The following is a 56,353-nucleotide window of genomic DNA, read 5'->3' as shown; positions in this document are numbered from 1 at the left end:
GCCGTGCTGCGCTACGGCCCGACGCGCGATCTCGTGCTCGGGCTCGAAGCCGTGCTGCCCGACGGGCGTATCTTCAACGGCCTGCGCGCGCTGCGCAAGGACAACACCGGTTACGCGCTCAAGCAGCTCTTCATCGGCGCGGAAGGCACGCTCGGCATCGTCACCGCGGCGGTGCTGAAACTGTTCTCGCCGCCGCGCAGCTCGGCGCTGGCGCTGGTGAAATTGCAGGGTGTCGCGCAGGCACTCGAGATCATGCAGCGCCTGCGCGGTGTGGTCGGCGACCGGCTCGGCAGCCTCGAAATCATGTCGCGCTCGCAGATCGAGGCGATCGCGGAGACCGTGCCGCACGTCACGATCCCGTTCGAGCTGACGACGCCGTGGTACCTGATCGTTGAGCTGACCGACACGCTCGCGGGCGTCGATCTCGACGAGCCGCTCGCCACGGCGCTGGCGGATGCGATGGAGGCCGGCATCGCCGAAGACGTCATCCTGGCCTCCAACCTCGCGCAGGCGAAAGCGATCTGGGCCGTCAGGCACAGCGTGTCCGAAGCCAACAAGCGCAGCGGCTATGTCGTCTCGCACGACAGCGTTGTGCCGCTGGAGCGCCAGGCGGACTTCGTCACCAATGTCGAGGCGCGAATTATGGCCGCGGTACCGCATGCCCGCGTGGTGATGCATGGCCATATCGGCGACGGCAACATCCACGTGATCGCCCTGATTGACCGTGCGCATTGTCAGGAGCCGGCGACGAAGGCCGCCCTGGTGGCGCAAATCAATGAGATCGTCGACGACGAGACCGCAGCGCAGGGCGGGGCGATCAGTGCCGAGCACGGCATCGGGATCACCAATCGCGTCCGGCTGGCCCGTGTCGCCGATCCGCTCGATATCGAGCTGATGCGCGGCATCAAGCGCTTGCTCGATCCGAACGGCCTGATGAACCCCGGCAAGATCTTTGGCGCGGGAGCAGCATGACGATGACGGTCGTGCGCCTGCTTGCCGACGATCTCACCGGCGCGCTCGACACCGCGGCGGAGTTCGTCGGTCTGTGCGGACCGTTCGACGTCACCTGGGCGGATTCGCCCGCGGCTCCGGGCGCGCAAAGCCTCGCGATCGACAGCGGCACCCGCGAGCGGTCGAAAGCCGACAGCGTCGAGATCGTCGGACGGCTGGCGCCGCAGCTTCAGGGTGGGACGATCGCCTACAAGAAGGTCGACAGCCTGCTCCGCGGTGCCTGGGCGGCCGAGCTCGGCGCCTGCCTGCGCGGCGGCGATTGGGCCTCGTGTGTGGTCGCACCGGCCTTCGACTATCAGGGACGCCGCACCGTCGGCGGCCAGCAATTCGCGCGCACTGTACAGGGTGACTGGCATCGCGTCGGCGACAACCTGCTGGACCAATTGAAACTGGAAGGTATCGAGGTGCGGCAGGGCGGCCCTGACACGCTCGCGCAAGGCGGCGTTCAGGTGTTCGATGCCGAGAGCGACATCGACCTCGATCGCGTGGTCGAAATGGCGCGACAGATGCCGGGGCCCGTGCTCTGGTGCGGAAGCGGCGGGCTGGCCGGCGCGCTCGCCCGCGGCCATCGCGCCGATGCCCCGAGCCGGCTGAAGCGGCCGGTGCTGGGGCTGTTCGGTTCCGACCAGGCCGCCACTGCCTCCCAGCTCGCAGCATGTGGCGAAGCCACCGTCGCGTTGGCCGAAGGTGAGGGGGGCGCAGGCGTTCAACGCAAGCTGGCTGACGATGGGGTGGCGCTGGTGAAATTCGCGCTCGCGGATGGCCTTTCGCGCGCCGAGGCCGCCCAGCGGATCGCGCGCGAGCTGACAACGCTGATTTCGGCTCTCGATCCGCCCGGAACCTTGATCGTTGCTGGCGGCGAGACCTTGAAGGCCGTATGCGTTGCGCTCGGTGCGCACGCGCTCCAGGTGACGGGGCGCATCGTGCCGGGATTGCCGCGCTCGGTGCTGCAAGGCGGCCGCTGGGCCGGCGTCGATGTCATCTCGAAATCCGGCGCGTTCGGCACCAGCGAGCTGTGGCGCGATCTGCTCCGGGACAATCATTTGCTGAATTTGGGGAGCCCGACATGACCTCTCGTCATCTTGCCATCACTATGGGCGATCCGGCCGGGATCGGCCCGGAGATCATCGTCAAGGCCTGCGTCGGGCTGAAGGACCGGATCGCGAAAGGCGATTTGCGCATCCTGATCATCGGCAGCGGCGCCGCGCTCGATGGTGCCAAGGCCGCGCTCGGCGCTGCCGTTGCGATTCCGGAGGTAAGTGCTGACGATGCTGACTGGCCGAACCTCTGTTTCCTCCAGGCCGATGTCGAGGGCACCCCGATCAAGCCGGGCGTGCTCAGCGCCGATGGCGGCCGCTTTGCTTACAAGGCGATCGAGCAGGGCGTGCGCCTGACGCAGGCCGGGCGGACCTCCGCGATTGTCACCGCGCCGCTCAACAAGGAAGCACTCAACAAGGCCGGCTATCACTTCCCTGGCCATACCGAGATGCTGGCGCACCTCACCGGCGTGCGCGGATCGGTGATGCTGCTCGCCCACGGCAACATGCGCGTCAGCCATGTCTCGACCCACGTGGCGCTGGAAGATGTGCCGAAGCGCCTGACGCCGGAGCGTCTGCGCATGGTGATCGATCTCACCAACGAGGCCTTGCTGCGGCTCGGTATCGCCAAGCCGAAGATTGCGATCGCCGCGCTCAATCCGCATGCGGGCGAGGGCGGTCTGTTCGGCCGGCAGGATATCGACGTTTCGGCACCGACGATTGCCAAGGCCGTTGCTGATGGCCTCGACGTCGTCGGCCCGGTGCCCGGCGACACCATCTTCGTCAAGCTGCGCGCCGGCCAATACGATGCTGCAGTCGCGATGTATCACGACCAGGGGCACATCCCCGTCAAACTGCTGGGCTTTCAGGTCGATCCCGCGACCGGCCGCTGGCAGGAGCTCTCCGGCGTCAACATCACGCTGGGCCTACCGATCATCCGCACCTCCGTCGATCACGGCACCGCCTTCGACATTGCCGGCAAGGGCATTGCCAACGAGCACAGCCTGATCGAGGCCATCGACTATGCCGAGCGGCTCTCCGCTGGCGCCTCCGCCTCCAAGTCATGAGATCGAGCGCACGATGACCAACGCCTTCACGCCCATCGAAATCCAACGTCCCACCATCCTGGAATTCGGCAACGGCACCATCATGGCTGCTGCGCGCTTCGCCGAGCGGATCGGCGCCAGGCGGCCCCTGGTGATCTCTGATGCGTTCAATGCGCGCCGCGTCGACGCGCTGGCGCTGCCGGGCGCAGTGAAAGTGTTTGGCGACGTCAAGCCTGAACCGGACCTGCCTAATCTGGAGAAGGCGGTGGCGATGGCGAAAGAGGTCGCGCCTGATCTCGTCGTCGGCTTCGGCGGCGGCAGCGCAATGGATCTCGCCAAGCTGGTCGCGGTGCTCTGCACCAGCGACGTGGCCTTTGCCGATATCGTTGGCCCGGAAAAAGTCGCCGGCCGCAGCGTGCCGCTGATGCAGATCCCGACCACGTCGGGCACCGGCAGCGAGGCGGGCACCCGCGCGCTCGTCACCGATCCCGTCAGCCAGAACAAGCAGGCGGTGCAGACCCGCTTCATGCTCGCCGATATCGCCATCGTCGATCCCGATCTCACCATGACGGTGCCGAGGGAGGTCACTGCGGCCACCGGCGTCGATGCTCTGGCGCATTGCGTCGAGGCCTACACCAGCCGCAAGGCGCATCCGATGATCGACCTTTATGCGCTCGAGGGCGCGCGGCTGGTCGGGCAATATCTCAAGCGGGCGGTCGCCGACGGCGGCGATCGCGAGGCACGCGCGGGTCTCTCCCTGGCCTCGCTCTATGGCGGCTATTGCCTTGGGCCGGTGAACACCACCGCCGGGCATGCCGTCGCTTATCCGCTGGGCACGCGCCATCATGTCGCGCATGGGCTCGCCTGTGCCGTGATCTTCCCGCATACGCTGGCGTTCAACATGCCGGCAGTCGAGGCGAAGACGGTCGCGGTGCTGGCGGCGCTCGGCCTGCCGGCGCAGAACGATGCGAAGCTCGCATTCGACGCCACTTACGATTTCTGCAAGAACCTCGGCATCGAGATGCGTCTGTCCGCGCTCGGCGTGCTCAAGGGCGATCTCGGCGTCATGGCCGATGAGGCGCACGCCATTCGCCGCTTGCTTGACAACAATCCGCGCGACCTCGGCCGGGATGCGATCCTGAACATGTACGAGGTCGCGTTCTAGTCACCTCCGCCGCGCGCGGCACCCAATCAACAAAACAGCAACAGTAGGGGAAACTTCGATGAGATCGATGTGGCTTGGTCTTGCCGCAGCCGTGCTGCTGGCGACGTCGCCGGCAAAGGCGCAGGACGGCTATCCGTCCAAGCAGGTGACGGTGATCGTGCCCTTCGCCGCCGGCGGCACCGCCGACATCTTCGCGCGCATGGTGTCGAACCATCTGCAAGTGAAGCTCGGCAAGCCGTTCGTGGTCGAGAATGTCGGCGGCGCCGGCTCGATCCTCGGTGTGACGCGGCTGGCGAAATCGGCGCCTGACGGCATCACGCTCGGCCTTGCCAGCACCTCCGCGCTCGCGATCAACCCCACGCTCTACGGGCCCAAGCTCAGCTACCAGCCGGACAGGGACCTGGTGGCGGTCGCCCAGATCAGCGTCGTGCCGAACGTGCTCGTGGTGAATCCCAACAAGATCAAGGCGCGCACCGTGCCGGAGCTGATCGCCTATCTGAAGGCGAACCCGACAAGGTCTCGTTCGGCTCGGCCGGCGTCGGCACCTCGCAGCATCTTGCCGCCGAACTGTTTCAACAGATGACCGGTACCAAGATGGTGCATGTGCCCTACAAGGGCTCCAGCCAGATGCTGACGGATCTGTTGAGCGGCCAGATCGATCTTGCCTTCGACAACGTGCCGCTGCTGCTACCGCAGGTGAAGACCGGCCAGCTCGCGATGCTCTCCACTGCAACGCCCAAGCGCGCCGCCTTCGATCCGGAAGTCCCGGCCGTCGCCGAATTCCTGCCGGGCTTCGAGGCCGTGGCCTGGCACGGCTTCTTCGTTCCCGCGGCCACGCCGAAGCCCATCGTCGAAAAGCTGTCGGGCGAGATCCGCGCCTTCATGCAGCAGCCGGAGACGGTGCAGAAGATGGCCGAGCTCGGCGCCGCCGCGGTTGCGGTCGATTCCGAACCTTTCAAGGCCTACATCGCCTCCGAGACCGAGCGGTGGAAGAAGGTGATCGAAGCGGCGAATATCAAGCTGGAGTAGGCGACGGTGGCTTATCTGGCGGACGGGTCGCTGTCGGCTCAGCTTCCTCACGATCCCCGCTGAGCTCGGGGCTCGGCCCTCATTCGAAGAACTCGCCAACCCAGTTGTGCCTGACAGCCTCGACGTGCCAGCCCATTGCGCGTTGCGCGTTCGGCAGGGGATCCGGCACGTCGCTGCGGACGTGACTGTCGAGGCCTCGCGCACGGTGCGCGTGTCGTCCTTCGCTCCGCAGGCGAAACCTGCCTTGTGACTCGAAAATCCGGCTGTAGCCGTCGGTCGGGAAGAATGTTCCTGCGATCGGAAAATGGGTCGGCTGCTGCCGAAGCATCAGGAACGTAATGTCCTCCGCGGTTTCCGACAGGAGAATGCCAACGGCCGTGTTGACCGGCGCGAGGCCGATCGGAGCTTCGGCCTCCGGTTCAACCTTGCCCGCTGCGCTCGCGATGGTGATGAACTCCGAGTTCGGACCGCAGCGGGACACGATGATCCATCGCCGGACCTTGCGTCGGATCGAAATCGGTCGATGATAGGCCGCGAACGAAAATTCCGCTGCCATAGCAACGACAAAGCCATTTTTCCACATACCGGCCATCTAACCCGTTACGGTCGAGGGCCGATCATCATGCGGGGGCGTGAAGCCAGCGTGAATTCGCACGGTCGCGGCATCATCGCACGAATGTCTTGACCTGCCGCGGGGGCCTTGATGGCATGCTGTCGATCGCAGCTGTACCCTGCCGGGTAGCGGAACCGACCGATGGAAGCATCGAAGGCAACCAATCTGTTCGAGCGGTTGGCCGCATATCTGGCGGGCCCGCCAGCGCACGGCCGTGATCGTGAGCTAGAATCCATCCTCGAGAAACTCGACTACCTCCCGTCGGGTGGGACGGAGCCGTTAGAGACGCGCAATCGCATCGCGCTGCTCGAAGCGGCGGCCAGATTTTCCGACGTCTTCCAGCTGGTCTCCAGTGATGCTCCGGGAGTCACGTTCTTCGGCGCGGAGATCAGTGCGACCGGCGTCGATTCCACCTTCTCGCATCAGGCTCGCTCGAGTGCATCCGGCGCCGGTCTCTCGCTTCGTCAGGCTTTCGAATCATGCATCGGAGAAGGGGTCGAATACCTCTCCCAGTTCGAGACCGTGCTGGATCGTCTTCACCAGGGCCCGATCGCAGATGGACTTGCCGCCTTCGATCCCGCATCCCGGTCGGTCCTGACCGAGTTCATGCGGCTGTCGGTGGGCAACGACGTCGATTGGATCGAAGCGACGCAGCTATCGAGCGGCCGGCCGGTGCCGTTTCCGGCGGACCTGTGCCTGCGCCGCACGCCCGAGCGAAGCGCGCTCACGCCGCCATTCAGCCTGAGCTCGGGCTGCGCGGCCGGCACCTCGTTCGAGACGGCTGCGTTGCACGGGATGCTGGAGCTGGTCGAGAGGGATGCGGCGAGCCTGTGGTGGCGCGGCGGCCTTCGCGGGCGGCAGATTGCACTGGAGGGGCACGCCGCGGCAACGGCCGCAGCCTGGGTTGCACAAGCGCGCGGCGGCGTCACGACGAGGCGAACCTGGCTGCTCGAGATCACCACCGACATGTCGGTGCCTTGCATCGTGGCGATCTCCTGCTGCGCCGATGGCAGCGGCTTCGCCTGCGGACTGGCTGCACGCTTGAGTGTCGAGAATGCGGTCCGCTCGGCGCTGACGGAGATGTGCCAGATGGAATTGGCCTATGCCGTCGTCGAGCAGAAGCGCCGGGAAGGAGGCGACGAGCGGCTGAACGAACATGATCATCGTCACATCGCTCGCAGCACGCTGATCGATGCCGCGAGTTGTGAGCTGCTGCATCCGATCGCGCCCCGCCACGCAACCGTCGAGTTCAGCCCGGACACGCCCGCGCGGCAGCTCGCTGCATTGATCGAGAGACTGTCAGCCAGAGGCGTCGAGACGTTTGCCATCGATCTGACCCGTCCCATGTTCGGGATTGCCGTCGTTCGGATCGTCGCGCCGGCGCTCCAGATGGAGCCGTCCGACGTCGTGACCGAACGTCTGGTGTCCGCTCGGCGCACGACCGGAGGAGGCGATGCCTATACACGTGGAATTAGTTTGTTATAGTTGCTGTTATTCCCAAAAGCGATTTATCGGAGCGGATCCAAAGTGAGCGCTCGTGCACCTCTCTCGAAGTCCATTGCAAGGGATGGTGGAATTCCCAAGCCGAGCGAAAGCCTGTCGATTTCCGTTTTGGGCGGTCTGTCCGTCGCATTCGCGGGGCGGGAAATTCGGGTCAAGAGCCGAAAGTCGCGGGCGGTTCTCGGCTACCTGGCATTAACGGATCGCCACCAGGAAACACGCGAGCGTCTGGTCGGGCTGCTGTGGAGCGAGTCCGACGAATACAAGGCGCGTGCGTCGCTTCGCCAGGTCCTCCATGAGTTGCGGGAAACGTTCCTGGAGGCCGGATATGACGGATTGCAGATCGAGAAAATGCTCGTCGAAATGGATCGCCATCGGCTGCATGTCGATCTCCTCGACACCTTGCGAGAGGCCGAAGCGCAACAGGCGCATCCGCTGCTGATGAGCGCGCCAGGTGTCATGGAAACTCTTCTCGCGGGCCTCGACGATATCGACCCGTCGTTCCGTGTCTGGCTTCTCGCCAAGCGGCAGACCTTCCATGATCGCATCTCGCGTGCACTCGAGGCCGGCCTCAGGAACGTCGGACTTGCCGTGGCGAACAGGCGCGCGCTGGCCGAGGCCATCCTGAATCTCGACCCGACCCACGAGGAGGCGTGCCGCTACGCGATGCAGACGCGCGCGGAAGAAGGCGACCTGTCCGGCGCGCTCCGTGTTTACAAGACCTTGTGGAACATCCTCGACGATGAATATGGGATGGAGCCTTCGGCCAAGACCCAGCAATTGATCGCCGACATCAAGAACGGCCAATTCGAGGGTGAGGCCGCATCCGCTGCGGGCGATCAGATGCAGCGCGACGGCGCACAGGTTTCGACCGCCGATGAAGCGCCGAGACCTTCGCCGGCCTCGTCCCGGGCGGCGGCCAAGATCGCGATCCTGGTCGATCCGTTCAGCATGAACGGCGTAAGCGCGGACCGCGTCCACCTCGTGACGGGCTTTCGACATCATCTCATCGCCTGCCTGACCAAATTCCGCGAGTGGTATGTCGGAGACGGCACTACGCAACAGCCCGTGGCGCCGGGAGAGCGTACGGCAGCGTCCCGCTACAGCGTGGCGGCGACCGCCTATCAGGCAGGTGACACGATCAGCATGGTGCTGACGCTGCGAGAGACGAACGCCGGCGTCTATATCTGGAGCGACACGTTCGAGCTGAAGCTCGAGAACTGGTTCCAGGTGCAACAAAGGATCGTGCAACGCACGGCGCTTTCGGTGAACGTCTATCTGTCGACCGAGCGGCTGACGCGCGTGGCCGTCGCGCCGGACGTGTCCCTGGACATCTACGACCGCTGGCTTCGCGCACAGGCCAGCTTCGGAAGCTTCAGCGCCGAACATTGGCGCGCTTCGACCGCGCTCCTGACCGAGGCGATCGCCGTCGCTCCGAACTTTTCGCCGAGCTACAGCGCGCTGGTTCAAATGAACAATACCGAGCATCTCGTGTTTCCGGGCCTGTTCCGCGATCTGACGAAGGCGAGGTCCACGCTCGAGCTTGCGAGAACGGCGGTGCAGCTCGACCCCGTCGATTCCAGGGCCCAGCTCTGCCTCGGCTGGTCGCAGGCGATGCTGATGCAATATTCGGAAGCCAGTGCCCACGTCGATCTCGCATGCGAGCTCAACGGCAACGATCCCTGGACGTTGCTGTCGGCAGCGTCCTGCCACGGGTTTTGCGGCAATTTCGAGCGTGGCAACGAACTCGTGGCAGAAGCTCTCAAGGTGTTCTGGTCGCCGCCGCCACTGCACTGGCCCTATCGCGCCGTGCTTCAGTTCATGCGAGGCAATTACCTGGAGGCGATCGAGGGGATCGATCGCGCCAACAACGTGGCGAAAACGCTCCCGGGCTGGAGGGCGGCCGCACTGTATCATCTCGGCAGGACAGAAGAGGCGCGCCTCGAGGCCAGGAAATTCCTCGATGGAATCCGCGCGATATGGTTCGGCAAGCCGCCCGCCGACCAGGACATCGCGCTCTGGCTGCTCCATGCGCAACCAATTGCCCGTCGCGAGGATTGGGAGCGCCTGCGCGATGGCATAGGCGGCGCAGGCGTCCCGGTCGTCGGCTTCAGGCATCACGCATGGTGAGCGGGTGCCTGCTCACCCGCAGAACTTGATCGTGTACTCGCCGACACGCTTCGAATGGAACAGCAGCCTGCTGCTGGGGGTATCGTTCTTCAGGCTGCTGTCCTTCATGTCGCTCGCGTAGAACGGCGGCATTGGGTAAGGGGAGGTGCCTTGCACCTCCTTTTCGGCCTCATTGAGCAGCTCGGCCGGCGGCAGCTTGATCAGCAGCTTGCCGTCATCGTAGCCCGCCTCGATGAAGACAAGCTCGGTGAATTTCTGCGGATATTTCGCCATCACGTCGGCCTTCAGGAGCTGGTCCTGGAATTCGGCGACGGTGGTCGGGCGCGACGACCGATCGCGAGCCCATTTTTTCACGAGCTCGCCCCACTTGTCATAGTTTTCGACGTCGAACATCTCGAATTTCATTGCGGTCTCCCTTGGCTTTCCGCCGGCGGCATTGCCGGCCGTTCGAAAAAAGGTCAGATCGGCTTCCTTCAGGTCGTCGAGATTGGCGGCGAACGGAGCGGTCTCGGCCGGCTCTGGAACGGTGGACCGCGCCGGCCGATCGTAGACTTCCCAAAGTCGACGATGATCCTAGTCTGGCAACGTGATTTGAACGTGAATCGCCCTTCGCGGGTGGCGAGACCGGCTGCATCGGGGGAAGCACAGATCCGCTTGACCCGTTGAGACGCCTCTCGACCGCCGAATTCACGCGCCTTTCACGATCAGCTTCGCCTTGCAAGCCTATCCTTCCTCCGCCGCCAAAGCACGGTCGGCCGTAAACCGATCGACCCGTTCTCCGTCGCAAGAGACAACCGCGGGTGAGGAGCATGACACACACGACGAGCGCCGAATGGATCTACTATGAAGGCGCTTGGCGGTGAGGCTCCGGCCGTCGCTAACGCGATCCGCGCCAGGGCGGCAGCCGGGACTTGAAAGCCTGGTCGGAGGAGGAGGCGGTTTGTCGGGGCCTGATATCTGTCCGTCAGGTTGCGCTGATTTGATAGGCGAAAGGTCGGCGCCACAGGTCGGGACGAGGAGCGGACAATTCGCAGCTTGGCAAAGGAGAGACGTGTCATGACTGTCCTGCTGAGAAACACCTTCAAGGTCTGGATCGACCGGGCGCCGGGCGCGCCGCCCAAGCTGGTCATGGTCGGCGACGTGAGGGTACCGACCGATGGCTGGCAGGCCCGGCTGACCAGGCGCTCGCCGCAGGGGATCAATCCGAAGATCCTGATCCTCGACGTGAAGACGCAGCAGCCGGGCGGCGATGCGCAGGAAGCGATCACCACGATCCCGCTCCGCTACGAGGAGAGCCCGCCGCAGGACGAATACGGCCAGGTGATGATCGCGAACGGCAAGGCTGAGATCGTGGTTCGAGTCTGCGGCTCGAACTAGCCTTTCGATTGTTTGCCCGCGGAACCTGTGATCTTCTGTGCCGCGTTGCATAACGAGGGTTGCGTTCGGGGCTGTTCGCTCTCACGTTGCTGCCGCTTTGCTCTGTTGATTTGGGGGATTTCCTGTGCGCCTCGGAAGCCGCATGCCGGACGTGATGCCTATCGTGGCCGCTTCTGTCGCTCTCTTCATCCTGCTCTGGTTCGCGTCCATCGCGCTCTATGCGATGCCTGAATCCGACGATTATTGCGTGACGAACGCGTCAACAGCATGGGTCTCGTCGGAATGGTCAAATCCTATTATTTGCACCGGATGGGCCGACTGACCTCGCTTGTGGCGATCGCCGCCCCCGCCGTTGTCAGCAAGGTGACAGGCGTCGATTACGTGGTCGTCTATCCGGTCATACTCATTTGCGGCATGGCCATCTTCTTGGCAGTCAGCGTTTATTGGGCCGGTCGAATGTGGACCGGCCTGTCGTGGCCAGAGAGAGTTTTGGCGGGTGCAATGCTCTGCGCGGCGAGCTTCGTTCTGGCGATCAGTCTGCGCGAGATGCTTTACTGGATCTCGGGCAGTGCGTCCTACATGGTTCCCGCCCTCTTCGTGATCATCATCCTCGTCGAGCTGGTGCGGTCCGCAGCGAACGAAACCGTGCTCTCGACCGGCCAAATCGTCGTTCTCTCCGCAATCGGCTTCCTGGGTGCTCTGGCCAACGAGTTCACGCCATTTTGGATCGTGGCCCTCGTCGCCGGTTCCGCGCTTTATCGCGCGTTCTACCATCCTCGCCCGCAACTGGCGGGCCATGCAGCGATGCTGACGGCGACCTTCATCGGACTTGCGATCCTGCTTTTGTCACCGGGGAATGCGGTCCGGATGGCGGCATATCCGGAGGGGGGGAAGATCGCCGCTTCCTTCTCGATGGGGTTGTACTATCTGTGGCTCGAGCTGGTCCGGCATTACACCGAATCCGCGACGTGGGCCTGGCTCGGTTTCGTGGCGTTGTTTTCGGTCTTCGTGGTGCCTTCGCAACCGAGGCCGGCGGCGCGGCTGCTGGTCTTGATCGTCGGGCTCGTGGCGGCGGTGCTCGCTGGTCTCTATACCGCTTACGTCATTGCCTATTTTGCGACGGCCGAGGATCTCGCGACGCGAGGGCGGAATCAGGTGGTGGTTTTTCTTCTTGCCGGAGGGGGCTGCGTCGTCGCCCTGGCTGCCCGCTTCCTTCCCTCCCTGGGCCATCATGCCCATGTTCGCATGACGGCCCTGGTGGCCTGCGGGCTCCTTTCTTTTTTGCTCCTCGATAGCGTCGCGCTGGGATACGTCTCGCGCCGAGGAGTCGCAATTCGCGACCTTCTGGAGCGAGAGTGTCCAGAGGCATCAATTTCTTCGGACGACCAAGGACCTGGATGTCGTCGTCCCCAAGAGATCGGTCAAGCCGTCCATGCTGATGGACGGTGAGCTAACCAAAAATCCGGGCCAGCTGCCGAATGATTGCGTCGGCGAATTCTATGGCAAGCGATCCGTGGTCTTGGGCGATTAGGTCATCGGATCAGCCTGTAAACCCTCCCGCGCTTCGTTCGGGCGATCGCCGGCTGCGGTGTGCAGGCGTTTCCATGGCGCGAACGCAGCGAGAACAAGCGGCGATGCTCACAGAGGGGCTAGACCGCGAACGCCGGCGCGGCTATATGAGCGCCAGCGCGCCGCTGATTTGCAAAACTTTTGCTGCGGCTTGCAAAACTTCCGAAGAAAGTCTTGTGATATCAAGCACTTCGGTGGGGAATGGTGTAACGGTAGCACAACAGACTCTGACTCTGTTTGTCTTGGTTCGAATCCAGGTTCCCCAGCCAGTTCCGGGCGATTTACCCAGATCATAACCTGCTCTGAATCGGGCCCGCGTCGCGAGCCTGACGCGCCGTCGGCAGGCCTCCCCTTTCGTCGGTGCGGCCTCGGCGCCTTGGCCGGACTCATGGCGCCCGCGATGCGCCGCGCGGCGATCCAAGGCGAAACGATTAGCGGCGCTTCTTCCGGCCCGTCTTGGCGGCACGCTTTTTCGGCGTCCGCCGCTGGCCGCGACCTGCTTCTGCCGCGCCCCATGGAATTTTCGCGCCGACGCGCGTCTTGGCGCCGACGAGATTGGGCGTCTGGTTGTATTTGAGGCGACGGAGTTTGGCCGTGACGAGCTCGCTCAGCTCCTGGAACGACGGATTGGCGCCGCGGTCTCGTTGTTCGCGCAGCACCTTCGCCATGCAGAACGTGTAGGCGCCATACGACGTGACGCCGTCACGATATTCATAGGTTAGCTCCTGCTCCTGGCAGGCCTCGAGGAGAATCGGCAGATAAGGACCGTGATGCCCGAGCTCGGCCCGCGTCTTGTTGTATTCCTTGTCGGGCTGGGTGCGGAGCGCCATGCTGCGCCCGAGCCGCTGCGTGGCGCCGTTGTCGCCGAGATAGTCGGCGCCGTTCTTGCTCTTGCTCAGGCTCTCGTTGAGGGGAGGGAACTCGCGCGGCACCCACATGCCTTCGCTTGCCTCCCACCGCAGCGCCCGGTGGCGGATATCGTCGGGCGGCGTCAGGCCGCGGATGCGCGGACCGCCGTCACGTGTCATGCCGCCGGAATGGCAGCAGTCGAGCATGGCGACGAAATAGCAGTCATATGGAAGCTGCGAGTAGAGCTGGCTGAACTGGCGGTCGAGAATCGCGTGCTCGGGCGTCCAGTCGAAATCATAGGGGACCAGGCACTCGTCGACGCTATCCGGTGCGCCGCTCGGGCTGTACCTGGGAATCTGGGCGCCATGGCCCGAGTAGAACAGCATACGCTCGTCGCCGTCGCGGACGCCCTCGAGCAGCCAGTGAAGCCTTCCATAATGCCCTGCGCCGTCGCCCGCTCATTGAGCACGACGCGTATTTCGTCAGGCTTGAAGCCGCTTTCCTGCAGCACCGAGCTCATGAGGAATACGTCGTTGACGCATCCTTCGAGCCTGTCCGCGGGTTTGGGATAGTCGTTGATGCCGATCAGCAGGGCGCGGCGGGTCGGCCGGGCGTCAATGCGGGCAATCCCCCGCGCGGCGCTGACGATGGAGCGTGACGCCGGCACCGGGACCACGTCGTGCCAGACGGTGGCGACGGTCTCGGGGCGCGACAGGTACCAGGTCGCGTTGTGATTCAGGAGATCGTTGGGGACATCGAACGGTGTCAGTACCTGCTGAAAATTGTCTGCGGCGATCTCGAGCGGATAGGTGAGAACGCGATCTTCCCGGTTGAACAGATGGTACCATTTCCGGCTGGGAAGGTCCTGAATGCGGCCTGCGAAGATGTCGCGCACCGCTGGATTGCCGATTTGCGAGCCGAACGTGACGAAGACCTTGTCCCTGATCGCAGCGGGGTTGCGCACGAACGTGTCGTAGCAGATCAGCGAGCCGAGACTGTGAGCCAGGACAACGTCGTAGTTGCCGCTCTTCAGCTTGTCGAGGACTGCGCCGCGCAGCGCGGCCTGCAGCTGCTCATCCACCGACCACTGGGCGACCATGCCAGCGGTCCATCTGATCAGGGTTGGTACGTCTTCGAGGCTGCGTGTGCCCGCGAGCAGATCACCGATCCCGTGGACGGTCGCGCTCGCCAGCAGTTTCGCCAGCGCGATGCCGTAGGTGACGAGGTTGGGCGGGCTCTTGTCGAACAGGTCGTCATACGAGAGGAAGTCGATGGCCGGGTTGAGGCTCTGATCGACGGACTGGACGGCGCGTATGATCGCCTCGGACCATGACTTTCGAAACTCGGCGTCGATCTCCGCGTGACCGACGCCGTGGACACAAAGCAATGACAGGCGGGTGCTCATGCAAGCTGCCCTCTCAACTGCAATCTGAAGTAGCCGATGTTCGAGCGCAAACGTCCGGGATGATGTCACGGCGCGGCGAGCTTCAAATGTGAAGTAGCGCACGAAATCCTCGCGACAGTTTGCCTCACCTTGCGGGTCGATGACGTGTCGGATCGCCGTGCGCCGCTTCGTCCTTGGGGCAGGCAACCCAAAGGAGATCCCGTGATGCCCTATGTCGATGGTTTCGTGCTGGCCGTGCCGAAGGACAAGATCGAGGCCTACAAGGCGCTGGCGCGAAAGGCCTGCGCGGTGTGGATGGAGCACGGCGCGCTCGATTACGTCGAGTGCGTCGGCGACGACGTGCCCTATGGCGAATTGACCTCGTTTCCGCGCGCGGTGATCGCGAAGGAGGACGAGGTCGTGGTGTTCTCCTGGATCGTCTACCGTGACCGGGAGACCCGCGATGCCGTCAACAAGAAGGTGATGGCCGATGAGCGGTTCAAGGGCGCCGACATGCCCTTCGACGGCAAGCGCATGATCTATGGCGGCTTCACGACGCTGCTGCGGGCGGGCGACGTCGTCGGCTGACGGCGTTTCGCAGGGTGGGTTGGCGGCAGCGTAACCCACCGCCTCTGCGTTCGCGGAAACACACGGGGGCCGGGTTACGCCAGCGGACCGCGCTTGGCGCAGTCGCAGCGTTAACCCCCCCCTGCAGATGGCAATGGCGTCCGCCGTTCGGGTTACCGCGTTCGCGCCGGACGACGCCGGATTTGAACGCCGCCCGCGCCGGCGCGTTCGCTGCCTCCCATGCAGCATTGCGCAAGTCCGTTTCACCTTGCCGGTGTCCGGCTGGCATGCCATCCTAGATCCACCAGGCATAAACAAACGGAAGCGGGCGCTTAGCCTGCAGCTTCCAAAATAGCTTGGTCGGGGAAACCCTTTGGGAGGTCTGATTTGATGAATTTCAAGCACGTCACCAGGCTGTTTTGCGCGGCCGCGATGTCTCTAGCGCTTACGTCCGGCGTCCACGCGCAGGACAAGGTCGTCAAGATCGGTGTGATCATGCCGATGTCCGGCGGCACCGCCTCGATTGGCGCGCACGCCAAGGCGGCGCTGGATGTCGCAACCGACATCATCAACAACGCCCATCCCGAGCTCGGTAATTTCCCGCTGGCAAAGAACGCCGGGCTCGCCGGCCTCGGCGGCGCCAAGGTCGAGGTGATCATCGCCGACAACCAGGGCAACCCCGCAACGGGCCAGAATCAGGCGCTGCGCCTGATCACGGAAGAGAAGGTCGCGGCCGTGTTCGGCTCGTATCAGTCCGGCGTCACGCTGACCTCGAGCGCCATCGCGGAAAAATACGGAATCCCTTTCCTGAACTCTGAATCGGTCGCCGCCAATCTCACCGAGCGCGGCTTCAAATGGTTCTTCCGCACCACGCCGATCGCCACGGACTTCGCCAAGATCTATGTCGACTTCCTCGCCGACATCAAGGCGCAGGGCGCCAAGACCGACAACGTCGCGGTGGTCCACGACAACACCGAATACGGCACATCGGTCGCGAACACGATCGCGGCTGCCTTCAAGGAGAAGGGCCAGCCGATCGCGCTCGACGTTGCCTATCCCGTCAACGCGACCGACTTGCAGGGACAGGTACTCCAGCTCAAGGACAAGAAGCCCGACGTCGTCATCATGATCAGCTACACGTCGGACGCGATCCTGTTCGCCAAGACGATGCAGTCGCTCGACTACAAGCCGGCCGTGCTGCTTGCCGATGACGCCGGTTATTCCGATCCGTCCTTCACCAAGGCCGTCGGCAAGATCTCGCAAGGCGTCTTCAACCGTTCGTCCTGGGTCGTGGGACCGCCGGGCTCGCCGTCCGCCATCATCGCCGACATGTACAAGAAGAAGAGCGGCGAGGAGATGGACGACACGGTCGCCCGGCAGATGCAGGGCTTCTTCGTGCTGGCCGATGCCATCGACCGCGCCGGCTCGACCGAGCCTGCAAAGATCCAGGCCGCGCTGAAGGCGACGGACCTCAAGCCCGAGCAGCTCATGATCGGCTACAAGGGCGTGAAGTTCGACGACAAGGGCCAGAACATCCTGGCTTCCGGCGCCATCATCCAGCTCCAGGATGGCGAGAACTACGTCGCGGTATGGCCGAAGGCCAATGCCGAGAAGGCGCCGGTACTGCCCTACAAGGGCTGGTAAGATTGCCTGAAGGCGGGACCGCGCGTCCCGCCTTTCCCAGAATGTTTTGATCAGAGCAACGCAGCTCATGTCCTTCGTACTCGTGCAGGTGATTGTCGGCGGGCTTCTGCTTGGCGCCGTCTACGCCCTGTTTTCCTCGGGCCTCACGCTGGTGTGGGGCATGATGAACATCGTCAATTTCGCGCATGGCGACTTCGTCATGCTTGGCATGTACGTCGCCTATGTCGTCTATACCCTGATGGGGGGAGGGCCGATCCTCGGCGCGCCGCTGGCGACGCTGGTGCTCGCCACCGTCGGCGTCGTGGTCTATTTCGCGCTGATCCGCGACATCATGAAGGGGCCGATGCTGGCGCAGATCCTGGGCACGTTCGGGCTCGCGCTGCTGCTGCGCTATTCCGTGTTCTGGTGGTTCGGCGCCAACTTCCTGTCGATGCCGCCGAATATCGTCGGCGGCACCTATGCATTTGCCGGCCTGCGCATCGAGGCCTCACGGCTGCTCGCCGGCGTGGTCGCACTGCTGGTGACATTCGGCCTGCACCTCTTGCTGACGCGCACATCGCTTGGTTCAAAGATGCTGGCGGTGGCGGAGGATCAGACCGCGGCTCAGCTCATGGGCATCAGGCCCGACACCATGCAGGCGATCGCCTGGGCGATTGCGGCCGGCGCCACCGGCCTGGCCGGCGCGCTGATCGCGAACTTCTTCTACATCGTGCCGACCGTCGGCGAGACCCTCGGCATCGTCGCATTCGTCACGGTGTCGCTCGGCGGTTTTGGTAGCGTGCCGGGCGCTCTCGTCGCAGGGCTGCTGATCGGCGTCATCGAATCGCTCTCCGGCTATCTGATCGGCGCGGTCTACAAGGACATCGTCGTCTATGTCCTGTTCCTGTCCTTCCTCTGGTTCCGGCCACAGGGTCTGATGGGGAAGATGTGATGCGGCGCTGGATCTGGCTTTCGGTCGTCGCAGCCATTGCGGTCGCCTATCCGCTGCTGCTGTCCTCGCCGTTCCAGCAGCGCTTGGGCGCGCTGGTGCTGCTTTATGCGATCGCGGCGTCGGCCTGGAACATCGTCGGCGGCTATGCCGGCCAGGTCTCGGTCGGGCATGTCGTGTTCTTCGGCTGCGGCGCCTATGCCGCGATGGGCTCTTATGCCAAATTCGGCCTGTCGCCGCTGCTTGGAATCCCCGGCGGCATCGTGCTGGCGGTGGGGCTTGCGGCGGTCATCGGTGTGCCGACGCTGCGCTTGTCCGGCCATTATTTCAGCATGGCAACGATCGCGGTGGCAGAGACGGTACGGCTGATCGTGACCAATACCGAATGGCTTGGCGCTGCCGTCGGTCTCTCCGGTCCGACGGTCCCGCGCAACGTCTTCGATCTCTCATTCCTGTCGTCGCTGCCGTACTACTACCTCTTCCTGATCGTCCTCGTGATCACGCTGTTCATCACCTGGTGGATGACCAACAGCCGCATGGGATTCTATCTGCGCGCGATCAAGGATTCCGAGCGCGCCGCGCGCTCGCTCGGCGCGCCTGCGAGCCGGACCAAGCTCTACGCCTACATGCTGAGCGCGGCGCTGACGAGCGTTGCCGGCGCGCTCTATGCGATGATGTTCGGCTTCGTCGATCCCGAGTCCGGGCTCGGCATCCTGATCTCGGTCAAGATCCTGATCATGGCGGCGCTGGGCGGCGCAGGGCTGCTGTTCGGTCCGCTGGTGGGAGCCGCGATCCTCGTGCCGCTGGAGGAGATCTCCAACAGCTGGCTTGGCGGCAAGGGGGCGGGCCTCACCTTCGTGGTGTATGGCGCGATCATCGTGCTGATCGCGCGCTTCCAGCCCGGCGGCCTGCTCAGCCTGTTCGTGGGACGACGCAAGCCCGGCGCGGATAAGGGAGCGGGCCATGCTCCTTGAGGCGCGCGGGATCACAAAGGCGTTCGGCAGCTTCAAGGCGGTGGACGATGCGTCCGTCACGCTGGAGCAGGGCGATATTCTCGGCCTGATCGGCCCGAACGGCGCCGGCAAATCCACCTTCTTCAATTGCCTCACCGGCGATCTCAAGACCACCTCGGGCCGCGTGCTGTTCGAGGGGACCGACATCACCGACTTCGCGCCGGAGCAGCGCGCCGGCCTCGGGCTTGCCCGCACCTTCCAGGTGCCGCAGACCTTTGAAGGCATGACGGTGCTCGAGAACGTCATGATCGGCGCCTTCCTGCGCACCTCGCATCGCCACGAGGCCGAGACTAGGGCGCGCGCGGTGCTGGAGCGCGTCGGCATGAGCAGGCTTGCGGATGCGCCGGCGCGCTCGCTCGGCACGCCGGGCCGCAAGCGGCTGGAGATCGCCCGCGCACTGGCGACCGAGCCGAAGGTGCTGCTGCTCGACGAGGCCATGGCCGGGCTCAACGCCCACGAGGTGAGGCTCGCGATCGATCTCGTGCGCGACATCCACCGTTCCGGCATCACGCTCGTCATCGTCGAGCACATCATGGAAGTGATCATGTCGCTCGCGAGCCGCGTGATGGTGTTTCACCAGGGTAAGGAGATCGCCCGCGGCTCGCCGCGCGAGGTCACCTCGAACCCGGCGGTGATCGAAGCCTATCTCGGCAAACGCGCCGCGAAGGCCGCGGCCGGCCATACGCCGGTCGAGCTGATGGGCGGGCCGGACCTATGAGCGGTGCGCTTCTTCGGATCGAGCACCTCGAGGTGCGCTATGGCGACCTCATCGGTGTCTCCGACGTCTCGCTGGAAGTGCCGGAGGGCAGCGTCGTCGCGCTGCTCGGTTCCAATGGCGGCGGCAAGACCACGACGCTGAACGCAATCGCGGGTCTCATTCCCGTGCATTCCGGATCGATCAGCTTTCGCGGCGAGGACATCGCCGGCCAGAAGGCCTTTGCGATCGTGCGCAAGGGGCTGGCGCTGTCGCCGGAAGGCTGGCGGCTGTTCGTGCAGCAGAGCGTCGAGAACAACCTCATGCTCGGCGCGACGCCGCTGCACGACAAGTCGCGCCAGGCCAATTTGCTTGAGCGCGTCTACGAGATATTCCCGCGCCTGAAGGAGCGCCGCAACCAGCGCGCCGGCACCATGTCCGGCGGCGAGCGGCAGATGCTCGCGGTCGGCCGCGCGCTGATGAGCGATCCGAAGCTATTGATGCTGGACGAACCGTCGCTCGGCCTCGCGCCGGCGGTGGTCGAATCCATGTACGAGACCTTCGGCCGACTGCATCGCGAGGGCCTGACCATCCTGCTTGCCGAGCAGTCGATCGAGCTGGCGCTGGAAGTCTCGGACTTCGCGACCGTGCTCCAGGTCGGCAAGAGCGTGCTGTCCGGCACGGCCGCGGGGCTCGCACAGGACCCGCAGGTGCAGAAGGCCTATCTCGGCGTCGACTGATTGATCTCCGCCTGGAGCAACAGCAACAGGCAACCGGCCAGTCGCGTCTCCATCTCTTTTGATCCAAGCGACAGCGGCCCGGGATCGTTGAGGGTCGCGTTCACCAGCGTGCCCAGCACGACCTGGAAGCCGAAGGCGATGGTGCGGGTCTTGGCGGCCTTGCGTCCCTTGCCCATGGCCGGGAGCAGGAGAGGGGTTGCGCGTTCAGTCGTTGCCTTCGCGAGGGCCTTGAACGGCGTCCATTTGTCCGGGCGGGTGTTGTCGTGCTGAAGCGCGGCGCGCAGCACGCCTTCGTGGTTTCGCATCCAGGCGATGATGCCGCTGACGATGGTGTGGCAGAGCTTGTCGAGGTCCGTATCCGATGACGGTCGCCTGATTTCGCCCAGCCGCTGTTCGCCGTCGCGCGCAGCCAGCGCCATCAGTGCGTTGAAATAGGCCTCCTTGCTCTCGAAGCGGCTGTAGAAGGCGCCGACGGTGGCGCCGACCTCGGTGCAGAGCGCCTCGATCGACAGCTCGGCCAGGCTGCGCGTGCGCAGCATGTCGGCGCCGGCGCGCAGCAGCGCCAGCGTCGTCTCGCGGCTGCGCTTTTGCCGCGACGGGGCAACGCCGGGCAGGTCGAAATCGGGTTCGTCCGAGCTTGGCCGCATCCGTGCTTGCATCCGGCTAAAACAATAATCATAAGTCGGATTATAATCTAGGCGTGGCCGAGCCGCGGGTCAACCGCAGCCGCCGGGCAACCAGCAGGGAGAAGCAGATGAGCGCAGGCAGCGGCACGCCGTTCCGCGGCACCGCCGGCAAGACGGTCGCGGAGTCGAAACCCTGGTGGCCGGAGGCGCCGAGGCCGCCCGACGGCGCGCCGAACATCCTGGTCGTGCTGTTCGACGACGTCGGCTTCTCCGATTTCGGCTGCTATGGCTCGACAATCAAGACGCCGACCATCGACCGGCTCGCCGCGGAAGGCCTGCGTTACTCAGGATTTCACACCACGGCGATGTGCTCGACGACGCGCGCCGCGCTGCTGACAGGGCGCAACCATCACTCGGTCGGCGTCGGCTGCCTTGCCAATTTCGATTCCGGTTATCCCGGCTATCGCGGCAAGATCGCGCGCGAGGCGGGGACGCTGGCCGAGATGCTGCGCCCCCATGGCTATCGCAACTACATGGTCGGCAAATGGCACGTCACGCCGCTGACCGAAAGCGGAGCTACCGGCCCATTCGACGGCTGGCCCTTGGGACGCGGCTTTGATCGCTTCTACGGCTTCCTCGATGCCGAGACCGACCAGTATGCGCCCGAGCTCGTCTCCGGCAACACGCATATCGATCCACCGGGCACGTATGCGGACGGCTATCATCTGACCGAGGATCTGATCGACCAGTCGATCCGCTTCATCGGCGACCATGTCGCCGATCGGCCCGACATTCCCTGGCTCACCTGGGTCGCACTTGGCGCCTGCCACGCGCCGCATCAGGCCCCGGCCGACATCATTGGGAGTTACGACGCCGAATTCGCGCACGGCTGGGACGTCGAGCGCGAACGGCGTCTGGCACGCCAGAAGGCGATGGGGCTGGTGCCTGAGGGAACGCGGATGCCGGCGCGCAACGACGGCGTGAAGGCCTGGGAGGAGCATTCGGCCGACGAGCGCCGCGTCTTCACCCGCCTGCAGGCGGCCTTCGCCGGCATGCTCGATCATTCCGATCGGCATCTTGCACGGCTTGTCTCGTTCCTGGAAACGGCCGGCATCCGCGACAACACCGTGATCATCGTGATGTCCGACAACGGTGCGAGCCAGGAGGGCGGGCCGCTCGGCTTCGTCAACGCGATGGGGCCGTTCAACTTCAAGCCGGAGCCGATCGCGGAAAAGCTCAGCCGTATCGACGATATCGGCGGGCCCGACACCCACAGCAATTTCCCGCATGGCTGGGCGATGGCGTCGAACACGCCGCTGCGGCGCTACAAGCAGAACACCCATGGCGGCGGCATCCGCGATCCCTTCGTCATCAACTGGCCCAAGCGAATCGCAGGCAAAGGCGAGCTGCGGCACCAGTTCGTCCACGCCTGCGACCTCACGCCGACGCTGCTCGAGCTGATCGGCATCGAGGCGCCGAACGAGATCGGTGGCTGCCCGCAGATGCCGCTGGAAGGCGAGAGCTTTGCGCGCTCGATCACCGATGCGTCTGCACCGTCAAAGAGCGCGCCGCAATATTTCGAGATGTTCGGCCATCGCGGCCTCTGGCAGGGCGGCTGGAAGGCGGTCGCCTTTCATCCCTCGGGCACGCCGTTCGAGAACGACAAATGGGAGCTGTTTCATCTCGACGAGGATTTCTCCGAGACCGACGATCTCGCCGCAAAGGAGCCGGAGCGTCTGGCAGCAATGATCGCGACCTGGTGGGCGGAGGCCGAGAGGCACAAGGTGCTGCCGCTCGACGATCGCTTCGGGCCGCGCTTCGCCGAGAACGCGGCACGCTTCCACGGTGCGCGCCACCATTTCGTCTTCCACGCCGGCATGGGCCACGTGCCGACCGACGTCGCGCCTGACGTGCGCAGCCGCAGCTACACGATCGAGGCGCATGTCGAGATCGACGAAGCGGGTGCAAACGGCGTGCTGATCTCGCATGGCGATGCGACGTCGGGCTACAGCCTCTACCTCAGGGACGGCCATCTCGTGCACGATCTCAACATCGGCGGCAGCCACCAGATCGTGCGGTCGGACCGCAAAGTGCCGTCAGGCGCGCGGCGGCTCGGCGTGCATGTCGAGCGGCTTGTGCGCAAGGAGCCGCCGGCGAAAGGCTCGCGCACCGGCGTCACCGAATACACGCTGCTGATCGACGGCGAGCCGGCGGGGTCGCTCCAGACCCAGCTCGGCTTCCACACGCTGATCTCGTGGTCCGGCCTCGACATCGGCCGCGACCGTGGCAGCCCCGTGTCGCATTACGAGGCGCCGTTCGAGTTCGAGGGGCGGCTGCTGCGCGTCACCGTCACCATGCACGACGACCAGAAGCTCGACGGCGATGCTGTCGGCAACGCGCAGATGGCGCGGCAGTAGGGAGAAAACGGTGTGGTGTCATGCCCCGCGAAGGCGGGGCATCCAGTACGCCGCGACCCCTCGGCTCCAGTCGCGCTCTCTCTGGAATACTGGATCGCCCGCCTTCGCGGGCGATGACAGCATGCCTACTTGATCTTGTCGTAGGCGGCCGCGAAATCGCCCAGCGGCATCGGGATCGCGATCGCCTCCTTGGCCATGTTCTGGAAGGAGACCTTCAGCTGCTTGCCCGACCGCAAGGCCGCGAGCAGGTCCGCCGCGATTGGCGTCGAGGCGTAGCAGCCGCGGTTCTCGCAGGTCTGGATCTGGAGGTCGAATGTCTTGCCCTCGTCGACCTGGAGCTTGGCCCCGACGGGCAGGTTGAGGCCGAGCGGCAATTGCAGCAGCGCCACCGGCGTGCGGGTGTCGGGCGCGATGGGCCGGTCTTGGTCAGCACCGCGTTCTGCTCCATCGCGCATTCGAGCGGCGCATCGCGGCTGACGCTGGTGCAGCGCACGACCCATCCGGCTTGCTGCGCACCGTCAGCCTGCGGCTGGGTCGGGGCTGGCGCGGACTGTGCTGCCGGTGCAGGGGAAGCGGCGCTCTTTTTGGCGCTCTGCTGGGCATACGCGCCGCCTGTCGACAGCAGAAGGGCGGCGGCGAGGGCGACAAGTCTGGATTGCATGGACATGGCGAAACCGCGTTGGCGTGAACCGAGGGCCTCGCTGTAGCGTCGCGGAAGCCGCGGTGCAAGCTTACTCGGCGGCCTGCTTGACGGTGCTGTGCTCGGGCGTCTCGTGACCTTCGCCGTCACCCGAACGGCCCCAGCCCGAGAACCAGTTGTTGAGCTCGTCGAGATAGAGATAGACCACCGGGGTGGTGAACAGCGTCAGCGCCTGGCTGACGATCAGGCCGCCGACCATGGCGTAGCCGAGCGGCTGGCGGATCTCGGCGCCGGTACCGTGGCCGAGCATCAGCGGCACGCCGCCGAGCAGGGCGGCCATCGTCGTCATCATGATCGGCCGGAAGCGCAGCAGCGCGGCCTGGCGGATCGATTCCTCCGGCGTCTTGTGCTCGTCGCGCTCGGCCGCGATGGCGAAGTCGACCATCATGATGCCGTTCTTCTTCACGATGCCGATCAGGAGAATGATTCCGATCAATGCAATGAGGCTGAAGTCGAAGCCGGCCGCCATCAGGATCAGGAGCGCGCCGACGCCGGCCGAGGGCAGGGTCGACAGAATCGTGATCGGGTGGATGTAGCTCTCGTAGAGAATGCCGAGGATCAGATAGACCACGACGAGGGCTGCGAGGATCAGCAGCGGCACGGTGCCGAGCGACTGCTGGAACGCCTGCGCGGTGCCCTGGAAGCTCGAATTCAGGGTCGGTGGTGCGCCGAGATCGGCCATCGCCTTCTGCACGGCCTCGGTGGCCTGGCCGAGCGCGACGCCCTGGGCGAGGTTGAAGCTGATCGTGATCGCCGGGAACTGGCCCTGGTGGCTGATCGAGAGCGGGCGGACCGGATCGGTGGTCCAGGTCGCAAAGGTCGACAACGGCACCTGGTCGCCGGTCAGCGGCGATTTCAGATAGAGCTTGTTCAGGCTGTCGAGACTGCCCTGCATCTCCGGCAGGATCTCGAGGATCACCTTGTAGGTGTTGAGCTGGGTGAAATACTGCGTGACCTGCCGCTGTCCGAAGGCGTCGTACAACGTGTCGTCGATCAGCTGCGGCTGGATGCCGTAGCGCGATGCGGTGTCGCGGTTGATCTTGAGCTGGACCGTGGTGCCCTGCGTCTGCTGGTCGGTCGCGACGTCGCGCAGCTGCGGCAGCGTCTGCATCTTGGCGAGGATTTTCGGCGCCCAGTCATTGAGCTCGGTGAGATCGGCATCCTGTAGCGTGAACTCGAACTGCGTGCGCGTCGGCCGGCCGCCGAGCCGGACGTCCTGGGCCGCCTGCATGTAGAGGCGGGCGCCGGACACCTTCTCGAGCTTCGGACGCAGCCGGGCAATGATCTCCTGCGCCGACGCGTTGCGCTCGTTACGCGGCTTCAGCGTGATGAACAAATTGCCGTTGTTGCCCGCGCGGCCGCTGCCGCCGATGTTCATCGCGATCGTGGCGACGTCGGGATCGTCCATCACGATCTTGCCGAGCTCGACCTGGCGCCGCTGCATCTCGGCGAAGGAGATGTCCTGGGACGCTTCCGAGGTCGCGGTGATCAGGCCGACGTCCTGCTGCGGGAAGAAGCCCTTCGGGATCAGGATGAACAAATAGATCGACAGGCCGAGCGTGGCGAAGAAGATCATGAGCGTGGTGCGCCGCCAGGCTAGGGCATGATCGAGAACGTACTCGTAGCCGCGCAGCATGCCGTCGAAGGCGCGTTCGCTCCACTGGTAGAACTTGCCGTGGGTCACCTCGCCATGAGCGCGCAGGAAGCGCGAGGCCATCATCGGCGTCAGCGTCAGCGACACGAACATCGAGACGAAGATGGTCATGGCCAGCACGACGGCGAACTCGCGGAACAGGCGTCCGATGATGCCGCCCATCAGCAGCAGCGGGATCAGGACCGCGACCAGCGAGATGCTGATCGAGACGATGGTGAAGCCGATTTCCTTGGAGCCCTTGAAGGCGGCCGCCATCGGCGATTCGCCTTCCTCGATGTAGCGCGTGATGTTCTCGAGCATCACGATGGCGTCGTCGACGACGAATCCAACCGCGATGGTGAGCGCCATCAGCGACAGATTATCCAGCGAATAGCCAACGACCCACATCAGGGCGCACGCGCCCAATAGCGCCAGCGGAACCGTGATGGTGGGGATGACCGTCGCCCAGAAGCTGCGCAGGAAGACGAAGATGACCATGACCACGAGGGCGATGGTCAGGAGCAGCGTGAACTGGACGTCCTCGACCGCGGCGCGGATCGTCGTGGTACGGTCGCTGATGAGCTCGATCTTGATCGCGGGCGGGATCGCCGCGACGAGGCGAGGCAGGGTCGCCTTGATCCGGTCGACGGTCTCGATGACGTTGGCGCCCGGCTGCTTGAACACCACCAGGAACACGCCGCGCTTGCCGTTGGCCCAGGCCGCCTGTTTGGCGTCCTCGGGCCCGCTGACCGCCTGGCCGATGTCGCGGATTCGCAACGGGCCGCCGTTGCGATAGGCGATGATGACGTCGTTCCAGTCCTTCGACTGGGTGAGCTGGTCGTTGGCGTAAATCGTGTAGGCGCGCTTCGGCCCGTCGATATTGCCCTTGGGGCTGTCGACCGTGGTGATCGCGATCTGGCTGCGCACGTCCTCCAGCGACAGGCCCTTGGCGACGAGTTTCGCCGGGTCGATCTGAATGCGGATGGAGGGCTTCTGCTGGCCGCCGATGAAGACCTGCGCGACGCCCGAGAGCTGGCTGATCTGCTGGGCAAGCTGGGCGTCGACGGCATCGCTGACGGTGGTCAGCGGCAGTGTATCCGATGTCGCCGAGAGCAGCAGGATCGGCGCGTCGGCCGGGTTGACCTTGCGGTAGGTCGGCGGCGAGGGCAGGTTCTTCGGCAGCTGGCCGCTTGCAGCGTTGATGGCGCCCTGCACGTCGTTGGCGGCGCCGTCGATGCTGCGGTTGAGGTCGAACTGGATGGTGATCGAGGCGGTGCCGAGATAACTCGTCGAGGTCATCTGGGCGATGCCGGGGATCTGGGCGAATTGGCGCTCGAGCGGCTGGGCCACCGACGAGGCCATCGTCTCGGGGCTGCCGCCCGGCAAATTGGCCGTGATCTGGATGGTCGGGAAGTCCACCTGCGGCAGCGGCGCGACCGGCAGCAGGGGATAGGCGACAAGACCGACGAAGAGAATTCCGGCCATCAGGAGCGAGGTGCCGATGGGATAACGGATGAAAGGTGCCGAAATCCCGCCCTCGGTCATTCCTGTCGTACCTTGTTCTGGCTCGGATCCGAGCTTGCTACGGCCGTCGAGACCAGGCTTCCGGGCTGGACCTTGAACTGGCCGCCGGTGATCACCTGTTGACCCGGGCTCAAGCCTTCGTCGACGACCGAACGGCCGTCGATGGCGTAGCTGACCTTGATCTTGTGCACTTCCGCCTTGTTGTCCTGATTGACGGTATAGGCGTAGAGGCCGTTGGTCGAATGCTGAACCGCGTCATCCGGAACCACGGTCGCGTCCTTCAGGGTGCGTACCAGAAGGCGCGTCGAGACCGACTGCCCCGGCCACAGCGTGTGCTCCTTGTTGTCGAACACCGCCTTGAGCCGAATAGTCCCGCTGGTCGTGTCGACCTGGTTGTTGATGACCGCGAGCTTGCCCTCGGCCAGCGTTTTCTTGCCGTCGGTGGTGAACGCGATCACCTTGAGCGCACCGGCCTTCTGGCCTTCGCTGATATAGGGCAGCTGATCTTCCGGCGCGGTGAAGATCACCGAGATCGGCTCGACCTGCGAGATCGTCACGATTCCCGTCTGCGTGGAGGCGTTGACGATGTTGCCGACGTCGACCAGGCGCAGCCCGGCCACGCCGGTGAACGGCGCCTTGATCTGGGTGTAGTCGAGCTGGGTCTGGGCGTTGGAGATGGCGGCTTCGTCGGCGGCGATCTGGGCGGTCAGCTGCGCGACGGTGGAACGCTGGGTGTCGACCCGCTGCGCCGTCGCGAACTCGCCAAGCTTCATGGCGCGCTGGAGCTCGAGGTTGGCGTTGGCGAGATTCGCCTCGTCCTGCGCCTTCTTGGCCTTGGCCTGGTCGAGCGTGGCTTGATACGGCCGGGGATCGATCGAGACCAGAAGGTCGTCCTGCTTGACCATCTGGCCTTCGCTGAAGGCGATCTTGTCGATCTGGCCGTCAACCCGGCTCCGGACCTGTACCGTATTGAAGCCCTGAACCGTGCCGAGACCGGTCAGATAAACCGGGAAGTCGGCCTTCTGGACCGGCGAAACGCTGACGGGGATGGCGGGCGGGCGCGGCGGACCCTTCTGAGCCATCTGGGTTTTTCCGGCCTCGGGCGAGCCGAATTTATGCCAGCCATAGTAACCCGCGGAGGCCACGGCCGCGATGATCAGTATCCAGAGGATCGGCCGTGTTTTTTTCATGTCGGCTCGTTGGCTTTTACGCCCAAAACTACGAATTGTGGAGCAATCATAGGGTTCCAGCGCGCTTGTATAATACACGCCAAGTTCCAGTGTAAACAGCACTATCGGTTCGGAATCCTAAACAATTGGAAAGCTTTGCACTGTCTAGGCAGCTCCGTGACACTACGGTGTGCAGTGCTGCATTTTCCCGGCGCGAACGATCCGCGCGCAAATCTTGGGCAATGCCCGGAGCCGGTGTAGGCGGCTTGGAGAGCCGCCCGCAAGGGCGCCCCGGCTGCGCTGCGAAGTCCGCCGGGATCAACCCCCGTGAGAACGGTTCTAATTCGCCTGCACGGCGTTTCGGTTGTCAGGAAATTCGGCATCGGTCATATCGGCCCCGCCACAACGGGAGCGCAGGATGGACGAACTGAACGGCAAGCTGATCGCGTGCCAGATTCTGATCACGGGACTGATCGCGCGCGTCGCCAACGAGCAGCGCGATCCCTTGCGCTTCCTGACCGACTTTCGCGACGAGATCAAAGCCGTCGTCAACGGCGTCAACATCGCCGGCATGGACAACTCCGATCGCGTGCGCGCCGTCGCGCAGAAAACCGTCGACGAATTGTTCTCGCTGATGAAGCCGCCGAGCAGCGATTGAGAGCGGCGCCGCTGCTCGCGCCTGCGCAGCTCTCGCATGCGCCATGTTTCCAGATTGAAATCTGCACCGAGTCCGATCTGGATGAATTCAAATGTGCAGGCAGATCAATCGCATTGACCTGCTTTTCTCCGACCGATAGCACCGCCCCATCGTTCGCGTTTCTGCATCGACGAAGCGCATCAGCTCGAAGGTTGATGCGGCACGACGAGATCGCAGCGATCAAATATCCAGATTAGAATGGTTCAAGTTTAGAACCGTTTAAAACTGCGGCGCACTCAACCGAGTTTAGAATTGCTTTGAAATGGTCGGATTCAAACGGAGTGTGGCCGAGATCGCGTTGACCCCCAGTATCCCGCTCGATAGCAACATCGCGTCGCATTGTCACAATGCGACCAATTGTCGTCAAGAATTGGGGCGTGAAATGGGGAATGTCAGGTCACCGCGGTCGTTGCGTTCGGCTGCGTTGAAGAAGCCAATCGGCAGCAACTTCGAGGTCGCAACAGGCAAGACCGTGTCGGCGGTCGCCAGTCTGATCGCGGTCGCGACGGTCTCGACCGGCGCACAAGCGCAGCAGACCAATCTGCCCCCCGTGAACGTCGATGCGCCTCAGCAGCGTCCGCGTCCGACCGCTTCGAAGCCCACCGCCGATCAGATTCGTGCGCGCAACGCCCTGCGGCGCGCGGCGCAGCGGCAGCAGGCCGCACAAGCGCCTGTCGCCAATCCGAGCCCTGGTCCTGCCGATCGCGATCCGTACGCAAATCCCGCCGCGCCTTACATGGCCACCCGAGTGCAAGCGTCAAGTAAATTCCCTGAGCCAATCCTCAACACGCCAAAATCGATCACCGTGCTTACAAGGGAAGTGCTCGAGGACAAGAACGCCACGACGCTGAAGCAGGCGATCCTGAGCACGGCCGGCGTGACGCTCGGAACGGGCGAGGGCGGCAACGCCTTCGGCGACCGCTTCTTCATCCGCGGCTTCGACGCCCGCAACGACATCTTCATCGATGGCGTGCGCGATCCCGGCGTCAGTGTCCGCGAGAACTTCTTCACCGAGCAGGTCGAGATCTTGCGCGGTCCCGGCTCGACCTTCGCCGGCCGCGGTGTCGCCGGTGGTGCGATCAACATCGTCACCAAGCAGGCGACGACGCAGAACAGTTTCTACAACATGGACACGACGTTTGGCACCGACCAGACCAAGCGTGTGGTGCTCGACGTCAACCAGGTGATCAACCCGACGCTGGCCGTTCGTGCAGGCGGTCTGTTCCAGGACGCCGATGTCGCCGGTCGCGATTTCGTCAAGGATAATCGCAACGGCGCGTTCGTCGCCACGACCTGGAAGCCGACCGACACGATCAAGGTGACCGGGGGTTACATCCACACCGAGTTGACCGGCGTGCCGGACTTCGGCGTGCCCTACTACCGGCCGAGCACGGCGACGACTGCCGGTGGGCCGTTCCCGGACTTCGGCTCCAACCGCAACAACTGGTATGGCCAGATCAACCGCGACTTCTACCGGACCGGCCAGGACATCGGCACGTTGAACGCGGAAGTGCAGATCACGCCCGACCTGATGGTCAGCAACAAGTTCCGCGCATCTCGCTCGACCCAGAACTATGTCGGAACGCTGCCTGAGCAGCCGGTGATCGCCAACCCGCTTTCGAATTCGACGCTAACGATGAATCCGCAGAGCCGTCTCCAGATCACTGACGTGCTCGCCAACCAGACGGAAGCGACCTACAAGTTCCAGGACTGGGCCGGCTTCAAGCACACCGCGCTGGCCGGGATCGAAGTCGATCGCGAGCGGTCGTCGATCGACAAGTATCTCGGGCTCACATCGGAAGGGAACGGAATTCCCACAACCCCGTCGGGCTCGCCGACAGGCGTCAGCGTCTTCTTCCCTCAGGACACGTTCTTGCCCGGGAAGGCGCTCGCGCTGGCCGGTCTGCCGACCAAGATCGGCATCGACACTGTCAGCGGCTACGTCATGGACAGTGCGAACTATCGTGACTTGCTGATCCTCAATGGCGGCTTCCGCTACGACAACTACAACCTCGATACGTCTGCATACGGGGCGGGCAACGCTCTCAAGCAGCAATCGGCAAACTTCCTGATTCCGAACTTCAATCTCGGCCTGACCTTGAAGCCTGCGCCGAACGGCAGCGTCTATGTTGCCTATGCGACCTCAGCGAACCCGGTGGGCGCCGAGTTCGACGGCACCAGCACGGCATATGGCGGCGTCAATCCCGCTCTGGCCGGCGGCAATAATCAGATATTCGGGCCGGAGAAGAACACGGCCATCGAACTCGGTACCAAGTGGGAGCTGTTCGACCGCCATCTCCTTTTGACTGCCGCGCTGTTCCAGACCACCAAGGACAATGCGCGCGAGGCACAGAACGTCAATAGTGTGGCCACGGCGTCCGCGTTGGGATGCGTCTATCCCGCCGGCACGACCGGCAACATATCGTGTATCACCGCAGGTTCCGCTTATCGTATTCGCGGCATCGATCTCGGCGTGGCCGGCAAGATCACGGACAAATGGAGCGTGTTCGGAGGTCTCGTCCTGATGCAGTCGGAGGTTACGGCGTCCAACGTGAAGCCCGCGAACATGCCGGCGCCGCTTCTCTACACCACCAATGTCGGGCTTCCTCTGGCCAACGTTGCCCATCAGTCGTTCAGCATGCTGTCGAAGTACCAGTTCAACGATATCTGGGAACTGGGCGGGCAGGCGGTCTACCGCTCGAAGATCTACGGTGGCTCGTTGCTTGCGGCCAACGCAGGCACGTCGCTTCCGAGCTACTGGCGCTTCGATGTGTTCGCGGAAGCCAAGATCAACAAGAACTGGCAGTTGAAGCTGTTCGTGAACAACATCTTCGACAAACGCTACTATGACGCGCTGTACCAGAGCGCCGCGCCCTTCGTGCTGGAAGCACCGGGACGCGCCGCCTATCTGGTGATCTCGGCGCGCTACTGATGGAGTAACGACGAGGTGCCATGCTGACATGCATAGACGGCGTCCTGAGCAAGGATGATGTGGCGGAATTCCGCCGCATCATGGACGCCAGCGAATGGGAAGACGGCCGTTCCACCGCGGGCGCGCAGTCAGCAATGGTCAAGCGCAATGAGCAGTTGCCGCCTGACAGCGAGGTCGCGCGCAAGCTCGGCAACCGCATCATCTCGGCGTTGACGTCGAACCCGCGTTTCCTGGCAGCGGCGATCCCACTGCAGATCTTCCCGCCGCTGTTCAACCGCTATGCGGCGAACAGCGGCCATCATTTCGGGCTGCATGTCGACAATGCGATCCGCGGCGACCGCCTGACCGGCCTTCGCATCCGCACAGACCTGTCTGTCACGCTGTTCCTGGCCGAGCCGGAAGAGTATGACGGTGGCGAACTTGTGATCGAGGACACCTACGGTTCGCACGAAGTGAAGTTGCAAGCCGGGGACTGCGTGCTCTATCCCTCGACCAGCCTCCATCTCGTCACGCCGGTGACGAGGGGGACGCGGGTTGCGTCTTTCTTCTGGCTTCAGAGCATGATACGGGACGATCAAGCCCGGAGCATGATCTTTGACCTCGACACCGCGATACAGGCGCTGGTGGAACGGCTCGGGCGTGACGATCCCGAAACGGTCAAATTGACGGGTATCTATCACAACCTCATTCGCTACTGGGCCGAAGTATGAAGATCATGTCCTTCCAAGCAAGCCTTGCCGCCGCCTTGATGCTGGCGGCCGCCTGGCTCGTATCCCCTGTTTCTGCCCAGACACAGACCCCGCCGGCGGCACCTGCACCAGCACAGGCGACGGCTCAGCCGGCCACCGCCAGCCCGGCTCCGGCTGCCGCTCCGGCGGTGGTGGCGCCCGTGGCGAAGCCCGACGCGGCCGCTATCGCGCCGGCCATGAAGGAGCTGTCGCCCTGGGTGATGTTCATGTCGGCGGACGTCATCGTGAAGGCGGTGATGATCGGGCTTGCCTTCGCATCGCTGATGACCTGGACCGTCCTGATCGCCAAGTCGATCGAGCTGTCGGTCGCGTCCGGCAAGCTTCGTTCGGCACTGAAGAAGATCTCGGAGGCGCGCTCGCTCGCGGAAGCGCAAATGGCGCTCGGCGCCAAGCAGGGCATTCTGCCGTCCTTCCTGGCGGCGGCGCTGCGTGAGGCGCGGATGTCGGCCGGCCTGTCCAGCGATGCCGGCATCAAGGAGCGCGCAGCCTCGAGCTTTTCCGAAATCGTGCGCGCGGAGGCGCGGCGCATCCGCGTCGGCATGGGCGTGCTCGCGACCATCGGCTCCACGTCGCCCTTCGTCGGCCTGTTCGGCACGGTCTGGGGCATCATGAACAGCTTCATCGGCATCTCGAAGTCGCAGACCACGAACCTCGCCGTCGTCGCGCCAGGCATCGCCGAGGCGCTGCTTGCGACCGCGATCGGCCTCGTCGCCGCCATTCCCGCCGTCATCATCTACAACCACTTCTCGCGCATGACGAAAAGCTATCTCGAGCTCGTCAGCCGTGCCTCGGGCGCGGCGGCGCGGCTGCTCTCGCGCGATCTCGACCGCAGCCACGGCAGCGCGCATTCGCGCGCGGCGGAGTGAACCATGGGCGTTTCGCTCGCAGACAATGATGACGACGACGATTTCGGCGAGACGCATGACATCAACGTCACGCCGTTCATCGACGTCATCCTGGTGCTGCTGATCATCTTCATGGTCGCAGCTCCGCTCTCCACGGTCGACCTGCCGATCGATCTGCCGACCTCGAGCGCGACCCCGCAGAAGAAGCCGGACAAGCCGACCTATCTCAGCATCAAGCCCGACCTGACGCTTGCGATCGGCGAAAACCCGGTCCACCGTGCCGAGCTGATCGGGACGCTCGACGGCCTGTCCGACATGAGCAAGGATAAGTATGTCTTCCTGCGCGCCGATCGTTCGGTGCCGTATGGCGAATTGATGAGCGTCATGGAGCTCTTGCGCTCAGGCGGCTATTCCCGGGTGAAGCTGGTCGCGCTGGAAGGCGCTCCCGGAGCGCCCGCGGCAGGCGCCGGTCAGCCTTAGAGGCGCACGATGTCGGACGAAGCCAGACCATCCCGGAAGCTCTGGATTTTGGCGGCGGTGGCGGCGCTCGCGCTCCATCTGGGCGGGGCCGCGCTCGCCCTGGCCCATCTGCGGACCGATGACGACGACGACGGCCTGGGCGCGTCCGGCGCGGAGTTCGCCGTCGAGATGGCCTCGCCCAAGGCGCCCGAGACCGACCTTCCGCCGGGACCGGACAGCGAAGCGATGCAGGAGCAGCAGGCGCTTCCCGAGCAAAAGGCCGAGACCAAGGAAACCGAGCTTCCAAAGGACCAGTCGCAACAGGTCGACGATCCCGATCGGGTCGTCACCGAAAACATCTCGAAGAAGCCGCAGGACGAGGATCCCAAGATCGCGGCGGTCGAGACACCCGCTGCCGAGGCTTCGCCGCAGTCGGTTGCAACGGCGCGGCAGACCCTCGACGAGGACGCGCGCGAGGCCGAGAAGGCCCTGGCGCCGGTGCTTGGCCTCGGCAAGGACATCCTCAGGATCACGACCGACTGGAATCGCAAGATCAGCGCGCACCTCACGGCCCACAAGGTCAACCCGGAGGGCAAGCAGCCCAATAATCAGAAGGTGAAGGTCAGCTTCGCGATCAACCGCAGGGGCAATGTGCTGTCCGTCGACGTCGTGGAGTCATCGGGGGATGCGGCCTACGATGCGGCTGCGCTCTCGATTGTCCGCAAGTCCGATCCCATCCCGCAGCCCCCGGCCGGACTGACCGAAGACCGGTTCGAGCGTACTGTCGACATCATCTTCACGCCGCCGGACGAGAAGAAAAAGAAGAAATCGGCTCAGCGCCAGTAGAGCCGGATCCCGACATAGACCACGACCAGGCAGACGAAGATCAGCGCCACCGGGAGCGGCCGTTTCTGGGCTCCGCTAAACGCCGCCGTAAAGGAGGCCGTCTTCGTCGGTTTCGGAGGCGGGCGGCGGAAAGCGGTAACATTGTCCGCCGCCGGCTCGGGCGGACGGGTGCGGACGTCGGGCGGAGTTCCCGCGCCGCCCATCTCGGCATAGTAGGCCTTGTAGATCGCGCCGATCGTGGCCTCTGTGGCCTCGCCCTCGCTCATCCGCGCCAGTAGATTCTTGTAGCTGACCAGGAACTCCTGCGCCTCTGCAGGCAGCGCGGAGGCCCCGTTGAGCTTGGCCATCATCTTCCAGGTGGCAAAATCGGCGCGGGCACGGGTGTCCGCGCGTCGCGCGATCAGCATATCGGCAGCTTTGACCAAGTCGGCCTCGAGCCCTTCGGCTTATGTTCGGGTGTTCTGTTGAACTACGCGTTGCCGGTCAGGAAGAGAACAGCCCGAATCACATAACCGGTCAACGTTCGCAGTATTCCTGAAATAACATCAAGATTTAGACCGAACTGCGAGCCCGCGAGCGGCAGCAGGATCAACAGGCCGATCAGGATCAGCATCCCGAACGGCTCGAGCCGGGCCAGCGGCAAAGCGAGCGGCCGGGGCAGGAGGCCGACCGCGACGCGCCCGCCGTCGAGCGGCGGGATCGGCATCATGTTGAACACCGCCAGCACCGCGTTGATGACCAGCGCGTTCTTGAGGTTGTCGAAGATCCACTGGGCCGAGCCGGCCGGTGCAAAGGGCACGGCATGGAGGGCAAGAGCCGCCGCGAGCGCCAGCAGGATGTTGGTGGCGGGCCCGGCAAGGGCCACCCAGACCATGTCGAGCCTGGGATGGTTGAGCTTGCGGAAATTGACGGGAACCGGCTTGGCATAGCCGAACAGGAACGGCGAGTGCGCGAATAGCAGCATCGCCGGCAGGATCAGGGTGCCGAACGGATCGATATGCTTGATAGGGTTGAAGCTGACGCGGCCGAGCTGCCAGGCCGTGTTGTCACCGAGACGGTACGCGACGAAAGCGTGCGCGGCCTCGTGGAAGGTGATGGCGAGCACCAGCGGCAGCACCCACACTGAAATGTCATAAAAGGAAACGTTCACGGCTCGTCCGTCCCGGTTTGTGCCTCGTGGCCTTGCAGCCAACCCGGCCAATCCGGTGGTGGGCCAACGCGTCAGGTTAGGATATGGGACGCCGGTTCCGAAATCCCAAGCTGTAAATGATCGGCCAGCAGCGCCGCCGGCCGCGACAGATTGCGCGCTCGGTGGAGGCGGATGTCCGCTCCCGGCAACGGCGGCAGGCTCTCGCGCTCTGACAGAATTTGCAGGCGAGGGGGCAGGGTACCGGCCTTCACGACCGTGATCGCGAGCCCCTGCGCCGCGATCGCCTCGACCGCGGCGAGTGTTCGGCTGACGAAAGCGAGGCGCCACGGCCGGCCCGCGGCATCGAGGGCCTCCGCGGCCCATTGCCGGAACAGGCAGCCCGTCGGGTACAGCGCGACGGGCAGCGTGTCCTGTGCTTCGGCTCGATACGTCCTGGCCGCAGCCCAGACCGCCTGCTCGCGCCGGAGCAGCTCGCCATCGCCGCGTCCTTCCGGATGCATGGCGATGACAAGGTCATAGGCCTCGCCGAGCCGGGCCGGCATCGTCGTGGTCAGGCCGGTCTCGATCTCGACCCGGATCTCCGGATGGTTTTGGGCAAAGCGTGCCAGCAAGGGCGGAATGACGATCGTGCCGTAATCGTCCATCACGCCGAGGCGGACCACGGCGTCGCGCTTGCGCGCGCGGAGCACATCGATCGCCTCTGCATTGAGGTCGAGAAGCCGTCTCGCATAAACGAGGAGTTCTTCGCCCGCCGCGGTCAGCGCGACACCGGCCCTGGTGCGCTGAAACAGCTTGGTGCCGATCCGCTCCTCCAGTCGCCGGATCTGGACGCTGACCGCCGACTGGGTCCGGTTGAGCAATTGGGCTGCGCGCGTGAACGAGCGATGCTCGGCGACGGAGAGAAATGCCTTCAGCAGATCGGGATCGAGAACAGGCGTGGTCATGACGAAAACTTATCCCAGCATGACGGAAACTCCATTCCCTGTTTCGGCGCGCCTCGTATGCTGCGTTTAGGGCTCGTCAAGGGAGGGCGTGTGAGCGAAATCTCCGGCGTTCTGGCCGCGGTGCTGTCGAGCGGCCTCGGCGGCACCTCGATCGGCGCCACGCGCTATCTGGTGGGCAGCCTCGATCCGCTCGCGATCGGCTCGTTCCGGTTCGGCATCGGCTTCCTGCTGCTGTCACCCCTGACGCTGCTCCGCGGTGACCGTTGGCCGGGGCGAGGGGACTGGGCCGCCGCGACCGGGCTCGGCATCCTGTTCTTCGCGCTGTTTCCGATCCTGTTCAACGCATCGCTGATCTTCACGACCGCCGCGCGCGGCGCGCTCGCTTTGTCGACACTTCCGCTGCTGTCGCTCGTGATCGGCGCCGCGCTCGGCGCTGAGGCCCTGAGCTGGCGCAAATCGATCGGTGTCGTGATCGCGACATTTGGCGTTGCCGTCGCGCTGCTCTCCGACCTGACCTCGGCACCATCCGGCGCCTGGCGCGGCGATCTGCTGATGATGGCGGCAGCGCTGTGCATGGCGCTGTACGGCATCTGGTCGAAACCGCTGATCCGGCGCTCCGGCCCGATCGCCTTCACGACCATGAGCATGGCGGCCGGCGCAGCCTGCCTCATCCTGCTCTCTTGTATCCGCGGCAGTTTTGCGCCGGTCGCCGGCTTCGGCGCGCCGCAATGGCTGGCGGCTTTCTATCTCGGCGCCTTCGGCGCAGCGGTGACCTTCTATCTCTGGGCCTTCGCGCTGGAGCGGACCACGCCGACGCGCGTCGCGATCTCGGTGACGGTCAACCCGATCACGGCCTCCCTGGTCGGCGCCTGGCTGCTGAACGAGCCGCTGCGCTGGAATCTGGCGGCCGGCATCGTCGCGGTGTTTGCCGGGATCTGGATCGCGACGACGACGGGACGGCGCGCTCAGGCGGCGAGAGTGCCTGCGTCAGGGCAAGCCTGACGTCACGCCGGGATGGTGCCCTGATATTGCGTCAGGCCGTCGTCGAGCTTCAGCCAGGCGACCTTCTCCGAGACCCAGATGTGCTCGGTCGGCGCGAAGGCGTTGCGATCGTCAAAGGTCGTGAGCGAAACGCCCGCCAGCGTGCCGTTGCGCCGCCAGGAGAACAGGCGTGTGCCGCAGCGCTTGCAGAACACGCGGTCGATGTTCTCGGACGAGGCATAGCGGCCGGTGTCGCCCTCGACGGTCAGCGCGCGCTGGTCGAATTGCGCGCGAGCAAAATAGGGCGAGCCCATCGCCTTCTGGCACAGGCGGCAATGGCAGATGCGGACGTTGAGCGGCTCACCCTCCGCCTTGAACCGCACCGCGCCGCACAGGCATCCACCTTCTCGGATCATGGCTCAGGCCACCCGCCATTCGCCGACCTGGCGCGCCATGCTCCAGTTGAGATTGTCGAGATCGCCATCCATGTTGGAATTCCCGCGTCTGGTGTTGGTGAAGGCGGCCCAGCAAAAGCCGCCATGGGTGCGCACGGCAATCGTGCTCGTGCCCGGCAGGCTGCCATTGTGCCACCAATTGTCTGACTTGTTGACACAGAAGCCCTTGGCGTAGTTCGGGCTGTAGCTGGGCGCGGTGGTCATGACCTCGATGGTGCGCGGCCGCAGGATGTTCGCCGGTCTCGTGTAGCCGTCGACATGCATCAGGAACTGCACGAGATCCGCCGGCGTCGCGATCCAGCCGCCATGGGAATCCATCCGCCTCACCTTCATCTCATACGGACTTTCGCCCTGACCGTAATAGGCGACTTCGCCGGCCTGACGCTGGTCGCGGGTATTACCGGCGATGGTCATGTCCGTGACGCGCAGCGCGTCAGCACCTCGGTGCGGACATGCTCGGCATAGGCCTGGCCGGTGAGCTTCTCGATCACGCGGCCCAGCACGCAATAGCCGAAATTGGAATAGGCGTAGTGCTGGCCCGGCGGCCGGTCCAGCGGCCGGTTGGCGAGCGTCCAGGCGATCAGCTCGGCATGATCCATCCGCGGATGCGTGAACATGGGATCGCGGTTGTCATTGCTCCAGCCGCCGGCAGTATGCGTCAACAGATGCTCGAGCGTGATCTGGTCGATGCCGGCAGAGTAGGGCGGTGACCCGTAATCGGTGCCGAGCAGTGCACCGGAGCCGAACACGCGATCCGTGAGCTTGAGGCGGTTCTCCTCGATCAGGCGGAAGATGGTGACCGAGGTGATCATCTTGCTGACGCTGGCGATCCGGAACAGATGCCGCGGCGTCACGGTCTCGTTCCGCTCGCGATCGGCAAGACCGAAGGCGTCCTCGTGGACAACAGTGCCGGCATAGCCGATCGCAAAGGACAGCGCCGGCACGTCGTATTTGTCCATGAAGCTGCGCGCGAGCCGCGCCATGGCGCCGCGCTCGGCCGGCGAGGGCGGGCGGATGCTCGGCGGGTTGGGCGCCAGTTGCGCGGGTGCAACGCGCGACAGCAGCGGCAGCGCACCTGCGCCCGCTGCGAGCTTCACGAAATCCCGACGCCCAATATTCCGACGTCCAAGCCGCATGGTCCGCCCCTTCCAGGGGCGGCCAAAGCTTCAGTAGGTCGCCCGTCCGCCGGAAATATCAAACACCGCGCCGGTGGAGAAGGCACAATCTTGGGACGCGAGCCAGCTCACCATCGCGGCGAGCTCTTCCACCAGCACGAAGCGCGCCTTCGGGATTTTCGACAGCATGAAGTCGATATGCTGCTGCGTCATCTGGTCGAAGATCGCGGTCTTCGCCGCGGCCGGCGTCACCGCATTCACGAGGATGTCATGTGCCGCCAATTCCTTGCCGAGCGATTTCGTCAGCGCGATCAGTCCGGCCTTGGAGGCCGAATAATGCGAGGCGTTGGGATTGCCTTCCTTGCCGGCGATCGAGGCGATGTTCACGATCCGCCCGTACTTCTGCTTGAGCATGGTCGGCACGATCGCCTTGCAGACGATGAAAGGGCCGTCGAGATTGATGCGCAGGACCTTGCGCCACTCCTCGAGATCGGTCTCCCAGACCGGCTTGTTGACGCCGGCGATGCCGGCATTGTTGACGAGGATGTCGATCTTGCCGAACGCGGCAAGCGTCGCATCGCGCGCCTGCTCGACGGCGGCGGGGTCGGTGACGTCGACCTTGAAGACTTTTGTCTCGCCGCCGACTTCATTCGCGGTCTTCTCGGCGAGAGCCGAGTCGAAATCCCAGATCGCGACCTTGGCGCCGGAGTCGATGAAACGCCGGGTGATGGCACGGCCAAAGCCCTGCGCGCCGCCGGTGACGACGGCAATGCGGCCGTTGAGATCGATCTTGTTCATCGAGAACTCCCTTATCTATCCCTCATGGTGAGGAGCGCGCACTTGCGCGCGCCTCGAACCATGAGCCCGTGGCCCATCCCTCGAGAGGGCGCGGTCGCGCCTCCTCGGGATGAGGAGCGATCAGAGCATGTAGCCGCCGTCGACGACAAGGTCGACGCCGGTGGTGAATGCGCTTTCGTCGCTGCCGAGATAGACCGCCATGGATGCGATTTCGTCGGCGGTGCCGAGCCGGCCCATCTTCTGGCGGGAGACGAACATCTCCTTGCCCTGCGGCCCCTGGGCGGCGGCGCGGTCGAGCATCGAGGGCGTCTCGACGGTGCCGGGGCAGATGCTGTTGCAGCGGATCCCCTTGGTGATGAAGTCGAGCGCGACCGCACGCGTCAGCAGCGACACCGCGGCCTTCGACGCGCTGTAGACGTAGCGGTTGGCCGGCGGCCGCAGCGCCGCGCAGGACGAGATGTTGACGATGCTGCCGCCGCCGCCCGCCAGCATCTCGGGCAGGAACGCCCTGATGGTCCGGTGCATCGACTTGACGTTGAGGTCGAACGAGAAGTCAAAATCCTCTTCCGAGCACTCCAGGATGGTGCCGTGATGCACGAAACCCGCCGCGTTGAGCAGGATGTCGACCCTGCCGACGCGCTTGGCGAAGGCGTTGACGTCGGCGGTGTTGCGGACGTCGAGCTTGGCGACCTCGGCGATGCCTTCTTTCGTCAGGCCCGCGATGCCGGCCTCGTTGATGTCGGTTGCGATGACGGTTGCGCCTTCACGCGCGAATGCGATGGCGCATGCGCGCCCGATGCCTGCCGCTGCAGCCGTGACGACGGCGCGCTTTCCCTTGAGGCGGTCTGCCATGTTGTTTTTCTCCTTGGCTTGAATTTGTCTATCGGCTCGTCATTGCGAGGAGCACGTGACAAAATTGCGCAGCAATTTTGCACTGTTGCGACGAAGCAATCCAGACTGTCTCCTTGGAGATATCTCTGGATTGCTTCGCTTCGCTCGCAATGACGACGTGGCTGTTAATGGTTGTCCCTGGCGACACCAAATGTGCCGGCGACGTTCTGGTAGCGTGTGGCGAGCTCCATGCATGCGCCGGTCGATTGCTGGCCCACCGTGTTGCGGTAGATCTCCTGCCACGGCGTCTGGTTCGCCGGATGCTTGAAGCCGCCATTGGCCATCAGCTCGGCGTGGCGCTTCTTCACCTCGTCGTCCGAAATGAGAATATTGGCGCTGCCCTTGTTGAGGTCGATGCGTACCTTGTCGCCGGTCTTGAGGATCGCGAGCCCGCCATTGGCGGCAGCTTCCGGCGAGGCGTTCAGGATCGACGGCGAGCCCGAGGTGCCGGACTGGCGGCCGTCGCCGATGCAGGGCAGGGCGAGAATGCCGCGTTTGATCAGTGCAGCCGGCGGCTGCATGTTCACGACCTCGGCGCCACCGGGGTAGCCGATCGGGCCGGTGCCGCGGACGAACAGCATGCAATTCTCGTCGATGTCGAGCGAGGCATCGTCGATCCGCTCGTGATAGTCCTCCGGGCCTTCGAACACGATGGCGCGTCCTTCGAAGGCGTTCAGATCCTTGGGGTTGCTGAGATAGCGGTCGCGGAATTCCTTGGAGATCACGCTGGTCTTCATGATCGCGGAATCGAACAGGTTGCCCTTCAGCACCAGGAAGCCGGCGTCCTTCACCAGCGGCTTGTCGTAGGCCCGGATCACGTCGTTGTCGGGCGCGGGCGCATTGGCGCAGTTCTCGCCGATGCCGCGGCCGTTCACCGTGACCGCGTCCTCGTGGATGCGCTTGTGCTTCATCAGCTCGCGCACCACGGCCGGCACGCCACCGGCGCGGTGGAATTCCTCGCCGAGATAGAAGCCGGCCGGCTGCATGTTGACCAGCAGCGGCACGTCGTGGCCGAATTTCTGCCAGTCGTCGATCGACAGCTCGACGCCGATGTGGCGCGCCAGCGCGTTGATGTGGATCGGCGCGTTGGTCGAGCCGCCGATCGCCGAGTTGATCACGATGCAGTTCTCGAACGCCTTGCGGGTCAGGATGTCCGACGGCTTGAGGTCTTCCCAGACCATCTCGACGGCGCGCTTTCCGGTCTCGTAGGCGATCTGGCCGCGCTCCCGATAGGGGGCGGGGATCGCCGCGCAGCCCGGCAGCGAGAAGCCGAGCGCTTCGGCAAGCCCGTTCATGGTCGAGGCGGTGCCCATGGTGTTGCAATGGCCGACCGACGGCGCCGAGGACGCCACGATCTCCATGAATTCTTCATAGTCGATCTCGCCGGCGGCGAGCCGTTCGCGCGACTTCCAGACGATGGTGCCGGAGCCGGTGCGCTCGCCGGCATGCCAGCCGTTCAGCATCGGGCCGCCCGACAGCACGATCGCGGGCAGGTTCACGGTCGCCGCAGCCATCATGCAGGCAGGCGTGGTCTTGTCGCAGCCGGTGGTCAGCACCACGCCGTCGAGCGGATAGCCGTAGAGGATCTCGACGAGGCCGAGATAGGCGAGGTTGCGGTCGAGCGCCGCGGTCGGGCGCTTGCCGGTCTCCTGGATCGGATGGGTCGGAAATTCCATCGCAATGCCGCCGGCCTCGCGGATGCCTTCGCGGACGCGGTGCGCCAGCTCGATATGGTGGCGGTTGCAGGGGGAAAGGTCGTTGCCGGTCTGGGCGATGCCGATGATCGGCTTGCCGGACTGAAGCTCGGCCCGGGTGAGGCCGTAATTCAGGTAGCGCTCCATATAGAGCGCGGTCATGCCCGGATTATGCGGATTGTTGAACCATTCCTGCGAGCGGAGGTGGCGGCGAGCGCCGTTGCTGGCGGGCGCATGCCCATTGGTTGGTTTTTTTGTCATTGGTTTCTCCTGCAATGCAAACGCACTGGCGTCGGGAGCTCAGCTTCGGCTGGTGCGATGCCCAACGGCGCGATCCATGGTTCAAAGGCCCGTTGGCGGGTCATTCCCTCACAAGCGCGATACTAGTCTTGGCCACTTGGTAACGCTATCATTTTGTTCGCCGCGCCCGCGCCTGATGCGGCAGGCCAGTCGTCCGAACGCCGCGACGACGAGCTTTGCCGCTCGATCACCTTGAAGCCGAGATCGAGCACCGGCTGCTCGGGGCGGCGTCCGTCGATCGCTTCGATCAGCATGGTGGCGGCCGTGTTGCCCATCTCGTAGCGGTTGGTGCGCACGCTGGTGAGGGTGGGTACCGCGGAGGCCATGAATTCGAGGTCGTTGAATCCGACGATCGCGATCTGCTCGGGGACCGCGATCTCCCGTCGCCGGCATTCGAACAGCACGCCGAGCGCGAGGTCGTCATTGGCGCAGAACACCGAGTCGATATCGGGCTCGCGCGCCAGCAGATCGGTGAACAGGGTGCCGCCGAGCGTCACCGAGGTCGGTGTCGCCGTCGTGACGACGAGGCGCTGCTCGAACAGCGCGGCGTCCTTCATGGCCGAGACATATCCGTCCAGCCGCCGCTGCACCCGCGGATCCATGCGCGCGCCGACGAAGCCGATCTTGCGATGGCCTTGCGCGAACAGGTGGGCGATCGCTGCGCGGGCCGCATCATAGTGCGAAAAGCCGATCATCATGTCGACCGGATTGGGTCCGATCTCCATGATCTGCACGATCGGGCAGTCGGCGGCCTCCAGCATCGCGCGCGATTCCGCGGTCTGGTCGATGCCGGTGACGATCAGTCCGGCCGGCTTCTGCGCGAGAAACAGGCGCAGCAGCTTCTCCTCCTGGAGAATACTGTAGCGTGTGTTGGACAACTGGATCGAGTACCGGCTGCCTTCGGAGGCGTCATAGATCCCGCGCAGCACGTCGGAAAACACGTTGTTGGTCAGTGACGGGATCAGGACGCCGATCACTTCGGTGCGCTGCGAGGCCAGCGCCCGCGCCGCCAGGTTCGGCACATAGCCGAGCTCGTTGGCCGCGCTCTCGACCCGCGTCCGCTTGGCGACCGACAGGGCCTCCGGATTGCGGAAGAACCGGGACGCCGTGATCGGGCTGACGCCGGCAAGCTCGGCAACTTCCGCCAGCCGGATTTTACCTGACTTGGTGCGTTTTCGACCCATTTGCTGCTCTTATCACAGTCGGTCCGGCAAACAAAGGAACGTTGACAGCGCTACCAGCAACGACTAACCAAAGACAAATTGCCAAAACCGCACAAACTGCCGACAATGTTGCTCGCTAAGATCGGGCTTCGTTCGGTGAAGTCTGAAAAACAAGACGGTCGCGGCGCGTGAGGCGTCGTGGACTTTCGAGGAGGGAGCTAGATGTCGTCTGTGCAAATCCGCGACGTGCGGAAATCGTTTGGCAATTTTGAAGTCCTGCACGGCGTTTCGATTCCGATCGAGGACGGCCAGTTCGTCGTCCTGGTTGGCCCCTCCGGCTGCGGCAAGTCGACGCTTCTGCGCATGCTTGCAGGCCTCGAGAACATCACCTCCGGCACGATCTCGATCGGCGACCGCGTCGTCAACAATATCCAGCCCAAGGAGCGGGATATTGCGATGGTGTTCCAGAACTACGCGCTCTATCCGCACATGACCGTCGGCGAGAACATGGGCTTCTCGCTGAAGCTGCGGAACGCGAGCTCCGACGAGATCAACAAGCGCGTCAAGCGCGCCGCCGAAATTCTCGCGCTGTCGCCGCTGCTCGAGCGCTATCCGCGCCAGCTCTCCGGCGGCCAGCGCCAGCGCGTCGCGATGGGCCGCGCCATCGTGCGCGATCCGCAGGTGTTCCTGTTCGACGAGCCCTTGTCGAACCTCGACGCCAAGCTGCGCGTCGCCATGCGCACCGAGATCAAGGAGCTGCACCAGCGGCTGAAGACGACGACCGTCTACGTCACCCACGACCAGATCGAGGCCATGACCATGGCCGACAAGATCGTCGTCATGCATGACGGCATCGTCGAGCAGATGGGCACCCCGCTCGAGCTCTACGACAAGCCCGACAACCAGTTCGTCGCGGGCTTCATCGGCTCGCCGGCCATGAACTTCCTGAAGGGCCATGTGCGCGTCAACGGCGTTGCGACCTTCGAGGGGCCGAACGGCGTCAAGCTGCCGCTCAAGAGCGCGCCGGCGGCGTCCGACGGTCGCCCTGTCGTCTATGGCGTGCGACCCGAGCATTTCACCATCGCGGACGACGGCGCCGATGCCGAGATCATCGTGGTCGAGCCGACCGGCTCGGAGACGCAGGTGTTCGCGAAGGTGGGTGGCGAGCAGGTCGTCGCGGTCTTCCGCGAGCGTCACCAGTTCAATCCGGGCGACAAGGTCAGGCTGAAGCCTGACCCGTCACTGGTTCATCTGTTCGACGAGGCGACGGGCAAACGCATGTAGCCGCGCCGAAGGATTGCCCAACGACTGTTCAAGAACGACCCAATACAAATATAAAATTCAGGGAGAGAACGATGAGCAATTTCGACAGGCGAAGTGTGCTTAAGGCCGGCCTGGGCGGCGCAGCGTTGCTGGCCGGCCCAGGCATCGTGCCGGTGCGCGCCGCGGAGTGGACCAACACGCCCGAACCGAACGCGTCCATCCGCGTCTTGCGCTGGAAGCAGTTCATCCAGGCTGAGTTCGACAAGTTCGCCGAGCAGACCAAGAAGTTCTCCGAGAAGACCGGCGTCAAGATCAAGCTCGAGGCCGAGAGCTGGGAAGACATCCGCCCCAAGGCCGCGGTGGCCGCCAATGTCGGCGCCGGCCCCGACCTCATCATCGGCACGCTCGACGATCCCCACAAATTCCCGGAAAAGCTGATCGACATGACCGATGTCGCCGACTATCTCGGCGCGCAGTATGGTGGCTGGTATCCGGTTGCCGAACGTTACGGCAAGAAGGGCAACAGCTGGATCGCCATTCCGCAGGGTGCAACCGGCGGCTGCCTGAACTACCGCATCAGCCACGTGAAGGCTGCAGGCTTCGAGGAATTCCCCAAGGACACCGCCGGCTTCCTCAAGCTCTGCCAGGCGTTGAAGAAGAACAACACGCCGGCCGGCTTCGCGCTCGGCCATGCCACGGGCGATGCCAATGGCTGGTGCCAGTGGGCGCTCTGGGCGTTTGGCGGCAAGGTCGTCAGCGACAAGAACGAGGTCGTGATCGACTCTCCCGAAACGATCGCCGCGCTCGAATACGTCAAGCAGCTCTACGAGACCTTCATCCCGGGCGTGCTGTCGTGGAATGACTCGAACAACAACAAGGCGTTCCTGAACGGTGAACTCAGCCTGACGCTGAACGGCATCTCGATCTGGACCGTCGGCAAGAACTCCACCGATCCGAAGCAGCAGGAGATCGCCAAGGACATGAACCACGCGCCGATGCCGATCGGCCCCGTGGGCGTATCGACCGAGCAGCAGAACGTGCTGGTCTACTACGGCTACAAGCACTCGAAGTATCCCAAGGCGGTCAAGGAATTCATCAAGTTCATGATGGAAAAGGAGAATTACGACGCCTGGGAGGTCGCTTCCAACGGCTACGTGTCGCCGCCGCTGCCGGCCTACAACGACAACCCGGTGTGGACGTCGGATCCGAAGATCACCCCGTACCGCGACTGCCTGAAGCGCTGCCGCGACAACGGCTTTGCCGGCGATCTCGGCTATGCCTCCGCCGCGGTGATGGGCGACTTCGTCGTCGTCGACATGTTCGCGGAAGCAGCCTCGGGCTCGGCGACGCCGAAGCAGGCGGCCGCGCGCGCCGCCGAGCGTGCCAAGCGCTACTACCAGGTCTGATCAGCTCTAATCCGCACGGCGTCCGGTTCGCCGGACGCCGTGACTTTTCTCCCGAGGGGAATCCGACATGGCAGTCATGGCCGAGTCCGCTGCCGCGCAGGTCAAGCGCAGCAGCCTATGGAACAGAGCATTCGAGAGCCGGAATTGGCTCGGCGCGATGTTCATGGTGCCGGCGATCGCGATCCTCATCCTGTTTCTGGCTTATCCGCTGGCGCTGGGCTTCTGGCTCGGCATGACCGACACCAAGATCGGCGGGGCCGGGCGCTATATCGGTTTTGCGAACTTCGTCTCGCTCTCCAAGGATTCGGTGTTCTGGCTCTCGGTCTTCAACACCATTTTCTACACGTTCACCGCGAGCATCGTGAAATTCGCCATCGGCCTTTACCTCGCGCTGCTGCTCAACGAGCGGCTGCCGTTCAAGTCGATGATTCGCGCCATCGTGCTGCTGCCGTTCGTGGTACCGACGGTGCTGTCCGCGATCGCGTTCTGGTGGATCTATGACAGCCAGTTCTCGATCATCTCCTGGGTGCTGATCAAGGCCGGCCTGATCACGCGCTACATCGACTTCCTCGGCGATCCCTGGAATGCGCGCTTGTCGGTCGTCGCCGCCAACATCTGGCGTGGCGTGCCTTTCGTAGCGATCACGCTGCTGGCGGGATTGCAGACGATTTCGCCCTCGCTCTACGAGGCGGCCAATCTCGATGGCGCCACCAACATGCAGCGCTTCCGCCACATCACGCTGCCGATGCTGTCGCCGATCATCGCGGTCGTGATGACATTCTCGGTGCTGATGACGTTCACCGACTTCCAGCTGATCTACACCATCACGCGGGGCGGGCCGATCAATGCCACGCATCTGATGGCGACGCTTTCGTTCCAGCGCGCCATCACAGGCGGCAATCTCGGGGAGGGCGCAGCGATCTCGAACGCGATGATCCCGTTCCTGGTCGCAGCGATCCTGCTCAGCTTCTTCGGGCTTCAGCGCTCCCGCTGGCAGCAGGGCGGGAGGGACTGACCATGAGCACCGCAGACGACCAAAGCGTCGGAATGGATTATCTTGAGAGCTTCCCGCGGAAGTTCTTGCGGGTCTACTTTCCGCTCGGCCTGATCATCTTCTTCCTGCTGTTCCCGTTCTATTGGATGGCGGTCGCGACGTTCAAGCCGGACGCGGAGATGTACGATTACGAGAAGTACAATCCGTTCTGGATCGTGAATCCGACCATCGAGCACATCAAGAAGCTGTTGGTCGAAACCGACTATCCGCTCTGGATGTGGAACACCGTGATCGTCTCGGTGTCCTCCACCTTCATCTCGCTGTTCGCCAGCGTCTGCGCCGCCTACGCGATCGAGCGCCTGCGCTACAAAGGCTCGCGCTATGTCGGCCTTGCGATCTTCCTCGGCTATCTCGTGCCGCCCTCGATCCTGTTCATTCCGCTGGCGGCGATCGTGTTCCAGCTCGGCCTGTTCGATGGCAATCTGGCGCTAATCCTGACCTATCCGACCTTCCTGATCCCGTTCTGCACCTGGCTCCTGATGGGCTATTTCCGCACCATTCCCTACGAGCTGGAGGAATGCGCGCTGATCGACGGTGCGACGCGGCTCCAGATCCTGGTCAAGATCACGCTGCCGCTGTCGCTCCCGGGGGTGATCTCGGCCGGCATCTTCGCCTTCACGTTGTCCTGGAATGAGTTCATCTACGCGCTGACCTTCATCTCCTCGTCGGAGAACAAGACGATTCCCGTCGGCGCCATCACCGAGCTCGTCAGCGGCGACGTCTACCATTGGGGCGCACTGATGGCGGCGGCCCTGATCGGCTCGGTCCCCGTAGTTATCCTTTATTCCTTCTTCGTGGAGTACTATGTGTCGGCGATGACCGGCGCCGTGAAGGAATGATCGCGGGGCCTGCCTTGAGAGCGTGCCAGGAGAACGTGTCAGGAGCGGCGCGCTCCGGCCAATAAGAAGGAGTAGGCTCTTGCACATTCTGGTTCTGGGCGCCGCCGGCATGGTCGGCCGTAAATTGTGTGAACGGCTGTTGCGCGACGGCCGGCTCGGCAAGAGCGACATCACCAAGCTGACCATGCACGACGTGGTCGAGCCCAAGAAGCCGGAAAAGGCCGGTTTCCCCGTCGAGACCGTGTCAGGCGATTTCGCCGTGCCGGGCGCGGCCGAAAAGCTGATCGCCGGCCGCCCCGACGTGATCTTCCATCTCGCCGCGATCGTCTCCGGCGAAGCCGAACTTGATTTCGACAAGGGCTACCGCATCAATCTCGACGGCACGCGGATGCTGCTCGATGCCGTCAGGCTCGTCGGCGGCGGCTACAAGCCGCGCGTGGTCTTCACCTCGTCAATCGCGGTGTTCGGCGCCCCGTTCCCGGATGCGATCGGCGACGAATTCTTCCACACCCCGTTGCTCAGCTACGGCACCCAGAAGGCGATCGGTGAATTGCTGCTCGCCGACTATTCGCGCCGCGGCGTCCTCGACGGCATCGGCATCCGCCTGCCGACCATCTGCATCCGGCCCGGCCTGCCCAACAAGGCGGCATCGGGCTTCTTCTCCAACATCCTGCGCGAGCCGCTGGCCGGAAAGGAAGCGGTGCTCCCGGTCTCCGAGGACGTCCGCCACTGGCACGCCACGCCGCGCTCCGCCGTCGGCTTCCTGCTCCATGCCAGCACCATGGACCTCGCCAAGGTCGGTCCGCGCCGCAATCTGACCATGCCCGGCTTTTCGGCGACGGTCGGCGAACAGATCGCTGCGCTCAAGCGGGTGGCCGGCGACAAGGTCGCCGCACGCATCAAGCACGAGCTGGATCCGTTCATCGTCGGCATCGTCGGCGGCTGGCCGCGCAATTTCGAGGCGAAGCGGGCGCGCGAGCTCGGCTTCACCACCGAAGAAAAGACTTTTGACGACATCATCCGCATTCACATCGAAGACGAGCTCGGCGGCAACTTCGTCGCCTGATCCAACCGATGAACAGCGTGGATATGACGATGGCGAGCGTTGCTTGCATCGGTGAATGCATGGTCGAGCTCCGGCAGGCCCAGGGTGGACAGTCCGCTGGACAGTCCAGCGGGCATGGCCAGGGCGGCGGCCTGTATTCGCGCGGCTTCGGTGGCGACACCCTCAATACGGCGGTGTATCTGGCGCGGCTCGAGGTCAAGGTCGACTATCTCACCGCACTCGGCGACGATGCCCTGAGCGACGAGATGATCGCGGCCTGGAATGCGGAGGGCGTCGGGACCCGCCGCGTCTCACGGCTGCCGGGTAAGCTGCCCGGCCTCTACATGATCCAGACGGATGCGAAGGGCGAGCGGCAGTTCTTCCACTGGCGCGACAGTGCGGCGGCGCGCCAATTGATGAGCCTGCCGGAAACGGACGAGCTGCTCAATTCGCTGATGAGCTACGACATTGTCTATCTCTCGGCGATCACGCTCTCGATCTACGATGCGCCCGGGCGAGAGCGCCTGTTCGCGGCGATCAAGCGCGCGCGCCTGCTCGGCACCCGCTTCGTGTTCGACACCAATTTCCGCGCGCGGGGATGGCCGGACCGCGATGTCGCCCGCGAGGTCTTTGCGACGGCGTTTGCGACCGCCGACATCATGCTGACCTCGACCGAGGATCTGCTCGCGCTCTATCCCGACGAGAGCCAGGAGCAGTTGATGGCGCGCATTCCCACGCCCGAGCTGGTGTTCCGTCTCGCCGAGCCCGTCAGCCTGCTGCGCTTTCCCGGGGCTACCCACGAAGTCCGCGCCGAACCGATGACCAAGCCGGTCGTCGACACCACAGCGGCGGGCGACAGCTTTGCCGCTGCCTATATCGCGGCCCGGCTCGGCGGCTCCGATCCGGTCGAGGCGGCCCAGGCCGGACATCGCCTCGCCAGCCTCGTGATCTGCTATGCCGGCGCCATTATTCCGGGCTATGCCATGCCGCCGAAGAAGCGGCACCGGCCGGCGACCACGCGTCAAGCGACCAAGTGAAACGAAAGCCAAGATGACCACGACTGCCCAACAGAACCACCTCGTCGCGCTGTTCAAGGCCGCGACCGTCATTCCTGTCCTCACCATCGAGCGGATCCAGGATGCCGTGCCGCTGGCGAAAGCGCTGGTTGCCGGCGGCGTCCGCACGCTGGAGGTGACCATGCGCACCCCCGTTGCGATCGAGGCGGCGAGGGCGATGATGGCAGAGGTACCCGAGGCGGTCGTCGGCATCGGCACGATTCTCAAACCGGCCGATTTCGTCCGCGTCGAGAAGCTCGGCGTCGCCTTCGGCATCAGCCCGGGCCTGACCCCCGATCTCCTGAAGGTCGCCGCCGACAGCTCCTTGCCGTTCGCGCCGGGCATTGCCACGGCGTCCGAGCTGATGCTGGCGCTGTCCTACGGCCTCGACGTCGCAAAATTCTTCCCGGCCGAGCAGGCCGGCGGCATCAAGGGCCTGCGCGCGCTGGGCGGGCCGTTCCCGAATGTGCGGTTCTGCCCGACCGGCGGTGTGGGCGAGGCCAATGCGGCAACCTGGCTTGCCGAGCCCAACGTGGTCGCGGTGGGCGGTTCCTGGCTATGCCCGACGGCGGAGATCAAAGCCGGGAACTGGGCCGGCATAACTGCCATCTGCCAGCGCACCCTCAAGGCCCTGAAAGCCACGTGAAGTCTTGCGGTTGGTGGGCTAAGACTTAGGTCAGTAAGAGACCCCAGGGAGATGACCATGACCGCCAGCATCGTCGGATGGGCGCATACGCCGTTCGGCAAGTTCGACACCGAGACCGTCGAAAGCCTCGTCACTCGCGTGGCCAATGAGGCGATTGCGGATGCCGGCATTTCCGCGTCCGACGTCGACGAGATCGTGCTCGGCCATTTCAACGCCGGTTTCTCGCCGCAGGATTTTACCGCCTCGCTGGTGCTCCAGGCCGACCCGAAGCTGCGCTTCAAGCCGACGACCCGCGTCGAGAACGCCTGCGCCACCGGCTCCGCCGCGGTCCATCAGGGCCTGCGTGCGATCGACGCAGGCGCGGCCAGGATCGTGCTCGTCGTCGGCGTCGAGCAGATGACCCGCACCCCGGGGCCTGAGATCGGCAAGAACCTGCTCAAGGCGTCCTATCTGCCGGAAGACGGTGACACCGTCGGCGGCTTCGCCGGCGTGTTCGGCAAGATCGCCAGCTCCTATTTCCAGAAATACGGCGACCAGTCCGATGCGCTGGCGCTGATCGCGGCCAAGAACCACAAGAACGGCGTCGCCAACCCCTTCGCCCAGATGCGCAAGGACTTTGGCTTCGAGTTCTGCCGCGCCGAGAGCGAGAAGAACCCTTACGTCGCGGGTCCCCTGAAGCGTACCGACTGCTCGCTGGTCTCCGACGGCGCCGCGGCGCTGGTGCTGGCCGACGCCGAGACCGCCAAGGGCATGAGCAAGTCGATCGGTTTCCGCGCCACCGCGCACGCCCAGGACTTCCTGCCGATGTCCAAGCGCGACATCCTCCAGTTCGAGGGCTGCACGGTTGCCTGGCAGCGCGCGCTGGAGAAGGCGGGCGTTGCGCTCACCGATCTCTCCTTCGTCGAGACCCATGACTGCTTCACCGTCGCCGAGCTGATCGAGTACGAAGCGATGGGCCTGACGCCGAAGGGGCAGGGCGCCCGTGCCATCAAGGAAGGCTGGACGCTCAAGGACGGCAAGCTGCCGGTCAATCCGTCCGGCGGATTGAAGGCCAAGGGCCACCCGATCGGCGCCACCGGCGTCTCCATGCACGTGATGACCGCGATGCAGCTCGCCGGCCAGGCGCCCGAGGGCATGCAGCTGAAAAATGCCAAGCTTGGCGGTATCTTCAATATGGGCGGCGCGGCGGTTGCCAACTACGTCTCGGTGCTGGAGCCGCTGAAGTAAGGTCTCGTAGGGTGGGCAAGGGCGCGTTTGCGCCGTGCCCACCTTTTTGTTGCGCTAGATCATGGTGGGCACGCTACACTTTGCCCATCCTGCGGCTCTTTATTGATTGGCAGGGAATGCACCATGGGCAATGACTACGAAGACTCGCTGTCGATAGACGCACTCAACGATCGCATCGCGATCCTCGAGGACAATATCCGGCAGCTCATCGAGCAGGCCGCGGCCGCCTCCGGTGAGCAGAACGAGTCGCGGATCGCCGACCGGATCAACCAGCAGAACGATGAGCTCGACCGTCTCATCAAGATCCGCGAATCCCGCCAGAAGAAATAGCAGCCGCATCGGCCCGCGCATGCGGCCATACCCCGGCCGCCCTTGCGCGTGCCGCGCCGCTGCCCTTAGCTGGACCGAAATCGCAGGGCCAGGTTGAGCCCGCGCAATCGGGAGCGAACGGATGGGGCCGCTGAAGGGCATCAAGGTCGTGGATATGACCACCGTGCTGATGGGTCCCTATGCGACCCAGATGCTCGGCGATTACGGTGCCGACGTGATCAAGGTGGAGTCGCTCGACGGCGACGTCACTCGCCTGATCGGTCCGATGCGCCATGCCGGCATGGGCCCGGTGTTCCTCAACACCAACCGCAGCAAGCGCTCGATCTGTCTCGACCTGAAGAAGCCCGCCGGCCGCGATGCCGTGCTGCGGCTGCTGAAGGACGCCGACGTTCTCGTCTACAATGTCCGCCCGCAGGCGATGGCGCGGCTTCAGCTCGGCTACGACGTCGTCTCCGCAATCAACCCGCGCCTCGTCTATGCCGGCGTGTTCGGCTTCGGCCAGGACGGGCCCTATGCAGCAAAACCTGCCTATGACGATTTGATCCAGGGCGCGACCGCGCTGCCCGCCTTGATGGCGCAGACAGGTGATGGCGTGCCGCGCTATGTGCCCAATGCGCTGGTCGACCGCATCGTCGGTCTCACTGCGGTCGGCGCGATCTGCGCCAGCCTCGTGCATCGGGATCGCACCGGCCGCGGCCAGCGCGTCGACATCCCGATGTTCGAGACCATGGCCGGCTTCGTCATGGGCGACCACATGGGCGGGCTCACCTACGAGCCGCCGCTCGACAAGGGCGGCTATGCCCGTCACCTCTCGCGCGACCGCCGGCCCTACAAGACCTCGGACGGCTATCTCAGCGTCATCGTCTACAACGACAAGCAGTGGGAGAACTTCTTCAAGGCAACGAGCCGCGACGATCTGCGCGCCGACCCCAAATTCGCGACCTTCGCCGGCCGTGCCGCCAATATCGACGTCGTCTATGCCGAGCTCGCGCGCATCTTCGAGACGCGCACCACGGCCGAGTGGATCGATTTGCTGACCAAGGCCGACGTGCCCGTGATGCCGATGCACGACCTCGCGTCCATCCTGCACGACGAGCATCTGGAAGCCACCGGCTTCTTCCCGGTCGTGAACCATCCGACCGAAGGCCCGATCCGCAGCATGAAGGTGACGGCGACCTGGTCGGAGACCGAGGCGGAGCCGGTGCGGCTCGCGCCGCGGCTCAACGAGCACGGCGCGGAGATTCTGCGTGAGGTCGGCTACTCCCCGGACGAGATCGCCGCCATGGTCCGCGACGGTGTCACCAGGGCTATTGCCGGCCAGTAGGGACCGGCTAGATTCGTGCCCTGCGGCGGCGCAGTCGTGAAAATGTATCCATTGTTGGACAAGATCCGTGGGCCTGCATCAAAGCGCCGTCGCTCCCCGAACTCGTAAATGGACCTTCTCATGATCGTCTTCACCCGTCTGCTCATGATCGCGTGCAGCATCGTGCTCGCGCCTGCCGTCGCTCGTGCTGCGATGCCGGCCGATGCGCCCGATGCCCGCGACCACGCGCTGATCAGTCGTTATGCCGGCTCCTGGCTGGTGGCGCAGGACGTCCAGGGCTTCGATCAGGTCGGGATGCCGCGGGGGAGCCAGAATGGCGAGGTCGTGAAAGTCGAGGGCCGTGTCACTCGCTTGTTCTACCTTGCACCGGCTGGCAAATCGGCGCTGGAGGTTCAGCGCAATTACGAGCAGGCGTTGGAGCGCGCTGGTGCGGCGAGGCTAGATAGCTGCGCCGAGGACTGCGGGGCGCGCGACTTCGGCCAGCTTCGCAGGCTGCCGGCTAATCCGTCGCTGCCAAAGGCCCAACTTGAAGGGTGGACCCCCATCACCTTGCTCCAGCAATGGCAGGAAGCCGGGACCGAGCGCTACTGGTACGGGACCGTGAACGCATCCGGGGCAATGCTGCATGTCGCGATTGTCACGGCGAAGCCGGGAACGGTTGCACTGTCCGGCAAGTACGTGGCCACCATCGTGGAGATCGTCGAGGCCAAGGCGATGGAGTCCGACAAGGTGGTGGTGGACGTGAAGGCCCTGACGAAGGGCTTGCAGGCCGAGGGCACGGTGGCGCTGTACGGCCTGTACTTCGATACGGGTAAATCCGTCATCAAGCCGGAGTCGAAAGCTCAACTCGACCAGATGGCACAGTTGCTCCAGTCCGATGGATCTCTCAAGGTCCATATTGTCGGGCACACCGACAACCAGGGCGCGCTGGACGCCAATCTGGCCCTGTCGAAAGCACGGGCGCAAACGGTCGTGGATGCCCTGGCGACGACGTACAAGGTCGATCCGAAGCGGCTGTCGGCCGCCGGCGTCGCCAGCTATGCGCCGCTCGGTAACAACGCAACCGACGCGGGCCGTGCGCGGAACCGCCGGGTAGAGATGGTGTTGCAGTAGCGCGCCGCTACCAGATCGCAGGAGCACGAACGTCACCATGAGCTTCATCACCGGCGTCGGCCTCACACCCTACGGCAAGCACGAAGGCTCATCCTCGCTCGACCTGATGAGCCGGGCCGCACAAGCCGCGCTCGACGACGCCGGCCTCAAGCGTGCCGAGATCGACGGCATCCTCTGCGGCTACTCAACCGTCTCGCCGCACATCATGCTGGCGACCGTCTTCGCCGAGCATTTTGGCATCCGCCCGTCCTACGCGCATGCCGTGCAGGTCGGCGGCGCGACGGGCCTTGCTATGACCATGCTGGCACATCACCTCGTCGAGGCGGGTGTCGCGCGCAACGTCCTCGTCGTCGCCGGCGAGAACCGGCTCACCGGGCAGAGCCGTGACGCTTCGATCCAGGCTTTGGCGCAGGTCGGTCATCCCGACTACGAGGTGCCGCTCGGCCCGACCATTCCCGCTTATTACGGCCTGGTCGCCACCCGCTACATGCACGAATACAGCGTGACGGAAGAGGACCTCGCCGAATTCGCGGTGCTGATGCGCGCACATGCCTGTACCCATCCCGGCGCGCAATTCCACGATCCCATCACGGTCGCCGATGTCATGGCGTCCAAGCCCGTGGCGATGCCGCTCAAGCTGCTCGACTGCTGCCCGGTGTCCGACGGT

51 protein-coding genes, 1 tRNA gene and 3 pseudogenes (2 of these 55 running past the window's edge) are annotated in these 56,353 nt (G+C 64.4%); 37 read left to right on the top strand and 18 right to left on the bottom strand.

Annotation, left to right across the window (positions count from 1 at the left end; translation table 11 throughout):
- The 6 genes and pseudogenes from QJT78_RS08790 to QJT78_RS08765 all read left to right on the top strand — a co-directional run.
- A protein-coding gene (locus tag QJT78_RS08790) for an FAD-binding oxidoreductase (protein ID WP_028146601.1) crosses the window boundary here: on the top strand, nt 1-972 show its 3' portion. It extends 468 nt beyond the left edge of the window; 972 of the gene's 1,440 nt are visible here — the last part of the coding sequence; its start codon lies beyond the left edge, outside the window; it ends in the stop codon at nt 970-972.
- A gap of 2 nt (nt 973-974) precedes the next feature.
- Nucleotides 975-2,081 carry a four-carbon acid sugar kinase family protein gene (locus QJT78_RS08785; protein WP_028146600.1) on the top strand — a complete coding sequence of 369 codons (1,107 nt, stop codon included), beginning with the start codon at nt 975-977 and terminating at the stop codon, nt 2,079-2,081.
- Nucleotides 2,078-3,115, top strand: coding sequence for a 4-hydroxythreonine-4-phosphate dehydrogenase PdxA (gene pdxA / locus QJT78_RS08780; protein WP_028146599.1), 1,038 nt, complete (start codon nt 2,078-2,080; stop codon nt 3,113-3,115). Before QJT78_RS08785 ends, pdxA begins: the two co-directional genes overlap by 4 nt.
- Before the next feature lie 13 nt (nt 3,116-3,128).
- Nucleotides 3,129-4,259 carry an iron-containing alcohol dehydrogenase gene (locus QJT78_RS08775; protein ID WP_281460212.1) on the top strand — a complete coding sequence of 377 codons (1,131 nt, stop codon included), beginning with the start codon at nt 3,129-3,131 and terminating at the stop codon, nt 4,257-4,259.
- Between the two features lie 58 nt (nt 4,260-4,317).
- Nucleotides 4,318-4,842, top strand: coding sequence for a tripartite tricarboxylate transporter substrate-binding protein (locus QJT78_RS08770; RefSeq protein WP_335337528.1), 525 nt, complete (start codon nt 4,318-4,320; stop codon nt 4,840-4,842).
- Nucleotides 4,824-5,288: pseudogene (locus tag QJT78_RS08765) on the top strand (tripartite tricarboxylate transporter substrate-binding protein); the annotation flags it as partial. The gene QJT78_RS08770 and the pseudogene QJT78_RS08765, both read left to right, overlap by 19 nt.
- A gap of 79 nt (nt 5,289-5,367) precedes the next feature.
- Here QJT78_RS08765 and QJT78_RS08760 read toward each other — a convergent pair.
- Nucleotides 5,368-5,769: a hypothetical protein gene (locus QJT78_RS08760; protein WP_155257689.1), complete on the bottom strand. Its 402-nt coding sequence runs from the start codon at nt 5,767-5,769 to the stop codon at nt 5,368-5,370.
- A gap of 273 nt (nt 5,770-6,042) precedes the next feature.
- Between QJT78_RS08760 and QJT78_RS08755 the strand changes: the two genes are divergently transcribed.
- Nucleotides 6,043-7,386, top strand: coding sequence for a YcaO-like family protein (locus tag QJT78_RS08755; RefSeq protein ID WP_028146595.1), 1,344 nt, complete (start codon nt 6,043-6,045; stop codon nt 7,384-7,386).
- Nucleotides 7,387-7,596: 210 nt separating this feature from the next.
- On the opposite strand, the gene QJT78_RS08750 is transcribed toward QJT78_RS08755, so the two are convergent.
- A complete protein-coding gene (locus QJT78_RS08750) occupies nt 7,597-7,785 on the bottom strand; it encodes a hypothetical protein (RefSeq protein WP_157790110.1) in 189 nt (62 codons plus the stop codon).
- On the opposite strand from QJT78_RS08750, the gene QJT78_RS08745 reads away from it, so the two are divergent.
- Entirely contained in the window at nt 7,765-9,531 is a 1,767-nt protein-coding gene (locus QJT78_RS08745) for a BTAD domain-containing putative transcriptional regulator (protein ID WP_157790111.1), read from the top strand. The two genes, QJT78_RS08750 and QJT78_RS08745, sit on opposite strands and share 21 nt — an antisense overlap.
- A gap of 12 nt (nt 9,532-9,543) precedes the next feature.
- On the opposite strand, the gene QJT78_RS08740 is transcribed toward QJT78_RS08745, so the two are convergent.
- Nucleotides 9,544-9,936, bottom strand: coding sequence for a hypothetical protein (locus QJT78_RS08740; protein ID WP_028146593.1), 393 nt, complete (start codon nt 9,934-9,936; stop codon nt 9,544-9,546).
- A 651-nt stretch (nt 9,937-10,587) separates the two neighbouring features.
- On the opposite strand from QJT78_RS08740, the gene QJT78_RS08735 reads away from it, so the two are divergent.
- From QJT78_RS08735 to QJT78_RS08725, 3 genes are all read left to right on the top strand, one after another.
- A complete protein-coding gene (locus QJT78_RS08735) occupies nt 10,588-10,908 on the top strand; it encodes a hypothetical protein (protein ID WP_038941970.1) in 321 nt (106 codons plus the stop codon).
- A 243-nt stretch (nt 10,909-11,151) separates the two neighbouring features.
- On the top strand, nt 11,152-12,357 hold the full coding sequence (locus QJT78_RS08730; protein WP_157790112.1) for a DUF6056 family protein: 1,206 nt from the start codon (nt 11,152-11,154) through the stop codon (nt 12,355-12,357).
- 315 nt (nt 12,358-12,672) lie between these two features.
- Nucleotides 12,673-12,746 (top strand) — tRNA-Gln (locus QJT78_RS08725).
- A 162-nt stretch (nt 12,747-12,908) separates the two neighbouring features.
- Here QJT78_RS08725 and QJT78_RS08720 read toward each other — a convergent pair.
- Nucleotides 12,909-14,425, bottom strand: a pseudogene (locus tag QJT78_RS08720) (caspase family protein).
- A 510-nt stretch (nt 14,426-14,935) separates the two neighbouring features.
- On the opposite strand from QJT78_RS08720, the gene QJT78_RS08715 reads away from it, so the two are divergent.
- From QJT78_RS08715 to QJT78_RS08690, 6 genes are all read left to right on the top strand, one after another.
- Complete coding sequence (locus QJT78_RS08715; protein ID WP_038941968.1) at nt 14,936-15,298, top strand: DUF1428 domain-containing protein; 363 nt, start codon at nt 14,936-14,938, stop codon at nt 15,296-15,298.
- A 369-nt stretch (nt 15,299-15,667) separates the two neighbouring features.
- Nucleotides 15,668-16,921, top strand: coding sequence for an ABC transporter substrate-binding protein (locus QJT78_RS08710; RefSeq protein ID WP_028146588.1), 1,254 nt, complete (start codon nt 15,668-15,670; stop codon nt 16,919-16,921).
- Nucleotides 16,922-16,988: 67 nt separating this feature from the next.
- Complete coding sequence (locus QJT78_RS08705; protein WP_028146587.1) at nt 16,989-17,852, top strand: branched-chain amino acid ABC transporter permease; 864 nt, start codon at nt 16,989-16,991, stop codon at nt 17,850-17,852.
- Nucleotides 17,852-18,823: a branched-chain amino acid ABC transporter permease gene (locus QJT78_RS08700; RefSeq protein ID WP_028146586.1), complete on the top strand. Its 972-nt coding sequence runs from the start codon at nt 17,852-17,854 to the stop codon at nt 18,821-18,823. The genes QJT78_RS08705 and QJT78_RS08700 overlap by 1 nt, the downstream gene beginning before the upstream one ends.
- Nucleotides 18,813-19,580, top strand: a complete 768-nt coding sequence (locus QJT78_RS08695; RefSeq protein ID WP_028146585.1) for an ABC transporter ATP-binding protein — start codon at nt 18,813-18,815, stop codon at nt 19,578-19,580. The genes QJT78_RS08700 and QJT78_RS08695 overlap by 11 nt, the downstream gene beginning before the upstream one ends.
- A complete protein-coding gene (locus QJT78_RS08690) occupies nt 19,577-20,296 on the top strand; it encodes an ABC transporter ATP-binding protein (RefSeq protein ID WP_038941967.1) in 720 nt (239 codons plus the stop codon). Before QJT78_RS08695 ends, QJT78_RS08690 begins: the two co-directional genes overlap by 4 nt.
- Here the strand turns inward: QJT78_RS08690 and QJT78_RS08685 are convergent.
- Complete coding sequence (locus QJT78_RS08685; RefSeq protein WP_049807401.1) at nt 20,278-20,943, bottom strand: TetR/AcrR family transcriptional regulator; 666 nt, start codon at nt 20,941-20,943, stop codon at nt 20,278-20,280. The genes QJT78_RS08690 and QJT78_RS08685 overlap by 19 nt on opposite strands.
- 107 nt (nt 20,944-21,050) lie before the next feature.
- On the opposite strand from QJT78_RS08685, the gene QJT78_RS08680 reads away from it, so the two are divergent.
- Nucleotides 21,051-23,339, top strand: a complete 2,289-nt coding sequence (locus tag QJT78_RS08680; RefSeq protein ID WP_038941966.1) for an arylsulfatase — start codon at nt 21,051-21,053, stop codon at nt 23,337-23,339.
- Nucleotides 23,340-23,464: 125 nt separating this feature from the next.
- Here QJT78_RS08680 and QJT78_RS08675 read toward each other — a convergent pair.
- The 3 genes and pseudogenes from QJT78_RS08675 to QJT78_RS08665 form a co-directional block, all read right to left on the bottom strand.
- A pseudogene (locus QJT78_RS08675) lies at nt 23,465-24,006 on the bottom strand (invasion associated locus B family protein).
- Nucleotides 24,007-24,070: 64 nt separating this feature from the next.
- Nucleotides 24,071-27,217 (bottom strand): multidrug efflux RND transporter permease subunit, encoded by a 3,147-nt coding sequence (locus tag QJT78_RS08670; RefSeq protein ID WP_038941965.1) that lies wholly within the window; start codon nt 27,215-27,217, stop codon nt 24,071-24,073.
- Nucleotides 27,214-28,386, bottom strand: a complete 1,173-nt coding sequence (locus tag QJT78_RS08665) for an efflux RND transporter periplasmic adaptor subunit (RefSeq protein ID WP_028146581.1) — start codon at nt 28,384-28,386, stop codon at nt 27,214-27,216. The genes QJT78_RS08670 and QJT78_RS08665 overlap by 4 nt, the downstream gene beginning before the upstream one ends.
- A 397-nt stretch (nt 28,387-28,783) precedes the next feature.
- On the opposite strand from QJT78_RS08665, the gene QJT78_RS08660 reads away from it, so the two are divergent.
- From QJT78_RS08660 to QJT78_RS08635, 6 genes are all read left to right on the top strand, one after another.
- Nucleotides 28,784-29,023: a hypothetical protein gene (locus tag QJT78_RS08660; RefSeq protein ID WP_028146580.1), complete on the top strand. Its 240-nt coding sequence runs from the start codon at nt 28,784-28,786 to the stop codon at nt 29,021-29,023.
- 421 nt (nt 29,024-29,444) lie between these two features.
- Entirely contained in the window at nt 29,445-31,994 is a 2,550-nt protein-coding gene (locus tag QJT78_RS08655) for a TonB-dependent receptor (protein ID WP_028146579.1), read from the top strand.
- 20 nt (nt 31,995-32,014) lie between these two features.
- Nucleotides 32,015-32,704 (top strand): Fe2+-dependent dioxygenase, encoded by a 690-nt coding sequence (locus tag QJT78_RS08650; protein ID WP_028146578.1) that lies wholly within the window; start codon nt 32,015-32,017, stop codon nt 32,702-32,704.
- Entirely contained in the window at nt 32,701-33,609 is a 909-nt protein-coding gene (gene exbB / locus QJT78_RS08645) for a tonB-system energizer ExbB (RefSeq protein ID WP_028146577.1), read from the top strand. Before QJT78_RS08650 ends, exbB begins: the two co-directional genes overlap by 4 nt.
- A gap of 3 nt (nt 33,610-33,612) precedes the next feature.
- Entirely contained in the window at nt 33,613-34,068 is a 456-nt protein-coding gene (exbD, locus tag QJT78_RS08640; protein ID WP_014495997.1) for a TonB system transport protein ExbD, read from the top strand.
- Nucleotides 34,069-34,077: 9 nt separating this feature from the next.
- Complete coding sequence (locus QJT78_RS08635; RefSeq protein WP_028146576.1) at nt 34,078-34,893, top strand: energy transducer TonB; 816 nt, start codon at nt 34,078-34,080, stop codon at nt 34,891-34,893.
- Here QJT78_RS08635 and QJT78_RS08630 read toward each other — a convergent pair.
- The 3 genes from QJT78_RS08630 to QJT78_RS08620 form a co-directional block, all read right to left on the bottom strand.
- Entirely contained in the window at nt 34,881-35,300 is a 420-nt protein-coding gene (locus QJT78_RS08630) for a hypothetical protein (RefSeq protein WP_028146575.1), read from the bottom strand. The genes QJT78_RS08635 and QJT78_RS08630 overlap by 13 nt on opposite strands.
- Nucleotides 35,301-35,362: 62 nt before the next feature.
- Complete coding sequence (locus tag QJT78_RS08625) at nt 35,363-36,043, bottom strand: site-2 protease family protein (RefSeq protein ID WP_028146574.1); 681 nt, start codon at nt 36,041-36,043, stop codon at nt 35,363-35,365.
- 71 nt (nt 36,044-36,114) lie between these two features.
- On the bottom strand, nt 36,115-36,987 hold the full coding sequence (locus QJT78_RS08620) for a LysR family transcriptional regulator (RefSeq protein WP_038941964.1): 873 nt from the start codon (nt 36,985-36,987) through the stop codon (nt 36,115-36,117).
- Nucleotides 36,988-37,077: 90 nt separating this feature from the next.
- On the opposite strand from QJT78_RS08620, the gene QJT78_RS08615 reads away from it, so the two are divergent.
- Nucleotides 37,078-37,989: a DMT family transporter gene (locus tag QJT78_RS08615; protein ID WP_049807400.1), complete on the top strand. Its 912-nt coding sequence runs from the start codon at nt 37,078-37,080 to the stop codon at nt 37,987-37,989.
- A 2-nt stretch (nt 37,990-37,991) separates the two neighbouring features.
- On the opposite strand, the gene QJT78_RS08610 is transcribed toward QJT78_RS08615, so the two are convergent.
- The 7 genes from QJT78_RS08610 to QJT78_RS08580 all read right to left on the bottom strand — a co-directional run bounded on the left by QJT78_RS08610 (nt 37,992) and on the right by QJT78_RS08580 (nt 44,405).
- A complete protein-coding gene (locus tag QJT78_RS08610) occupies nt 37,992-38,384 on the bottom strand; it encodes a GFA family protein (protein ID WP_014495990.1) in 393 nt (130 codons plus the stop codon).
- Nucleotides 38,385-38,387: 3 nt separating this feature from the next.
- On the bottom strand, nt 38,388-38,837 hold the full coding sequence (locus tag QJT78_RS08605; RefSeq protein ID WP_253579124.1) for a serine hydrolase: 450 nt from the start codon (nt 38,835-38,837) through the stop codon (nt 38,388-38,390).
- On the bottom strand, nt 38,834-39,520 hold the full coding sequence (locus QJT78_RS08600; protein ID WP_253579122.1) for a serine hydrolase domain-containing protein: 687 nt from the start codon (nt 39,518-39,520) through the stop codon (nt 38,834-38,836). Before QJT78_RS08600 ends, QJT78_RS08605 begins: the two co-directional genes overlap by 4 nt.
- A gap of 69 nt (nt 39,521-39,589) precedes the next feature.
- Entirely contained in the window at nt 39,590-40,336 is a 747-nt protein-coding gene (locus QJT78_RS08595; protein WP_014495989.1) for an SDR family NAD(P)-dependent oxidoreductase, read from the bottom strand.
- A gap of 120 nt (nt 40,337-40,456) precedes the next feature.
- Nucleotides 40,457-41,188 carry an SDR family oxidoreductase gene (locus QJT78_RS08590; RefSeq protein WP_028146571.1) on the bottom strand — a complete coding sequence of 244 codons (732 nt, stop codon included), beginning with the start codon at nt 41,186-41,188 and terminating at the stop codon, nt 40,457-40,459.
- Between the two features lie 164 nt (nt 41,189-41,352).
- Entirely contained in the window at nt 41,353-43,182 is a 1,830-nt protein-coding gene (locus QJT78_RS08585; RefSeq protein WP_028146570.1) for an IlvD/Edd family dehydratase, read from the bottom strand.
- 122 nt (nt 43,183-43,304) lie between these two features.
- On the bottom strand, nt 43,305-44,405 hold the full coding sequence (locus QJT78_RS08580; RefSeq protein WP_028146569.1) for a LacI family DNA-binding transcriptional regulator: 1,101 nt from the start codon (nt 44,403-44,405) through the stop codon (nt 43,305-43,307).
- Between the two features lie 201 nt (nt 44,406-44,606).
- Here QJT78_RS08580 and ugpC point away from each other — a divergent pair, with 201 nt between their 5' ends.
- The 12 genes from ugpC to QJT78_RS08520 all read left to right on the top strand — a co-directional run.
- On the top strand, nt 44,607-45,668 hold the full coding sequence (gene ugpC / locus QJT78_RS08575) for a sn-glycerol-3-phosphate ABC transporter ATP-binding protein UgpC (RefSeq protein WP_028146568.1): 1,062 nt from the start codon (nt 44,607-44,609) through the stop codon (nt 45,666-45,668).
- 71 nt (nt 45,669-45,739) lie between these two features.
- On the top strand, nt 45,740-47,053 hold the full coding sequence (locus QJT78_RS08570; RefSeq protein ID WP_028146567.1) for an ABC transporter substrate-binding protein: 1,314 nt from the start codon (nt 45,740-45,742) through the stop codon (nt 47,051-47,053).
- Nucleotides 47,054-47,120: 67 nt separating this feature from the next.
- Nucleotides 47,121-48,068 (top strand): sugar ABC transporter permease, encoded by a 948-nt coding sequence (locus tag QJT78_RS08565; protein WP_028146566.1) that lies wholly within the window; start codon nt 47,121-47,123, stop codon nt 48,066-48,068.
- A 2-nt stretch (nt 48,069-48,070) separates the two neighbouring features.
- On the top strand, nt 48,071-48,946 hold the full coding sequence (locus tag QJT78_RS08560; RefSeq protein WP_014495982.1) for a carbohydrate ABC transporter permease: 876 nt from the start codon (nt 48,071-48,073) through the stop codon (nt 48,944-48,946).
- Between the two features lie 79 nt (nt 48,947-49,025).
- The gene (denD, locus tag QJT78_RS08555) at nt 49,026-50,012 is read left to right on the top strand and encodes a D-erythronate dehydrogenase (protein ID WP_028146565.1); all 987 of its coding nucleotides are present in this window, start codon (nt 49,026-49,028) and stop codon (nt 50,010-50,012) included.
- 29 nt (nt 50,013-50,041) lie between these two features.
- On the top strand, nt 50,042-51,028 hold the full coding sequence (locus QJT78_RS08550) for a sugar kinase (protein ID WP_028146564.1): 987 nt from the start codon (nt 50,042-50,044) through the stop codon (nt 51,026-51,028).
- A 13-nt stretch (nt 51,029-51,041) separates the two neighbouring features.
- Nucleotides 51,042-51,692 carry a bifunctional 4-hydroxy-2-oxoglutarate aldolase/2-dehydro-3-deoxy-phosphogluconate aldolase gene (gene eda / locus QJT78_RS08545; RefSeq protein ID WP_028146563.1) on the top strand — a complete coding sequence of 217 codons (651 nt, stop codon included), beginning with the start codon at nt 51,042-51,044 and terminating at the stop codon, nt 51,690-51,692.
- Between the two features lie 57 nt (nt 51,693-51,749).
- Nucleotides 51,750-52,919 (top strand): acetyl-CoA acetyltransferase, encoded by a 1,170-nt coding sequence (locus QJT78_RS08540; RefSeq protein ID WP_028169791.1) that lies wholly within the window; start codon nt 51,750-51,752, stop codon nt 52,917-52,919.
- Between the two features lie 123 nt (nt 52,920-53,042).
- Nucleotides 53,043-53,249, top strand: a complete 207-nt coding sequence (locus QJT78_RS08535; protein WP_014495977.1) for a hypothetical protein — start codon at nt 53,043-53,045, stop codon at nt 53,247-53,249.
- 121 nt (nt 53,250-53,370) lie between these two features.
- A complete protein-coding gene (locus QJT78_RS08530) occupies nt 53,371-54,573 on the top strand; it encodes a CoA transferase (protein WP_028146561.1) in 1,203 nt (400 codons plus the stop codon).
- 120 nt (nt 54,574-54,693) lie between these two features.
- Complete coding sequence (locus QJT78_RS08525) at nt 54,694-55,686, top strand: OmpA family protein (protein WP_038941963.1); 993 nt, start codon at nt 54,694-54,696, stop codon at nt 55,684-55,686.
- A gap of 37 nt (nt 55,687-55,723) precedes the next feature.
- A protein-coding gene (locus QJT78_RS08520; RefSeq protein WP_028146559.1) for a thiolase family protein crosses the window boundary here: on the top strand, nt 55,724-56,353 show its 5' portion. Its footprint extends 507 nt past the window's final position; only the first 630 of its 1,137 coding nucleotides appear in the window; its start codon is at nt 55,724-55,726; its stop codon lies off the right edge, out of view.

It is taken from the genome of Bradyrhizobium sp. Mp27 (genome assembly GCF_029953005.1).
Taxonomy (GTDB): Bacteria; Pseudomonadota; Alphaproteobacteria; order Rhizobiales; family Xanthobacteraceae; genus Bradyrhizobium; species Bradyrhizobium barranii.
Note: the sequence above shows the minus strand (reverse complement) of the source record. Positions and strands in the feature narration are given on the sequence as shown.

Excerpts from the sequence above, each read along its gene's own strand:
- QJT78_RS08560 (WP_014495982.1), top strand. The coding sequence starts at position 48,071 with ATGAGCACCGCAGACGACCAAAGCGTCGGAATGGATTATCTTGAGAGC.
- QJT78_RS08785 (WP_028146600.1), top strand. The coding sequence starts at position 975 with ATGACGGTCGTGCGCCTGCTTGCCGACGATCTCACCGGCGCGCTCGAC.
- QJT78_RS08550 (WP_028146564.1), top strand. The coding sequence starts at position 50,042 with ATGGCGAGCGTTGCTTGCATCGGTGAATGCATGGTCGAGCTCCGGCAG.
- QJT78_RS08565 (WP_028146566.1), top strand. The coding sequence starts at position 47,121 with ATGGCAGTCATGGCCGAGTCCGCTGCCGCGCAGGTCAAGCGCAGCAGC.
- QJT78_RS08690 (WP_038941967.1), top strand. The coding sequence starts at position 19,577 with ATGAGCGGTGCGCTTCTTCGGATCGAGCACCTCGAGGTGCGCTATGGC.
- QJT78_RS08705 (WP_028146587.1), top strand. The coding sequence starts at position 16,989 with ATGTCCTTCGTACTCGTGCAGGTGATTGTCGGCGGGCTTCTGCTTGGC.
- QJT78_RS08535 (WP_014495977.1), top strand. The coding sequence starts at position 53,043 with ATGGGCAATGACTACGAAGACTCGCTGTCGATAGACGCACTCAACGAT.
- QJT78_RS08660 (WP_028146580.1), top strand. The coding sequence starts at position 28,784 with ATGGACGAACTGAACGGCAAGCTGATCGCGTGCCAGATTCTGATCACG.
- QJT78_RS08715 (WP_038941968.1), top strand. The coding sequence starts at position 14,936 with ATGCCCTATGTCGATGGTTTCGTGCTGGCCGTGCCGAAGGACAAGATC.
- QJT78_RS08770 (WP_335337528.1), top strand. The coding sequence starts at position 4,318 with ATGAGATCGATGTGGCTTGGTCTTGCCGCAGCCGTGCTGCTGGCGACG.
- pdxA (WP_028146599.1), top strand. The coding sequence starts at position 2,078 with ATGACCTCTCGTCATCTTGCCATCACTATGGGCGATCCGGCCGGGATC.
- QJT78_RS08595 (WP_014495989.1), bottom strand. The coding sequence starts at position 40,336 with ATGAACAAGATCGATCTCAACGGCCGCATTGCCGTCGTCACCGGCGGC.
- QJT78_RS08680 (WP_038941966.1), top strand. The coding sequence starts at position 21,051 with ATGAGCGCAGGCAGCGGCACGCCGTTCCGCGGCACCGCCGGCAAGACG.
- QJT78_RS08700 (WP_028146586.1), top strand. The coding sequence starts at position 17,852 with ATGCGGCGCTGGATCTGGCTTTCGGTCGTCGCAGCCATTGCGGTCGCC.
- QJT78_RS08580 (WP_028146569.1), bottom strand. The coding sequence starts at position 44,405 with ATGGGTCGAAAACGCACCAAGTCAGGTAAAATCCGGCTGGCGGAAGTT.
- QJT78_RS08540 (WP_028169791.1), top strand. The coding sequence starts at position 51,750 with ATGACCGCCAGCATCGTCGGATGGGCGCATACGCCGTTCGGCAAGTTC.
- QJT78_RS08695 (WP_028146585.1), top strand. The coding sequence starts at position 18,813 with ATGCTCCTTGAGGCGCGCGGGATCACAAAGGCGTTCGGCAGCTTCAAG.
- QJT78_RS08530 (WP_028146561.1), top strand. The coding sequence starts at position 53,371 with ATGGGGCCGCTGAAGGGCATCAAGGTCGTGGATATGACCACCGTGCTG.
- QJT78_RS08685 (WP_049807401.1), bottom strand. The coding sequence starts at position 20,943 with ATGCGGCCAAGCTCGGACGAACCCGATTTCGACCTGCCCGGCGTTGCC.
- QJT78_RS08665 (WP_028146581.1), bottom strand. The coding sequence starts at position 28,386 with ATGAAAAAAACACGGCCGATCCTCTGGATACTGATCATCGCGGCCGTG.
- QJT78_RS08775 (WP_281460212.1), top strand. The coding sequence starts at position 3,129 with ATGACCAACGCCTTCACGCCCATCGAAATCCAACGTCCCACCATCCTG.
- exbB (WP_028146577.1), top strand. The coding sequence starts at position 32,701 with ATGAAGATCATGTCCTTCCAAGCAAGCCTTGCCGCCGCCTTGATGCTG.
- QJT78_RS08610 (WP_014495990.1), bottom strand. The coding sequence starts at position 38,384 with ATGATCCGAGAAGGTGGATGCCTGTGCGGCGCGGTGCGGTTCAAGGCG.
- QJT78_RS08585 (WP_028146570.1), bottom strand. The coding sequence starts at position 43,182 with ATGACAAAAAAACCAACCAATGGGCATGCGCCCGCCAGCAACGGCGCT.
- exbD (WP_014495997.1), top strand. The coding sequence starts at position 33,613 with ATGGGCGTTTCGCTCGCAGACAATGATGACGACGACGATTTCGGCGAG.
- QJT78_RS08745 (WP_157790111.1), top strand. The coding sequence starts at position 7,765 with ATGGATCGCCATCGGCTGCATGTCGATCTCCTCGACACCTTGCGAGAG.
- QJT78_RS08605 (WP_253579124.1), bottom strand. The coding sequence starts at position 38,837 with ATGACCATCGCCGGTAATACCCGCGACCAGCGTCAGGCCGGCGAAGTC.
- ugpC (WP_028146568.1), top strand. The coding sequence starts at position 44,607 with ATGTCGTCTGTGCAAATCCGCGACGTGCGGAAATCGTTTGGCAATTTT.
- QJT78_RS08570 (WP_028146567.1), top strand. The coding sequence starts at position 45,740 with ATGAGCAATTTCGACAGGCGAAGTGTGCTTAAGGCCGGCCTGGGCGGC.
- QJT78_RS08710 (WP_028146588.1), top strand. The coding sequence starts at position 15,668 with ATGAATTTCAAGCACGTCACCAGGCTGTTTTGCGCGGCCGCGATGTCT.
- QJT78_RS08590 (WP_028146571.1), bottom strand. The coding sequence starts at position 41,188 with ATGGCAGACCGCCTCAAGGGAAAGCGCGCCGTCGTCACGGCTGCAGCG.
- QJT78_RS08650 (WP_028146578.1), top strand. The coding sequence starts at position 32,015 with ATGCTGACATGCATAGACGGCGTCCTGAGCAAGGATGATGTGGCGGAA.
- QJT78_RS08630 (WP_028146575.1), bottom strand. The coding sequence starts at position 35,300 with ATGCTGATCGCGCGACGCGCGGACACCCGTGCCCGCGCCGATTTTGCC.
- QJT78_RS08735 (WP_038941970.1), top strand. The coding sequence starts at position 10,588 with ATGACTGTCCTGCTGAGAAACACCTTCAAGGTCTGGATCGACCGGGCG.
- QJT78_RS08740 (WP_028146593.1), bottom strand. The coding sequence starts at position 9,936 with ATGAAATTCGAGATGTTCGACGTCGAAAACTATGACAAGTGGGGCGAG.
- QJT78_RS08755 (WP_028146595.1), top strand. The coding sequence starts at position 6,043 with ATGGAAGCATCGAAGGCAACCAATCTGTTCGAGCGGTTGGCCGCATAT.
- QJT78_RS08620 (WP_038941964.1), bottom strand. The coding sequence starts at position 36,987 with ATGACCACGCCTGTTCTCGATCCCGATCTGCTGAAGGCATTTCTCTCC.
- QJT78_RS08525 (WP_038941963.1), top strand. The coding sequence starts at position 54,694 with ATGATCGTCTTCACCCGTCTGCTCATGATCGCGTGCAGCATCGTGCTC.
- QJT78_RS08635 (WP_028146576.1), top strand. The coding sequence starts at position 34,078 with ATGTCGGACGAAGCCAGACCATCCCGGAAGCTCTGGATTTTGGCGGCG.
- QJT78_RS08670 (WP_038941965.1), bottom strand. The coding sequence starts at position 27,217 with ATGACCGAGGGCGGGATTTCGGCACCTTTCATCCGTTATCCCATCGGC.
- eda (WP_028146563.1), top strand. The coding sequence starts at position 51,042 with ATGACCACGACTGCCCAACAGAACCACCTCGTCGCGCTGTTCAAGGCC.
- QJT78_RS08655 (WP_028146579.1), top strand. The coding sequence starts at position 29,445 with ATGGGGAATGTCAGGTCACCGCGGTCGTTGCGTTCGGCTGCGTTGAAG.
- QJT78_RS08750 (WP_157790110.1), bottom strand. The coding sequence starts at position 7,785 with ATGCAGCCGATGGCGATCCATTTCGACGAGCATTTTCTCGATCTGCAA.